The 56,317-nt window shown below is 61.0% G+C and carries 55 protein-coding genes, 1 tRNA gene and 4 pseudogenes (1 of these 60 cut by a window edge); 26 read left to right on the top strand and 34 right to left on the bottom strand.

Going from position 1 to position 56,317, the window contains the following annotated elements; genetic code table 11:
• The 8 genes from ACQ5BM_RS31345 to ACQ5BM_RS31310 form a co-directional block, all read right to left on the bottom strand.
• A protein-coding gene (locus ACQ5BM_RS31345) for an amino acid ABC transporter permease (protein ID WP_429819648.1) crosses the window boundary here: on the bottom strand, positions 1-723 show its 5' portion. It extends 252 nt beyond the left edge of the window; only the first 723 of its 975 coding nucleotides appear in the window; it begins with the start codon at positions 721-723; its stop codon lies beyond the left edge, outside the window.
• Positions 724-784: 61 nt separating this feature from the next.
• Positions 785-1,618 (bottom strand): transporter substrate-binding domain-containing protein, encoded by an 834-nt coding sequence (locus ACQ5BM_RS31340; protein WP_429819646.1) that lies wholly within the window; start codon positions 1,616-1,618, stop codon positions 785-787.
• A 145-nt stretch (positions 1,619-1,763) separates the two neighbouring features.
• Positions 1,764-2,153 (bottom strand): carboxymuconolactone decarboxylase family protein, encoded by a 390-nt coding sequence (locus ACQ5BM_RS31335; protein WP_429819644.1) that lies wholly within the window; start codon positions 2,151-2,153, stop codon positions 1,764-1,766.
• Entirely contained in the window at positions 2,146-2,955 is an 810-nt protein-coding gene (locus ACQ5BM_RS31330) for an alpha/beta fold hydrolase (RefSeq protein WP_429819642.1), read from the bottom strand. Before ACQ5BM_RS31330 ends, ACQ5BM_RS31335 begins: the two co-directional genes overlap by 8 nt.
• 1 nt (position 2,956) lies before the next feature.
• Complete coding sequence (locus tag ACQ5BM_RS31325) at positions 2,957-4,033, bottom strand: LLM class flavin-dependent oxidoreductase (protein ID WP_429819640.1); 1,077 nt, start codon at positions 4,031-4,033, stop codon at positions 2,957-2,959.
• Positions 4,034-4,072: 39 nt separating this feature from the next.
• Complete coding sequence (locus ACQ5BM_RS31320) at positions 4,073-5,587, bottom strand: aldehyde dehydrogenase (protein WP_429819639.1); 1,515 nt, start codon at positions 5,585-5,587, stop codon at positions 4,073-4,075.
• A gap of 1 nt (position 5,588) precedes the next feature.
• The gene (locus tag ACQ5BM_RS31315; protein WP_429819637.1) at positions 5,589-6,581 is read right to left on the bottom strand and encodes a flavin reductase; all 993 of its coding nucleotides are present in this window, start codon (positions 6,579-6,581) and stop codon (positions 5,589-5,591) included.
• A 166-nt stretch (positions 6,582-6,747) separates the two neighbouring features.
• Positions 6,748-8,577 (bottom strand): helix-turn-helix domain-containing protein, encoded by a 1,830-nt coding sequence (locus tag ACQ5BM_RS31310; RefSeq protein ID WP_429819694.1) that lies wholly within the window; start codon positions 8,575-8,577, stop codon positions 6,748-6,750.
• A 138-nt stretch (positions 8,578-8,715) separates the two neighbouring features.
• On the opposite strand from ACQ5BM_RS31310, the gene ACQ5BM_RS31305 reads away from it, so the two are divergent.
• Genes ACQ5BM_RS31305 through ACQ5BM_RS31295 form a run of 3 tightly spaced genes read left to right on the top strand, consistent with a single transcriptional unit; the run spans position 8,716 to position 9,981 of the window.
• Complete coding sequence (locus tag ACQ5BM_RS31305) at positions 8,716-9,309, top strand: amino acid synthesis family protein (protein WP_429819635.1); 594 nt, start codon at positions 8,716-8,718, stop codon at positions 9,307-9,309.
• Positions 9,310-9,314: 5 nt separating this feature from the next.
• Positions 9,315-9,794: an Lrp/AsnC family transcriptional regulator gene (locus ACQ5BM_RS31300; protein WP_429819632.1), complete on the top strand. Its 480-nt coding sequence runs from the start codon at positions 9,315-9,317 to the stop codon at positions 9,792-9,794.
• A gap of 25 nt (positions 9,795-9,819) precedes the next feature.
• Positions 9,820-9,981, top strand: coding sequence for a hypothetical protein (locus tag ACQ5BM_RS31295; RefSeq protein WP_429819695.1), 162 nt, complete (start codon positions 9,820-9,822; stop codon positions 9,979-9,981).
• A gap of 90 nt (positions 9,982-10,071) precedes the next feature.
• On the opposite strand, the gene ACQ5BM_RS31290 is transcribed toward ACQ5BM_RS31295, so the two are convergent.
• From ACQ5BM_RS31290 to ACQ5BM_RS31270, 5 genes and pseudogenes are all read right to left on the bottom strand, one after another.
• Positions 10,072-11,097 (bottom strand): histone deacetylase family protein, encoded by a 1,026-nt coding sequence (locus ACQ5BM_RS31290; protein WP_429819630.1) that lies wholly within the window; start codon positions 11,095-11,097, stop codon positions 10,072-10,074.
• Between the two features lies 1 nt (position 11,098).
• A pseudogene (locus ACQ5BM_RS31285) lies at positions 11,099-11,239 on the bottom strand (aldehyde dehydrogenase family protein); the annotation flags it as partial.
• Between the two features lie 171 nt (positions 11,240-11,410).
• The gene (locus tag ACQ5BM_RS31280) at positions 11,411-12,493 is read right to left on the bottom strand and encodes an ABC transporter ATP-binding protein (protein WP_429819628.1); all 1,083 of its coding nucleotides are present in this window, start codon (positions 12,491-12,493) and stop codon (positions 11,411-11,413) included.
• A gap of 25 nt (positions 12,494-12,518) precedes the next feature.
• Entirely contained in the window at positions 12,519-13,955 is a 1,437-nt protein-coding gene (locus ACQ5BM_RS31275) for an amidase (RefSeq protein ID WP_429819625.1), read from the bottom strand.
• 9 nt (positions 13,956-13,964) lie between these two features.
• Entirely contained in the window at positions 13,965-15,329 is a 1,365-nt protein-coding gene (locus ACQ5BM_RS31270) for an aminotransferase (protein WP_429819623.1), read from the bottom strand.
• Between the two features lie 192 nt (positions 15,330-15,521).
• Here ACQ5BM_RS31270 and ACQ5BM_RS31265 point away from each other — a divergent pair, with 192 nt between their 5' ends.
• A complete protein-coding gene (locus tag ACQ5BM_RS31265) occupies positions 15,522-16,199 on the top strand; it encodes a GntR family transcriptional regulator (protein WP_429819621.1) in 678 nt (225 codons plus the stop codon).
• Between the two features lie 15 nt (positions 16,200-16,214).
• On the opposite strand, the gene ACQ5BM_RS31260 is transcribed toward ACQ5BM_RS31265, so the two are convergent.
• The 11 genes and pseudogenes from ACQ5BM_RS31260 to ACQ5BM_RS31210 form a co-directional block, all read right to left on the bottom strand.
• The gene (locus ACQ5BM_RS31260; protein ID WP_429819619.1) at positions 16,215-16,970 is read right to left on the bottom strand and encodes an SDR family NAD(P)-dependent oxidoreductase; all 756 of its coding nucleotides are present in this window, start codon (positions 16,968-16,970) and stop codon (positions 16,215-16,217) included.
• A gap of 17 nt (positions 16,971-16,987) precedes the next feature.
• Complete coding sequence (locus ACQ5BM_RS31255; protein WP_429819617.1) at positions 16,988-17,788, bottom strand: ABC transporter permease; 801 nt, start codon at positions 17,786-17,788, stop codon at positions 16,988-16,990.
• 3 nt (positions 17,789-17,791) lie between these two features.
• On the bottom strand, positions 17,792-19,066 hold the full coding sequence (locus ACQ5BM_RS31250; protein WP_429819614.1) for an ABC transporter permease: 1,275 nt from the start codon (positions 19,064-19,066) through the stop codon (positions 17,792-17,794).
• Positions 19,063-20,079, bottom strand: a complete 1,017-nt coding sequence (locus ACQ5BM_RS31245; RefSeq protein WP_429819612.1) for an ABC transporter substrate-binding protein — start codon at positions 20,077-20,079, stop codon at positions 19,063-19,065. The genes ACQ5BM_RS31250 and ACQ5BM_RS31245 overlap by 4 nt, the downstream gene beginning before the upstream one ends.
• Before the next feature lie 44 nt (positions 20,080-20,123).
• On the bottom strand, positions 20,124-21,131 hold the full coding sequence (locus tag ACQ5BM_RS31240) for a polyamine ABC transporter substrate-binding protein (protein WP_429819610.1): 1,008 nt from the start codon (positions 21,129-21,131) through the stop codon (positions 20,124-20,126).
• Positions 21,132-21,190: 59 nt separating this feature from the next.
• The gene (locus tag ACQ5BM_RS31235; RefSeq protein ID WP_429819608.1) at positions 21,191-22,492 is read right to left on the bottom strand and encodes an aspartate aminotransferase family protein; all 1,302 of its coding nucleotides are present in this window, start codon (positions 22,490-22,492) and stop codon (positions 21,191-21,193) included.
• A 13-nt stretch (positions 22,493-22,505) separates the two neighbouring features.
• On the bottom strand, positions 22,506-23,480 hold the full coding sequence (locus ACQ5BM_RS31230; RefSeq protein WP_429819606.1) for a transketolase family protein: 975 nt from the start codon (positions 23,478-23,480) through the stop codon (positions 22,506-22,508).
• Positions 23,477-24,340 (bottom strand): transketolase, encoded by an 864-nt coding sequence (locus tag ACQ5BM_RS31225; RefSeq protein WP_429819604.1) that lies wholly within the window; start codon positions 24,338-24,340, stop codon positions 23,477-23,479. The genes ACQ5BM_RS31230 and ACQ5BM_RS31225 overlap by 4 nt, the downstream gene beginning before the upstream one ends.
• 706 nt (positions 24,341-25,046) lie before the next feature.
• Positions 25,047-25,292 (bottom strand): annotated as a pseudogene (locus tag ACQ5BM_RS31220) (ImuA family protein); the annotation flags it as partial.
• Positions 25,293-25,355: 63 nt separating this feature from the next.
• A complete protein-coding gene (locus ACQ5BM_RS31215) occupies positions 25,356-25,814 on the bottom strand; it encodes a hypothetical protein (RefSeq protein WP_429819601.1) in 459 nt (152 codons plus the stop codon).
• A gap of 117 nt (positions 25,815-25,931) precedes the next feature.
• Entirely contained in the window at positions 25,932-26,618 is a 687-nt protein-coding gene (locus ACQ5BM_RS31210) for a TetR/AcrR family transcriptional regulator (protein WP_429819599.1), read from the bottom strand.
• Between the two features lie 226 nt (positions 26,619-26,844).
• Here ACQ5BM_RS31210 and ACQ5BM_RS31205 point away from each other — a divergent pair, with 226 nt between their 5' ends.
• The 16 genes from ACQ5BM_RS31205 to ACQ5BM_RS31130 all read left to right on the top strand — a co-directional run bounded on the left by ACQ5BM_RS31205 (position 26,845) and on the right by ACQ5BM_RS31130 (position 45,812).
• On the top strand, positions 26,845-27,486 hold the full coding sequence (locus ACQ5BM_RS31205) for a hypothetical protein (RefSeq protein ID WP_429819597.1): 642 nt from the start codon (positions 26,845-26,847) through the stop codon (positions 27,484-27,486).
• Between the two features lie 83 nt (positions 27,487-27,569).
• Positions 27,570-28,988, top strand: a complete 1,419-nt coding sequence (locus tag ACQ5BM_RS31200; protein ID WP_429819595.1) for a Dyp-type peroxidase — start codon at positions 27,570-27,572, stop codon at positions 28,986-28,988.
• A 24-nt stretch (positions 28,989-29,012) separates the two neighbouring features.
• Positions 29,013-30,131 (top strand): DUF4331 family protein, encoded by a 1,119-nt coding sequence (locus ACQ5BM_RS31195; RefSeq protein ID WP_429819593.1) that lies wholly within the window; start codon positions 29,013-29,015, stop codon positions 30,129-30,131.
• A 2-nt stretch (positions 30,132-30,133) separates the two neighbouring features.
• On the top strand, positions 30,134-30,913 hold the full coding sequence (locus tag ACQ5BM_RS31190) for an acetoacetate decarboxylase (protein ID WP_429819591.1): 780 nt from the start codon (positions 30,134-30,136) through the stop codon (positions 30,911-30,913).
• A gap of 63 nt (positions 30,914-30,976) precedes the next feature.
• Complete coding sequence (locus ACQ5BM_RS31185) at positions 30,977-31,765, top strand: SDR family NAD(P)-dependent oxidoreductase (protein ID WP_429819589.1); 789 nt, start codon at positions 30,977-30,979, stop codon at positions 31,763-31,765.
• Positions 31,762-32,799: a tetratricopeptide repeat protein gene (locus tag ACQ5BM_RS31180; RefSeq protein ID WP_429819587.1), complete on the top strand. Its 1,038-nt coding sequence runs from the start codon at positions 31,762-31,764 to the stop codon at positions 32,797-32,799. The genes ACQ5BM_RS31185 and ACQ5BM_RS31180 overlap by 4 nt, the downstream gene beginning before the upstream one ends.
• Positions 32,796-34,163: an NAD(P)/FAD-dependent oxidoreductase gene (locus ACQ5BM_RS31175; RefSeq protein ID WP_429819585.1), complete on the top strand. Its 1,368-nt coding sequence runs from the start codon at positions 32,796-32,798 to the stop codon at positions 34,161-34,163. Before ACQ5BM_RS31180 ends, ACQ5BM_RS31175 begins: the two co-directional genes overlap by 4 nt.
• Before the next feature lie 17 nt (positions 34,164-34,180).
• A complete protein-coding gene (locus ACQ5BM_RS31170) occupies positions 34,181-35,530 on the top strand; it encodes an NAD(P)/FAD-dependent oxidoreductase (RefSeq protein WP_429819583.1) in 1,350 nt (449 codons plus the stop codon).
• 58 nt (positions 35,531-35,588) lie between these two features.
• Positions 35,589-36,233 carry a sulfite exporter TauE/SafE family protein gene (locus tag ACQ5BM_RS31165; RefSeq protein WP_429819581.1) on the top strand — a complete coding sequence of 215 codons (645 nt, stop codon included), beginning with the start codon at positions 35,589-35,591 and terminating at the stop codon, positions 36,231-36,233.
• A gap of 78 nt (positions 36,234-36,311) precedes the next feature.
• Entirely contained in the window at positions 36,312-37,202 is an 891-nt protein-coding gene (locus tag ACQ5BM_RS31160; RefSeq protein ID WP_429819579.1) for a DUF2092 domain-containing protein, read from the top strand.
• A 794-nt stretch (positions 37,203-37,996) separates the two neighbouring features.
• Positions 37,997-38,224 carry a hypothetical protein gene (locus tag ACQ5BM_RS31155; protein ID WP_429819577.1) on the top strand — a complete coding sequence of 76 codons (228 nt, stop codon included), beginning with the start codon at positions 37,997-37,999 and terminating at the stop codon, positions 38,222-38,224.
• A 351-nt stretch (positions 38,225-38,575) separates the two neighbouring features.
• On the top strand, positions 38,576-39,640 hold the full coding sequence (locus tag ACQ5BM_RS31150) for an efflux RND transporter periplasmic adaptor subunit (RefSeq protein ID WP_429819575.1): 1,065 nt from the start codon (positions 38,576-38,578) through the stop codon (positions 39,638-39,640).
• 1 nt (position 39,641) lies between these two features.
• Positions 39,642-40,739, top strand: a complete 1,098-nt coding sequence (locus tag ACQ5BM_RS31145; protein ID WP_429819572.1) for an efflux RND transporter periplasmic adaptor subunit — start codon at positions 39,642-39,644, stop codon at positions 40,737-40,739.
• Positions 40,736-43,786, top strand: coding sequence for an efflux RND transporter permease subunit (locus ACQ5BM_RS31140; protein WP_429819570.1), 3,051 nt, complete (start codon positions 40,736-40,738; stop codon positions 43,784-43,786). Before ACQ5BM_RS31145 ends, ACQ5BM_RS31140 begins: the two co-directional genes overlap by 4 nt.
• Before the next feature lies 1 nt (position 43,787).
• Positions 43,788-45,080 (top strand): alpha/beta hydrolase, encoded by a 1,293-nt coding sequence (locus ACQ5BM_RS31135; RefSeq protein WP_429819567.1) that lies wholly within the window; start codon positions 43,788-43,790, stop codon positions 45,078-45,080.
• An 87-nt stretch (positions 45,081-45,167) separates the two neighbouring features.
• Positions 45,168-45,812 carry a TetR family transcriptional regulator gene (locus tag ACQ5BM_RS31130; protein WP_429819565.1) on the top strand — a complete coding sequence of 215 codons (645 nt, stop codon included), beginning with the start codon at positions 45,168-45,170 and terminating at the stop codon, positions 45,810-45,812.
• Between the two features lie 723 nt (positions 45,813-46,535).
• Here the strand turns inward: ACQ5BM_RS31130 and ACQ5BM_RS31125 are convergent.
• The 3 genes and pseudogenes from ACQ5BM_RS31125 to ACQ5BM_RS31115 form a co-directional block, all read right to left on the bottom strand.
• Entirely contained in the window at positions 46,536-46,919 is a 384-nt protein-coding gene (locus tag ACQ5BM_RS31125; RefSeq protein ID WP_429819562.1) for a c-type cytochrome, read from the bottom strand.
• 102 nt (positions 46,920-47,021) lie between these two features.
• A pseudogene (locus tag ACQ5BM_RS31120) lies at positions 47,022-47,269 on the bottom strand (helix-turn-helix transcriptional regulator).
• A gap of 76 nt (positions 47,270-47,345) precedes the next feature.
• Positions 47,346-47,574, bottom strand: a pseudogene (locus ACQ5BM_RS31115) (hypothetical protein); the annotation flags it as partial.
• A 292-nt stretch (positions 47,575-47,866) separates the two neighbouring features.
• On the opposite strand from ACQ5BM_RS31115, the gene ACQ5BM_RS31110 reads away from it, so the two are divergent.
• Genes ACQ5BM_RS31110 through ACQ5BM_RS31095 form a run of 4 tightly spaced genes read left to right on the top strand, consistent with a single transcriptional unit; the run spans position 47,867 to position 50,585 of the window.
• A complete protein-coding gene (locus ACQ5BM_RS31110; protein WP_429819560.1) occupies positions 47,867-48,820 on the top strand; it encodes a metallophosphoesterase family protein in 954 nt (317 codons plus the stop codon).
• A gap of 38 nt (positions 48,821-48,858) precedes the next feature.
• Complete coding sequence (locus tag ACQ5BM_RS31105) at positions 48,859-49,197, top strand: cupredoxin domain-containing protein (protein WP_429819558.1); 339 nt, start codon at positions 48,859-48,861, stop codon at positions 49,195-49,197.
• 49 nt (positions 49,198-49,246) lie between these two features.
• Positions 49,247-49,798, top strand: coding sequence for a sigma-70 family RNA polymerase sigma factor (locus ACQ5BM_RS31100; RefSeq protein WP_429819555.1), 552 nt, complete (start codon positions 49,247-49,249; stop codon positions 49,796-49,798).
• The gene (locus tag ACQ5BM_RS31095; protein ID WP_429819553.1) at positions 49,791-50,585 is read left to right on the top strand and encodes an anti-sigma factor family protein; all 795 of its coding nucleotides are present in this window, start codon (positions 49,791-49,793) and stop codon (positions 50,583-50,585) included. The genes ACQ5BM_RS31100 and ACQ5BM_RS31095 overlap by 8 nt, the downstream gene beginning before the upstream one ends.
• Here ACQ5BM_RS31095 and ACQ5BM_RS31090 read toward each other — a convergent pair.
• On the bottom strand, positions 50,536-50,796 hold the full coding sequence (locus ACQ5BM_RS31090; RefSeq protein WP_429819551.1) for a recombinase family protein: 261 nt from the start codon (positions 50,794-50,796) through the stop codon (positions 50,536-50,538). The genes ACQ5BM_RS31095 and ACQ5BM_RS31090 overlap by 50 nt on opposite strands.
• A gap of 109 nt (positions 50,797-50,905) precedes the next feature.
• Positions 50,906-51,544, bottom strand: coding sequence for a ParB/RepB/Spo0J family partition protein (locus tag ACQ5BM_RS31085; RefSeq protein ID WP_429819549.1), 639 nt, complete (start codon positions 51,542-51,544; stop codon positions 50,906-50,908).
• Positions 51,545-51,918: 374 nt separating this feature from the next.
• Between ACQ5BM_RS31085 and ACQ5BM_RS31080 the strand changes: the two genes are divergently transcribed.
• Together ACQ5BM_RS31080 and ACQ5BM_RS31075 are read left to right on the top strand one after the other, a co-directional pair.
• Positions 51,919-52,128 (top strand): ribbon-helix-helix domain-containing protein, encoded by a 210-nt coding sequence (locus tag ACQ5BM_RS31080; protein ID WP_429819547.1) that lies wholly within the window; start codon positions 51,919-51,921, stop codon positions 52,126-52,128.
• Complete coding sequence (locus tag ACQ5BM_RS31075; RefSeq protein WP_429819545.1) at positions 52,125-52,280, top strand: hypothetical protein; 156 nt, start codon at positions 52,125-52,127, stop codon at positions 52,278-52,280. The genes ACQ5BM_RS31080 and ACQ5BM_RS31075 overlap by 4 nt, the downstream gene beginning before the upstream one ends.
• A gap of 618 nt (positions 52,281-52,898) precedes the next feature.
• Here ACQ5BM_RS31075 and ACQ5BM_RS31070 read toward each other — a convergent pair.
• The 5 genes from ACQ5BM_RS31070 to ACQ5BM_RS31050 all read right to left on the bottom strand — a co-directional run bounded on the left by ACQ5BM_RS31070 (position 52,899) and on the right by ACQ5BM_RS31050 (position 56,269).
• Entirely contained in the window at positions 52,899-53,927 is a 1,029-nt protein-coding gene (locus tag ACQ5BM_RS31070) for a hypothetical protein (RefSeq protein WP_429819543.1), read from the bottom strand.
• Between the two features lie 24 nt (positions 53,928-53,951).
• Positions 53,952-54,317, bottom strand: a complete 366-nt coding sequence (locus ACQ5BM_RS31065; protein ID WP_429819541.1) for a type II toxin-antitoxin system RelE/ParE family toxin — start codon at positions 54,315-54,317, stop codon at positions 53,952-53,954.
• A 2-nt stretch (positions 54,318-54,319) separates the two neighbouring features.
• Complete coding sequence (locus ACQ5BM_RS31060) at positions 54,320-54,571, bottom strand: ribbon-helix-helix domain-containing protein (protein ID WP_429819539.1); 252 nt, start codon at positions 54,569-54,571, stop codon at positions 54,320-54,322.
• Between the two features lie 116 nt (positions 54,572-54,687).
• Complete coding sequence (locus ACQ5BM_RS31055) at positions 54,688-56,016, bottom strand: tyrosine-type recombinase/integrase (RefSeq protein WP_429819536.1); 1,329 nt, start codon at positions 56,014-56,016, stop codon at positions 54,688-54,690.
• A gap of 176 nt (positions 56,017-56,192) precedes the next feature.
• Positions 56,193-56,269, bottom strand: a tRNA-Met gene (locus ACQ5BM_RS31050).
• Positions 56,270-56,317 lie beyond the last annotated feature (48 nt).

The raw sequence follows: 56,317 nt of genomic DNA, 5'->3' as shown, positions 1-56,317 counted from the left end.
GATAATCTTGCGCATGGTGATGCCGAAGCCGAAGCCGATCGAGCGCGAGGCCTCCCACTGGCCGCGGTCGATGCTCTGAATGCCCGAACGGAAAATCTCCGTCATGTAGGCGCCGTAGCAGAGCGAAAGGGCGAGGATGCCGGCCGGCACTGCGTCGATCACGAAACCGAGCTGCGGCAGGCCGAGATAGATCAGATAGACCTGCATGAGGAGCGGCAGGCCGCGGAAGAACGAGGTGTAGAAGCTGGCGATCGCATAGGCAAAACCATTGGTCGAGAGCTTGGCGACGGCGCCGAGAATGGCAATCGCCGAGGCAATGACGATCGAAACGGCGGACACATAGATCGTCGTCACCAGGCCCTGGGTGATCATGAATGGCAGTTTTTCGACGATGAACGGCAGGCTCAGACGAAATGTCGCGAAGAAGGCGAGGAACAGAAGCAGCAGCTCCATCCAGACGACGGCGATCTGCACCCTGAGGGGCGCAAAGCCGATCAGCACGACATTGAGCACGAAGATAACGGATATGACGAAGGCGATCGCGAAGCGTCCGTAAACGCCGCTGGCGGAGGGGTCGCCGATCACGGGACGCATCAATTCGCCCATCGCTGTGCCGGTCATGTTGAACATCAGGAAGAAAGCCAGCACGACCGCAAATATCGTCGCGATGAACCACGGCTTATGGACGAGCACTTCAGACTCGACGGTATCGGGATAAAGCATCTCTTGTCCCTTGCGGCAAATCGACGGTCCGATTGCCCGGACCGTCCGTTTCTGGCGGTAGTTACTTTACGACCGTGTAGTCGACGCCATACCACTTCACGGAGAGCTTGCTCAGTGTGCCGTCCGCCTGCATGCCCTTCACGGCTTCGGCGATCTTGTCGTTGAATTCCTTGTCTCCATGCTCGATGGCAACAGCGAGCGGCTCGTAGAAGACGGGGGCGCCGATCTGTTTGACCGGGTAACCGGCCTTCACCGCGTCGAGAATGCTCGGCAGCGATGAGACGACCGCATCGAGACGGGTCCCATCCCCGAGACGCAGATCGTCGAAGGCGGTGGTCGAGTTGGCGTAGGACTTCACTTCCTTCGGCTTGAACTCGTACTTGAAAGGAGGCGCGCCGGCCGCGTCGAGCGTCAGGTCGCCCTTGGCATAGGCTTCGAAAGTCGAGGTTGCCGTGGTGCCGACCACCTTGCCGTCGAGATCAGAAAGCTTCGTCGCCTTGCTGTCCTTGTGAACGGCAACTGCTGCCGGGGTATAGTAGTAGACGGCCGGAAAATCGAAGATCTCGGCGCGCTTCTTGGTCGGCGTCATCGAGCCGACATGCATGTCCCAGCGGCCGGCCCAGTTGCCGGCGGTGATGATGTCCCACCCCGGGGTGACGAACTCGACCTTCATGCCGAGGCGCTTGCCGATATCCTTAGCGACATCGACGTCGAAACCGTCGAGTTCGTTCTTTTCGTTCATGAAGGATTGCGGCGCCCAGTTGGCGTCGGTCGCAACCTTCAGATCCTTGGCCGCCATGACGCGGTCGAGGACGGCACCGGCCTTAGCCGGGAGGGCGGCGAAGGCTACGGCAAGCGACACTGCCGCTGCGGAAATCTTGCTCAGTCTGTTCATGCGATGGTTCCCTTTATTGTCATTCTTGGTTTTTGACCCGGGCTCATTCCCGTACCGTCATGCAATCTTGATATCGAAGAGACCTTTTCGTCTTCCGGCGATCTGACGCAGCCGCAGGCCCGTCGCTTCCTTGAATCGATGGAAGTCAGAGTTCTCCTTTCTGCCGCATCTCATCGCGGATGGAGCGGGCGACCCTGAAGGCTTCGACGCCGGTGGGAATGCCGCAATAGACGGCGATCTGGACGAGGGCTGCGCGCAGTTCCTCCTCGGTCAGGCCGTTACGGATCGCGCCGCGGAAGTGGATGCCGAATTCGTGCATGCGGTTCAGCGCGGCCAGCATGCCGAGGTTCAGGAGGCTGCGCCGCTTGAGGTCCATGCTGCAGTCAGTCCAGACCGTGCCCCAGCAATATTCGTTGAGCACATCCTGAAACGGTGCCGAGAAGCTGTCGGCGCCGTCGATGGCGCGGTCGACATAGTCATCACCCAGCACCTTGCGCCGAACGGCTTCGCCGCTCTTTCTAAGCGCTTCATCCATGGTTCGCCTCCTTGGTGGTCAGAAAACCGCGCATCAGATCGGCCACCGTCTGCGGCGCCTCGATCAGGATGGAGTGACGCAGGCACGGCAGGATCGACAGCGTCGAGCCCGGGATGCGCTCGTGCATGTAGCGCGCCATGCGCGGATTGGACCCGGCATCGTCCTCGCCGGTCGCAATCAGCGTCGGGCAGCGAATCTGGTCGAGGAAGCCGCCAAAGTCGGTCTCGGCGAGCACGCGGTAGGCAGCCGCATAGCATTCCGGATCGTTCTCGGCATCGCGCTCGCGAAGCCTTGCGATGACCTCCGGGTTCGCGGTCTGAAACTCTTCCGTCAGCCAGCGTGACAGCGAGGCGTTGTGATGGTCGGCAGGGGTGCCAGCACGCAGCGCCGCAAGCCGCTCCAGAACCCGGGTCCGCTCTTCCGGTGTCCGGCCGGCCACCGTGGAGAGAAGCACCAGCTTGCGCAACCGGTCCAGGTGGGTCAGCGCCAAGCGCTGGGCGATCAGCCCGCCGAGCGAGAAGCCGGCGAGATTGAAGGTCGAGAAGCCTGCCTTGTCGGCGAGCGCCAGCGCCTCGTTGACGAAATCGTCGATCTCGTAGCGGCCCTTCACCCGGCTCGATTGGCCGTGGCCGCGCAGGTCGAAGGTCAGGATCGTGAAACTATCCCTCAGGCGCTCGACGACGCCTGACCATGCATCGAGATAGGAACCGACGCCGTGGATGCAGACCAGCGGCTCGCCGCTGCCGTCGATCCGGTAGTTGAGCGTCACGTCTCCGACGGTATGGCGCTGTGCCTCTGCCATGTCAGCCTGCCGCCGCCTTGCGCTGCTTGTCCTTTTCGCGCGCGGCGAAGACGGGCATGATTTCCTTGACGAAGAGCTCGATCGTCCGCTTCTGCAGCTCGAAGGGCAGGTTGAAGGTCAGGCCGAGGCAGTACTGATCGACACCGGCTGCCTCATAGACCAGCAACTTCTCGATCGCCTCGTCAGGCGTGCCGAACATCAGGTTCTTGCGGATACTGTCCGGATTGTAGTTGTCCCTGCCCTTGACCGCTTCGTAGGGCACGGCTTCCGGGAAGCCTTCGCGAACCGTGCCGATATTCTGCATCAGGTTTTCGAAGGCGCGGCCGTAGTCCATGCTGTGCTTGACCGCCAGTTCCCAGCCATCAGCCTTGTCGTAGACGCAGGTGCGGCGCTGCATCATGAAGCGCGGGCGCGGGACCTCGGGATGATCAGCAACTGCCTTGTTGAACTTGTCGGCCAGAACCTGGATCTCGGCTGCCGGTTGCGACAGCGGCGTGGAGAGAATGCTGGCGCCATTGGCGATCGCCCAGTCGAAGGAGCCGGGATCACGGGCTGCGACCCAGATCGGCGGATGCGGCTGCTGCAGCGGTTTCGGCACCGACGTCGCGACCGGGAATTTCCAATAGTGCCCGTCATGGGCATAATCGCCGGCCCACAGCTTCTTCACAGCCGGAACGATCTCCTTCATGTAGGCGACGCCTTCCTGCTGCGGCATGCCGCCGGCCATCCGGTCGAACTCGTATTGGTAGGAGCCGCGGGCGATGCCGAATTCCAGGCGACCATTGGTCAGGTGATCGCAGAGCGCGGATTCGCCGGCGAGCCGGATCGGGCTCCAGTAAGGGGCAACAAGCGTCGAAGTGCCGAGGCGGATCTGCTCAGTATGCTGCGCCAGCCAGACTAGTGTCTGGAACGGATTGGGGGAGATCGTGCATTCGATGGTGTGATGCTCGGCGGTCCACAGCGCCTCGAAGCCGCCCTCGTCGGCCATGCGCGCCAGTTCCAGAAGGTTGTTCCTCACCCTCGACATCGGAACATCGGGCGAGAAGCGCTCCATGGTCAGCGATACTGCGAATTTCATCTGCTTGCCTCCCTTACGGGTTCAGTTTTGTGCGTGCCGTCACTTCAGACGGATGACGAAGGGGTCCTGCATGGCGCCGGAATAATCGATGATGACGTTCTTCAGCCGCGAGAATTCGTGCATCACCTCGAAGCCGCCGCGCCGCCCGTAGCCGCTCTCCTTGAAGCCACCATTGGCGGACATGAAAGAGGCCGACCGATAGGTATTGACCCAGACGGTGCCGGCTTCGATCTGGTTGGCGAAGCGCAGCGCCCGATCGATATCCTTGGTCCAGATGCCGGAGGCGAGGCCGTAGTGACTGTCATTGGCGAGTGCGATCATCTCGGCCTCGTCGCGGAACGGCATGACGCCGACGACGGGCCCGAAAATTTCGTCGCGCATAAAGCCCATGTCATTCTGGGCATCCACCATGACCGTTGGCTCGTAATACCAGCCGCCGCTCGAGAGGCCTTTCTTCTGCGGCCGCCGGCCGCCGGCAGCGACCTTGGCACCTTCCTTGACGCCTGAGGCGACATAGCCCTCGACCTTGGAAAGCTGATCGGCCAGCGCCAGCGGGCCGATATCGGTGTCATCAACAGTCGGCAGGCCGACACAGATGAGAGCAGTGCGGGCGATCAGCGCATCGATGAACTTGTCGTAGATGCTGGCCTCGACGAAGCAGCGCGAACCGGCAACGCAGGTCTGCCCCGCCGCGGCAAAGACGCCCGAGACAACGCCGTTGACGGCGTGCTCGATCTCGACATCGCCGAAGACGACATGCGGCGATTTTCCGCCGAGCTCCATCGAGCAGGGGACGAGGTTCTGCGCGGCATTTCCGGCAATACGGCGGCCGGTCGCGGTGCTGCCGGTGAAGACATATTTGGCGACGCCGGGATGGCGGGTCAGCGCCTCGCCGGCGCTCTTGCCGGTGCCGGTGACGACGTTGACGACACCGGCCGGAAAACCTGCTTCATGGATGAGTTCGGCGAGCGCCAGCGTCGAGGCGGTCGCGTGTTCCGACGGCTTGATGACGACGGTATTGCCGATCGCCAGACACGGCGCCAGCGTACCGGTCAGAAGCATCAGCGGCGAATTCCACGGCGTGATCATGCCGACGACGCCGAGCGGTTCGCGGAGGTTGATGTTCAGCGTATCCATCCGGTTGATCGGGATGGTGTCACCCTGCAGCTTGTCGGCCATGCCGGCGAAATAGTGATAGCTATCCGGCATCGAGCGCATTTGCGCCCGGGTTTCCTTGAGCAGCTTGCCGTTGTCGCGTGTCTCGATTTCGGCAAGCGTATCGGCATTGGCGCGGACGAGTTCTGCGAGTTTGCGCACCAGTGCGCCGCGGTCGGTCTGCGTCATGCGCCGCCAGGCTGGATTGCGGAAGGCGGCATTTGCGGCTGCGACGGCCGCCGCGACATCATCGGCATCGGCTTCCGCAAACTCGTACCAAGGCGTGCCCGTGGTCGGATCGTAGCTGGCAATATAGTTGCCATTCTTCGGCGACACGAATTCGCCGTTGATGAACAGGCCCTGGCGCGAGCCTTCGATGGAGCTGACTGACGTCTTCATCTCATTGTCCTTGATCTTGGGAGGCTTGCGTCCAGGCGCGGGCTTCGCCGTCGATCATCGCGACGCGGCCGCCATCGTCTGAATCCATGTAGATGCCAAAGCGGCCCGCCTGCCGCTCGCGCACATAGCGGCGCAGCATCGAGCGCAGTTCGTGGGTGGCGATCGCTTCGTAGGGCAGATCGTCGATCGGGAAGAAACGGAGATCGGCGGGCAGGCTGATGCCCGCGCCTTCGCCCGCCAGCCGGGCGCGGTAGACGAGATAGCCGGGATCGCTGTCGGCAACGTCGAAGACGGAGTAGAGGAAGGTCTCCTCGGGAACGAGACGCAGCGCATCGCCGCCTTCGACGACCAGCTGGCTGTCTGCCTTGCGGCGGCGAGCCGAGGGCAGCACCCAGCCGCCCTTGCCATCCGAGCGCAGCAGCAGACCGTCGCCCGCCTCGATCAGATAGCCGATGATCATCCCATGCGAGGCGAGCCAGCCCGATGGCAGCGGATCCTTGACGCTGGCATAGCGGCCCCGGCAGAAACCGAGTGGCGCGGACGGGCTGGTGCCGAAGGCGCGAACCTGGCCGATCAGGACGGAGTGATCGCCGGCATCGACGGTGTTATAGGTCGTGCAGTCGAACCAGGTGAGGCTGTCGGTCAGGACAGGTGCGCCTGTATGGATATGGTCGTGATTGACCGACTGAAACTTGTCCGGAGATTTCGAGGCGAAGGTGCCCGACACATCCACCTGGCCTTCATGCAGGATATTGACGGCGAAGCATCCGGCATTGGTGAAGGATTGATAGCTGGATGCCGATTTCGCGACGCAAACCAGAAGCAGCGGCGGATCGAGCGAGACCGAGGTGAAGGAATTCGCGGTCATGCCGCGCGGCATGCCGTCCTCGTCGCGCGTCGTAATAACGGTGACGCCCGTCACGAAGGTTCCGAAGGCCCGGCGCAGGGCGATCGGGTCAATCGGCGCATCCGCCTTTGCCGCTGTCTCCGCCATGCTGTCTCGCCTCCCTTTCGTTGTTGAAAGGAGGCTAGCGCTGCCGGTCCGGCCATTCTTCCTTGGCTTCGACGGAGCGAGTGGAAAACTTCTGCTGCGATCCGTAGGAGAGCGAAAATGGCCGCGCGAAAGCGCTGGAAACTAGAATAGAGCGAGGCGGAAAGAATTACTTTTCGGCACTGACGCGGTTGTCGATGACGCCGTGCAGGCGGATTGCCAGCTCGACGGCAAAGCGCTTCTCGGGTGTGTCGACATCGACGCCGAACAGTTCCTGAATGCGTGACAGGCGATAGCGCAGCGTCGTCACATGCAACCCCATCGTATCGGCGCAGGCTTGACTGCGGCAGCCCTCCTGCAGATAGGTGGAGAGTGTTTCCAGATAGGGCGTACCGTTTTCGCGGTCATGCTCGGCAATGGCGCCGACGCTTTCCTGAACGAAGCTGCGGACATCGCCCGCTTCAGAGGCTGCCACCAGCATCGGAAGCGGCCCGAAATCCTGTGCAGAAACAGCACCCGTCAGGCCGAAGGAACGGCAGATGCGGATCATCCGGCTGCAGCGTTCCCAAGCGGCCGGATAATCGGAAAGCGCCGCGCAGCGATTGCCCGCGACAACAACAGGCGGTTCGTCGAAATAGCGGCCAAGCTCCTCGGCGATACGGCGCGTCACCTTGACCGTCCGCTCCTGCCTTTTGCTGGCATCATAGGGCACGAGGCAGACGACACCGCCATCGATGGCAATCAGGTTTGCCTGCAGCGAAGCCTGCTGCATGATGCGGGCGAGCGTATGCTCGACGTCGACGGAAGCGCCGCCGAAGGCCTTGGTCTTGTCGGGGAAATCGACGACGATCATCTGCTGCGGCTGCGAGAAATTCAGGCCCAACCGTTGGGCGCGCTGAGTGACATCGCCGGCATTGCGCCAACGGGCCTCGACGATCTCGAAGAACAGCTCGGTCTGGGTGCGGGTCTCGAACCTGAAGCGGATGAAGCTGCGCAACATCTGCACACTGAGCGCAAACTTTGCACTGTCGAGCATCAGCAGATCTAGATCGCTGAATTCGCGCGAGGTCGGGAAGATGATCAATGCGCCGACCAGCTGATTATCGACCGTCAGCGGCTCGATGCGCGCAGATATCTTGAAGCGTTGCGCGCCGTCATCGAGAAACAGGCTGGCGGCATCGGTCGCGCCGCGATCGATCGCCTCGCGCGCCGCCTTCATCAGTGGCCGGGCAAGCGTCGTGGCTGCTACCTCCTGCCAGGAAGCCTCATCATAGAGGGCATTCGGCGGACGCCCTGCGATGACCTGATTGGCGGTGAAATCGACGACGACGGTCGGATTGGGTAGCATCATTCCGACCATGGCCGAGAGCGGGGCGACGGCGCCGTCGCTCAAGACATGTTCAAGCAACGAGGTATGCGCCTGCAACGCCCGCTCAAGCCGCTGCGCCGCACGCTTCTCGGCTTCCAGCCGATGTTCGCGTTCGACGGCGATTGCGCCCATATGGATAATCGCCCCAAGAAAGGCGAGGTCGTCTTCGGAGACTTCGGTGATCTGGCGTGAGATGACGCTCAGCACCATCGGCCGGCCCTCGGCGTCCTTGCAGTTCATCGGCATGACGAGAACGGTGCGGTAGTCCCGTTCGAAGGCCTCCTTGCGGTAGCCGGGAAATTCGACGGACTCACGGGCGTCGCGAATATAAACGGGCTCGTTGCGCTGCAGGGCGATCAACGACGGGCTGGTCGCCAGCTCCCACCTGTCCGGCAGCTGCCGCTCAATCAGCGTCGGGTCGTAGCGGACGATGACATAGGCATAGCCATGCGCCGCATCGATCCCCATGATCGAACCAAGCGACCAATGGGCATGGCGGCAAGCCGCCGCAATCAAATGCTGCAGCACGGTCTGGAGATCGCCGCCGCTGTTGATCTGGCTTGCGACGTCGCGGAGCGCCAATATCTGAAACTTCTGATTCAAACTGCCTCGCCCTCCAACTGACCGCATCATGCGCGTGCGTTCGACGGAAATCTACTCCGTTTCGATGGAAACCGAAGCCACGCAGTTCCGCCGATCGGAGGAAGACGTTCACCATTTAGCCGCTAGGCTTCTGCGAGTTTCAACATTTTCGTATCGGCGCAAGGCATGACACTGGGCATCAGAAAAATTTCGACCTTCCTGGAAGAGACCCTCGTCGAGGGCGGCAAGGTGGCTCCGCGTCCGGTGACTATGGTCGTCGTTGCCGCGGTGATCCAGAACCCCTGGGCAGGACGTGGCTTTGTCGAGAACCTGCGGCCGGAGATCATCCGCATTGCCGGCGAGCTCAGCCATAAGATGACCAGCCGCCTGCTGCGGCAGATGGACGCCGACAAGATTGAGGCCTGTGGCAAGGCGGCGGCAACGGGCATCAACGGCGAGATCGAGCACGCCTCGGCGATGATCCACACGCTGCGCTTCGGCAACCCGTTCCGCGAGGCGATCGGCGGTACCAACTACCTGGAATTCGCCAATACCCGCAACGGCCCCGGCGCACTTCTGTCGCTGCCGATGATGCACAAGAGTGAGAGCGGCAAACGCTCGCATTTCCTGACCGCCAACTTCCTGATTGCGGATGCGCCCGGGCCGGACGAGATCGTCGTGGCAATCGGCGCCGCTGATGGCGGCCGGCCGCATGCACGCATTGCCGATCGCTTCCAGGATATTGCCGAGATGGAAGCCGAAAAGGCCGCCAAGGTCTAGCGAGAATGAAGTTAGATGCCATCGATCTCAGAATTCTCGATGCGATTCAGCGGGATGGCCGCATTACCAAACTTGCTTTGGCAGAAAAGGCCGGTCTTTCTCCCACCCCCTGCTGGATGCGGCTGCGCAAGCTTGAAAAGGCTGGGATCGTCACCGGCTATCATGCCCGTATCGCGCTTCGCAAAGTTGCCCCAGTCGCAAGCGTCATGCTCGAGCTCACGCTTGCCAACCACCGGCAGAGCGATTTCGAGCGCTTCGAGCGGGTGATCGGGGGCATTCCCGAGATCGTCGGGTGCTGGTCCGTTGGCGGCGGGGTCGATTACTTCCTGCGCATCACTGCACCCGACATTGATGCCTATCAGCGGCTGATCGATGGGCTGCTCGACCGAGAACTCGGGATCGAGCGCTATTTCACCTACATCGTCACCAAGACGGTCAAGGACGAGACTGTGCTGCCCGTCGCTGCGCTCGTGGAGCCCGGTTAAATCTTGAACGACGCATAGAGACATCATGCGGCCGGTCTACGGCCGCGACAAGGTCGAGCTCGGCCGCAAGCTGATGGCGCAAGGGATGGGCAAACTCGGGTTTGAACTGGAGATCCTCGCAGACTACCAACCTGCTGACGTGGATGTGAGTGAGATCATCGTGCGTCCCACAGCGGGCCCTTTCTGATCCCCAACGCATCCCAAGACGACGCCGACCTGCAAGGGCGGACGGCGTCTCCCTTATTGAAGCAAGACCTGTGGCCCTGAGGCCGAATCTTCACTCTGTGACTTTAAACCCAGAGAGTAACCTGCTCGCTGCGCTCTCGAGCGCTCCGACATCGTATCCGCCCTCCTGTACCAAAATCACGGGAACTGCGATGGAACGCAAAATGGTGCCGATCGTCTCGAAAGCCTGCTCGGTTACTCGCAGCCCACTTGCTGGATCGCTTGCGAGAGCGTCGAACCCCAGGGAGACGAAGACCGCAACCGGATCCTGCCTCAGCGCCGCACCTAAGCATCTTTTGACCCCTTCTACGAACTCCCCATCCGCAGCATTCTCTAGCAGCGGCCAGTTGAACGTGGACCCCCTTGCTGCAGGACCGCCAACCTCATCTCGGTATCCCGTGAAATGAGGGTAATATCCTGCAGAGCTGCGGTGGACGGAGGAGAAGAAGAAGCGATCATCGTTCCAGAAAATGTCCTGGGTTCCGTTGCCGTGGTGGACATCGACATCGAGTATCGCCACCCGTTCCCCTCCTCGGGCGAACCACTTCGCGGCAATAGCAACGTTGTTCAAATAGGTGGCTCCTCCACCGAAATTCCGGCCGGCATGGTGACCTGACGGACGGCAAAGGGCATAAACCTGCCGCTCACCGCGTTTAACGAGCTCAGCTGCCGTGAGCGCCGTCTGCGCCGACCAGTAGGCAGCTAGCCAAGTGCCTTCGTCCACAGGAGTGATCTGGTCCCGCATAAAAAAGCCCGCCTTGGCAATCACGGACCAATCATCGCGGTAAGCTTGGCTTTTCGTCTCGAACACGGCAGGAAAAACACGGCCTGGCAGACCAGAGCTCTGCCATTCCTGATAGGCGTTGGCCAGAAAGTCGAGGTAAGCGGTCGAGTGAACCGCAGCCAGCGGGGCACGCCCGTGGTCCGATGCGTCCACGACGTCAAGACCTGCGTTCTTGACCGCGCGCAGCAGGGCGTCCAGTCGTTCCGGGACATCACGGCTAGGGCGGACCAGGCCGTTCTCGACCACATCGCCCGGGACGTATCCCCGGTGAAGGTTCGAATAGACGACCTTCATCTCAGGCCACCGCCCCAATCGCGGCCATGCAGACGCATTTGATCTCAAGGTACTCGTTAACCCCGTTCTTGGAGCCCTCTCGCCTAAGACCGGATTGTTTGACACCTCCGAACGGAGCCGCCCTGCAGCCGGTGAGCCCGGTGAGGCTCGAGAGGTCGGCGAGCGCGCTCCTATCGAACGGAACGGTGACCGTCATGCGATTGGTCGACGGTGCCTCCGCCCACATGCCTGCGGCAAAGGCTCTACGCAGCAGTTCGGGGTTCCGCAGATTGAGGTCTTGAAAGATCGCCATGACGTTCGTAATCCCGGAAATTCAAGCTGGGATTAGTACCGCGTCACTGCTTTCCCACCCGAGGTACAGTGCCTGGAATGGCTTAATGTCGATGTTCGCCCCTGCGTTGGGGACTTTCGCAACGATCGTAGATGACTCGTTGACCCTGACATGCACGCGCTTGTGGTCTCCGAAATAAATGACTTCCTCGACCGTTCCCCTAAAACTGTTGGTGCACTCTTTGGCAGCGTCGAGTCTCACCCGCTCCGGACGGACCGAAACGATGACCCGCTGGCGCTCATTCAGCGGCCTGCTGCTGTGGACGAACATCCGGTGCCCTGTCTCCGTCTGCACCGCGTATTCATCACCGTCACGTCCGGAAATTTCCCCGGTCAAGCGGTTGTTCTCCCCGATAAAGCCTGCCACGAAGGGCGTAGCGGGCCGCTCGTACAGTTCAGCCGGCGGAGCGAGTTGTTCGATCTTGCCCGCATTGAACACCGCGACGCGGTCGGACATCGTCAACGCTTCCGACTGGTCGTGGGTCACGTAGACCACTGTGATGCCGAGCCGGTCGTGCAGGTGCTTGATCTCAAGCTGAAGATGTTCGCGCAGGTTCTTATCCAGCGCCCCCAAGGGCTCATCCATGAGCACCACATCGGGTTCGAAAACGATAGCGCGCGCGAGGGCTATGCGCTGCTGCTGTCCGCCAGAAAGCTGCGCGGGCTTCCGCTCGGCGAAGTCTCCCATCCGAACAATATCGAGCACTTTCCGAACGCGCTCGTTGCGCTCGCCCTTGGCAATCTTGCGGATGCGCAAGGGGTAATCCAGGTTCTCCGCGACGGTCATGTGCGGGAACAGCGCGTAGTTCTGAAATACCATCCCGATGTTTCGACGGTGAGGCGGCACAGAATCCAGCGAACGCCCGGCGATGCGGATATTGCCTCCACTAGGCGCTTCGAAGCCCGCGAGCATCATAAGGCTTGTCGTCTTGCCGGAGCCGGACGGCCCCAGCATCGTCAGGAACTCTCCTTGTGCGATCGAGAGGTTGAGGTTGTCCACGACGAGATTGCGACCGTCGTAACTCTTGTCGACATTGACGAATTCTACGTATTTTGATGATGACATACCGGTTCCCTTTTTCTTGATGCGCTTATGCCGCCGCGTGAACCGGAGGACGCCTGCCCGCCCACGGACGCGCTTCCTCGAGGTGGGCGGCAAGCTGGAACAGCGTCCCTTCGTCGTTGAAGCGACCCGTGAACTGAGTGCCGACCGGAAGTCCGGCCGAGGTCCAGTAGAGAGGTACGCTCATCGACGGCAAACCAGCCATGTTGGCGAAAGTTGTGAACGAAAGGAACTGAAGGAACCGCCCCATAACCTCCTCGCCGCCATGGATATCGGCGTCGAAGTGCCCGAGCAAAGGAGGCGGTGAACCCAGCGTCGGCGTGAGCCAGAGATCGAAGTCACCAAGGAAGCTCGCTAAGGTCCGGCCGACGCCATGGAACCAGTTGAGGTCTACCAGATAGTCCGCCGCGGTTATCCTGGAGCCGACGCCGTAGAGATACTGGTTGAACGGTTCGACCCCGGCGGCAAGGCTTTCGGGCGTAACGTTCCTGCTGCGGGCGAGAGCCGTGATGGCTCTCGTGGCGGTCATAGCCCAGAACCGCCTGTAATAGGTCCGGTAGGTTTCCGCATCCAGTTGGGGGCTGGCTTCGATGACCTCATGGCCGAGGTTCTCGCAGAGCTTTGCCGTGTCGAGCGTCGCCTTGACGCACTCGGGATCGACATGAGTGCCGAGCAAGGAAGTAGTGGTGAACGCGATCCGGAGCCTGCGCGGTTTCGATTGCAAGGTCTCGGTATAGCCGCGCTCCGGGGTCGGAGCGGTATAGGGGTCTCCCGCCATCGCTCCGAGGGTAGCGTCGAGGAGTGCCGCGCTGTCCCGCACCGTGAGCGAGACGACGTGCTCATTCACGATCCCTCCGGTGCTGTCACCGAGGTCTGGGCCGAGCGTGATCCTGCCCCGCGACGGCTTTAGGCCAAACAAGCCGCAACATGAGGCGGGAATTCGGATCGAACCCGCGCCGTCCCCGCCATGCGCGGCGGGGACAATTCCCGCGGCCACGGCAGCTCCAGCGCCGCCACTTGAGCCTCCGCTCGACCGCGACATGTCCCAAGGATTGCGGGTCGCCCCAAAGAGCTTTGGCTCCGTAGTCCCGAGCGTGCCGAACTCGCAAAGGTTGGTCTTCCCGAATGTGCTAAGGCCGGACTTCCGGTATCTCCGCATTAGTTCGCTATCGTGGTTGGGCACGAAGTCCTTCGTGATCTCCGAAGCACCCGTCGTCGGTACACCGACCATGTGGCAGTACAGGTCCTTTACGAGAAACGGCGCTCCGGAGAAGACGCTGTCCTTATCTGCTGCCCACGCTTCGGCGCGGGCCTCTTCATAAAGCGGTCTAATGATCGCGTTCACCTGGGGGTTCGTCTTTTCCGCCCGGCGTATGGCAGCTTCGAGCAGTTCCGCCGCGGTCACTTGCCCCGCCTTGACGAGCGCGGCCTGGGCCGAAAGATCAAGTCCTACGAATTCATCCATCGTTCCGCCTCACTTCCTGAGTTCAGCGAGCGCGTCTTCGAGTGCGGCAGCAATGCCGCCCACAAGCTCGTCGATCTGGGAGGTCGTCATCACGAACGGCGGGCAAATGGAGATCACATCGCCCATGTTGCGGATCATGACCCCGTGGGCCCGGCAGCGGCTCTCCACGAGCGCTCCCACCTTGAGCGCCGGATCGAACGGCGTTCTCGTCGCCTTGTCGCCGACGAGTTCGATGCCCGCTAGGAACCCCGCGCCACGGATTTCGCCCACAAGTGGGTGTCCCGCGACTGACGCCTCGAGCTTCGCAAAAAGGTGATGTCCGAGTTCCCGCGCAAGTTTGGGAATGTTCATCTCGCGGTAGATGCGCAGAACCTCGGCGGACACGGCCGCAGTCACGGGATGTCCGGAATAGGTGAACCCGTGACCGAACACTCCGATGCGGTCCGCCTCGTCGGCGATCGTCTGGTACACGTGGTTCCCAATCACCGCAGCGGCGATTGGAACGTAGCCCGATGAGAGGCCTTTCGCGACCGACATCATGTCCGGCATGAAGCCAAGGGTCTCGCACCCGAACCAACTGCCGCTGCGTCCAAAGCCGCAGACGACCTCGTCCGAAAGGAGAAGAATGTCATGGCGGGTAAGGATTTCCCTGATGCGCGGGAAATATCCGGCGGGAGGTGTAACAACACCGCCCGCCCCCATGATTGGCTCGGCGATCATCGCAGCGATCGTATCTGGGCCTTCTGCGCCGATCAGGTTTTCGAGCTGACCGATGAGGCGGTTGCAGTATGCTTCCTCGGATTCACCGGGCAAGCCGTTCTTGTAGAAGTGTGGCTTCTCCGCGTAGAGGACGTTGAGCCCTGGCAAGTTGAAGCTCTCATGCATGTGCGGCAGGCCGCCAAGAGCCGCTCCCATTACCGTGCTGCCGTGGAACGCGCCCGTTCGGCTGATGATTTTCCGCTTCGACGGCTTGCCGCGGGCGATGTTGTAGTACCAAGCGAGCTTTACCATCGTGTCATTCGCCTCGGAACCGGAGTTGACCAGGAAGACCCTGCTTCCCGGAATTGGCGATAGCTCGGCCACCTGCTCAACGACATCAGCGCAGGGATCATTCGAGCGATGATTGAAGGTGTGATAGGTTGCCAGCTTCTTCATCTGAGCGGCCGCTAGCTCTGCCAGGCGCTCGTTCTCGAAGCCCAAAGAGGCACACCACAGCCCGCCCATTCCCTCCAAGTAACGGTTCCCAAGCTCGTCGATGACGTAGCAACCCTCCCCCTTTACGACCATCAACGGACCGTCAAGCTCGTGGCGGCGCGGGTTGGTTTGGGAGTGGAAATGGTACGCCATATCGCGCGACCTAAGCGAGTTCAGCAACGGGATGCCTCCGATTTATCTTGTTAAGTTATAAGTTATAAGTTATCAGATGGCCATTGCAAGCGATTTGGCGGGAGCGCGAAAACTTTTTTGTCGAAGCGCTCAACCCACTGTTGGTTATTATAAGATATAAGTGGTTGGCGGCTCCGCGCGTTTCCGGTAAGCCCGCAACCGACGACGAGGAGTTATTCAATGAACACCATGGAGATGCAGCCGGGCGAGATCGGCAGCCTGTCAGCGCGTATTTATAATAAGGTACGCGAGGGCCTGATCGTGGGGAACTTCGCCCCCGGCGAGAGGCTGCTGATGCAGGACCTTGCGGAGCAGCTGGGAACCAGCGTCACGCCGGTTCGCGAAGCCTGCCTCAGGCTCGTCAGTGAACAGGCGCTGGAACTCCGCTCCGGCAGGTTCGTGATCGTGCCGGAACTCAGCCGCGGTCGGTATGTCCAGATCAAGCTCATCAGAATGGCCCTTGAAGGGCTAGCCGCCGAGCTTGCCGTGGATAACGTCGGGAAAGAGGACACGAAGCAGCTCGAGACATTCCATTCGGCCTTCGTTGCCAGCGAGAAAGCCGGAGATTTCGAAGCGGCGCGGACGGCCAACAGGTCCTTCCATTTTGGCGTCTACCGTCTCTCCAGGATGCCCATGCTTATCGGGCAGATCGAGAGCATGTGGGTCTCCATGGGACCGATTCTGAATGTCTACTACAGGGAAATCCCGCACGAGTACGTGGGCGCTCAAGAGCACGAGCACTTGATGGAAGCTTTGAGGACCGGGAACAAGAAAAAGGCCCGTGCCGCGATCGAAAACGATATCGAGCGGGCGGCGACGAGCCTTCTCAGGTATTTCGACGAGCGGGAGCTGGCTTAGCTTCCGCCCTGCTTCCTACGAGCCGTTGGACATTTCTGCTACCCGGGGCGTCCGCAGGCCTGCCGTTTCACCACCATCTACGGTGATGACGGTTCCATTGACGTAGGTAGACTGTTCGGATAGCAGCCATGCCACCACGTCGGCGACCTCTTCTGGGGTTCCGAAGCGGTTCGCGGGTATCCGGAGTTCCAGCTGCTTCTTCCTAAGCGGGTCGGCCATGATCTTGTTCATCATTCGTGTCGCGATCTGCCCGGGGCATACGGCGTTGAAGCGAACTTCCTCGCCGAACTCAAGAGCCAGTGCTTCCGTCATTCCGATGACCGCAGCCTTGGAAGCGCAGTAGACGGCGAGACCTTCCTCGCCTGTCTTTCCGGCGATGCTCGCAATGTTGACGACCGAGCCACGTCCTTTCCGTAGCCCTTCGAGAGCGTAGCGCGTGAAGAAGAATGCGCTGCGAGCGTTTACGGCCAGGACTTCGTCCCAGTCGGCCTGAACGGCATCCGCGAACGAAATACGCTTCGACATCCCGGCATTGTTAACCAGCCCCGTGAGACGCCCCTGGCCTAGCTCCAGAGCGCGCTCCACAACCAACTTGCAATCGCTCTCCTGGCTGACGTCACCCGACAGGAAGGTAATGTTAGGGTTGGCCGCGGCCAATTCCGCGCCGGCAGCGACGTCCCTACCTGTCGCGACTACCTGTCTTCCGGCTGCCGCCAACGTCTCCACGCAGGCGCGCCCGATTCCATGCGTGGCACCTGTGACGATAATCATCTGTAACTTACTCCGGGTTATCTGGCGGGGGCCTTATTGGCCGCCGCGCGCTTCTGTACAAGGGCCCCGCCGCCCATGAGGACGATCGAGATGATGACAAGCAGGGTCGACATGGCAAGGATCGATGGATCGATGTTGTCCCTGAGACCGTCGAACATCTGGCGTGGCAACGTCCGCTGGCCCGGCCCGCTGATAAACAGCGCGACGACGACTTCATCGAAGGAGAAGACAAAGGCGAAGAGCGCTCCCGAAATCACGCCGGGGGCGATCAACGGTAGCGTTACTGTCCGGAAGGCGTAAAACGGGGAAGCGCCGAGACTGCCCGCCGCGCGGACCAGGTTCATGTCGAAGTTCTTCAGCGTCGCCGTCACCGTTATGACCACGAACGGGACGGCCAGAACCGCGTGAGCGAGAACCAGCCCGAGGAACGAGGCGACAAGACCTAGTTTCGCGAAGAAGAAGTACATCCCCACCCCGCTGATCACCACCGGGACGATCATTGGCGAGATCACGACGGCGAGAATGGCCGAGCGCCCTGGTAGGTGACCTCTTGAGAGACCGAGAGCTGCCACCGTGCCGAGGGTACTGGCAACGATGGTTGCGCCCGCCCCGATGATCAGGCTGTTCATCAGCGCCGACATCCACGGCTGAGGCTGAAGTATTTTGTAGTACCACTGCAGCGAAAAGCCGGGCAGCGGATACGATAAGAAGTTGGCCGAGCTGAAGGAGATCGGGATGATCGCGAGGGTGGGACCGATCAGGAACACCATCGCCATTATGCAGAATGCGATCTGCACGCGTCTGATACTGGAAGGCATGACTCACTCCATCCCGACTATGCGACCGATCCCCACGATCCTGCCGACGATGATGTAAAGCGCCAGGATGCAGCTCAGAAGCAGAACGCCGAGCGCTGCCGACATGCCCCAATTGATGGTCGTATTCGCATAAAACGCGACGAAGTAGCTCAGCATCTGATCGGACGCGCCGCCAACGAGGGTCGGCGTCACGTAATACCCTGCCGCGATGATGAAGGTCAGGAGACACCCGGCTCCGAGACCTGGCAGGGTCAACGGTAAATAGACCCGAAAGAATGTCGTCAACGGACCCGCTCCCAGAGAGGAGGAAGCGCGGACGTAGGACGGCGGGATGCCTTTCATGACGCTGATCAACGGCAAAACCATGAACGGCAGCAGGATATGGACCATGGCAATGTAGAGGCCCGTTCGATTGAACACGAGTTCGAGAGGCGCACTGGTAAGGCCCAGAGCTTGCAGCGCGCGGTTCACGATCCCCTCCTTCTGCAGGATCACGATCCAGGCACTCGTCCGAACCAAAAGTGATGTCCAGAATGGCAGGAGAACGCAAACGAGCATGACCGTGGAGAACCGCCCCCCGATGGAAACGACGGCATTTGCGATGGGATACGCAAGGAGCGCGCAGATGATCGTCACGAAGGCGCTGATCGTCAGGGTCCGCGCGAGAGTCCAAAGAAACAATCTCTCTTCGGTGGGTGCGAGCTTCACCCCGCCATCGTCACCCGGCCTGAGATCGACCGCCGACAGAAGGTAGAACGTCGTGAGTGCGGAGCCGTTGCGCTGGATCACCTTCCAGTGTGCCGGGTCGTTCCACTGCTCGTCGATCGAGACCAGTTGTTGCTGTGCCGGCTGCAACGGACTATTGCGCACCGTCCTGACCGTCTTTGCGAGCAAGCTTCGGAAGCCCGTGATCTCATAGTTGAGCCGACGGCCCGCTTCCGCGAGGATGTTAGGCTCGACATCGGATTTGATGTCCGAAACGAGAGCCTCATAAGCGGCCGCAGGCGGTGGGGCTGATCCATCCCACAACTGTAAGGCTTCGAGAGTGCGAGGCAGGGCGTTCCTAACCTCCGGGTTGTTGACCGCGTAGAAGAGCATCGTTCCAAGCGGCAATACGAATGCGAACACGATGAAGGCGACGAGCGGCCCGATCAGCGCGATCGAGATCACGGTCTGCCTTCTCCGGTCAGCGCGGAAACCAGCCGCGAGCGCGGAAGCGCGCCGCGGCTGGGCGGCGGCAGTCCCGGAGGACTGCCGCACTGCGACTTCAGCCGTCATTGAGCTCGCCATGTCGCGAACCTCGCCTCGAGCGCCTCGCCGTTATCGGCCCAGAACTCGGTGTTCAGGCCGACCGCGGACTTGAGATTTGCCTGCGTCGTCGGAAGGTCCCTCGCTAGCTCGGGATTGACGCTCTGAATGGCCCTCCTGTTGGTGACACCATACGCGATGTATTGCGGGAAGACCGATTGCGCGGCATCGGAAGCTGCGAACGCAATGAACTTCTCCGCGTTCTCTCGGTTGGCGGAGCCCTTCACAATGCCCCAATAATCGATGCCATAGACTTGGCCGTCCCAGATGAGAGCGAAGTTCTTGCCTGTCGCGTTGGCGGCGGACACGCGACCGTTGAAGGTTGCGGTGGCGGCGACATCACCTGCGGCCAACCGCTCGAGGGACTCCGCCCCAGAGGTCCACCATATAATGTTAGGCTTGATCTGGTCGAGCTTAGCGAAGGCACGGTCCTGTCCCGCCTTCGTGGAGAGTACGTTGTAGACCTCGGCGGCCGGAACGCCATCGGCGAGGAGCGCGATCTCAAGGGTCATCTTCGCCGTCTGCCGGAACCCGCGTTTCCCGGGCCATTTCTTCAAGTCCCAGAAGTCGGCCCAGTTCTTTGGTCCGTCCGACAACTTGGTCGTGTCGTAGCTGGGAACCATTGACCAAACGAACGCGCCAACCCCGCAGTCGCTGTAAGCCTCCGGAATGAAGTCTTCCTTTTTGCCGATCTTCGCCCAGTCGAGTTCTTCGAACAGGCCCTCCGCGCAACCGGACAGAAGCGTGTTCTGCTCGACCTGTATGACGTCCCAGGAGATGCTGCCGCTCGAGACCATGGCGCGGACCTTGGCGATCTGGCCGGAATAGGAGTCTTCGGTTACGGCGACGCCGGTCGACTTGGCGAAAGGCTCAAAAAACGCCTTGCGCTCTGCGTCCTGAAGTACCCCGCCCGCACCAACTACCGTCAGTTTGCCTGAGCCCGCCAACGATGTGGACGTGATGCCGAGGCTTGCGAACAGCAAGAGCCCGCCGAGAAAATTACGATATGACATGGAGTTCCTCCTCCCTATTGCGCTACCCAGCGGTTGAAGCGCTGCTGCAGTTCCTCTTCATGGTCCACCCAGAACGGCGTGCTAACTGCCAGCGCGCCTGCCATGTTTTTCTCGGCGGTGGGGAGCTGGGGAGCGATTTCAGCTGAGATGCTGGCCGTCGCCTTGGCGTTCGTGACGCCGTAGACCATCTTCTCGGCGAAAGCCTTCTGTGGCTCTGGGCTGGTCATGTATGTGACGAGATCGAACGCCTTGTCCTTGTTTCCACCCCTAGGGATCGCCCAGAAGTCCATGGCGTAGAGCTGGTTCTCCCATGACATCTTGAAGTGCTTGCCCTGCTGGTTGGCGGCGATGACCCGTCCGTTGTATGCGGAGGTCATGGTGACCTCGCCGGAGGCAAGCCACTCCATCGGCTGAGCGCCGCTTTCCCACCACTGGATGTTCGGCTTGAGCTGATCGAGCTTTGCGAAGGCGCGGTCCTGCCCTGCTTTCGTCGCCAGGACTTTGTAGAGCTCCTCCGGCTTTACGCCGTCCGCGAGGAGCGCGATTTCCAACGTCATCCGCGCCTGCTTACGCAGCCCACGCTTCCCTGGCCACTTCTTCACGTCCCAGAAGTCCGCCCAGGACGTAACACCCGTCGTCTTGTCGCCGTCGTAGGCCAGTATCTTGGACCATACGAAAGCCCCCACTCCGCAGTCTGATTTCGCGGGCTCGATGATGTCTGGCGAGTTATGTAGCGTCGTCCATTCGAACGTTTCAAGAAGCCCCTGATCACAAGCCAGGATCATCTCGTTTTCGTCCATCTGCACGACGTCCCAGGTCGTGGTCCCTGTCTCGACCATCGCCTTCACTTTGGCGATTCCACCCGTATAGGACTCCTCTAGAAGAGGCGCTCCCGCCTTCTTCTCATATGGCTTGAACAGCGTCTCGCGCATGGCTTCTTGCGTCGCGCCGCCGAAACCGACGACCGTAAGATCGCGTGCAAGTGTGGGAGATGTGAGCGCAAGGCATGCAGCCGTGGCCATCAATGCGAATAACCGATGTCTCATTGGTTCCCCTTTTTTGTTGAGATCAGGTTCGGAAGTTAAGCTGCGGCCGACCGTGCGAGGTCAGCCAACGTGGTGTCGATGAGTTCAAGAGTGTCGTTCAGCACGCTCTCGTCGTGGCTGAGTGAGAGGTAGAGGCGTTTCAACTGAAGAGGCTGGAATATGTGCCGTCCGGCGATCAGCGCTCGCCGGAAGCGCATGTCGAGTTCGTTGTCGTTGCGCAGCAGGTCGGCGTATTCCTTGAACTCGCCGTCGAAGAAGTAGACGAGCCAGACCGAGCCGAACCCGGCTGTCTGAGCCTTGATGCCGCGGCGAGCGATGATCCCGTCGATCTCCGTGCGGAGATAGGCCCCGAGGTCGAACAGACGCTCGTAGACGCCGGGCTTCGAGAGCTCCTGAACCGTGGCTTTCACGGCCGCCAGGGACGAAGGCGTTCCGTTGAACGTCCCTCCCATGAAGACCGCCCCCTCACCTGTTCGGCCCACGCGCTCCATGATGTCCCGCTTTCCGGCGACAAGCCCGATCGGATAGCCGCTGGTCGCGGCCTTCCCGAAGGTGGCTAGGTCCGGTGTGACCCCCACGATAGACTGATAGCCGCCCAGGGCATGCCGGAAGCCGGTGATCACTTCGTCGAAAATGAGCACGACGCCGTTCTCGGTGGTGATCCTCCTGAGGTCATGCAGGAACTGGTTCTGTGCGATGACCGCGCCCATGTTGTGTGCGATCGGCTCGATTATGATCGCGGCAACTTCGCCGGGATTGGATCTGATGTATTCCTCGATGGCGTTCGCGTCGTTGTAGGGAAGTACCTTCGTGTAGCGCGCCGCATCGTAGAGGATGCCGTCAGACATCGGGTCAAACGAGTTGATCATCTGGCGGCTCGACTGGCCGTTCATGGCGACGTAGTCGTGCCAGCCGTGGTAGCCGCCCTGGAACTTGATGATCTGCTTTCGCCCGGTATATGCCCGAGCCAGCCGGAGAGCGTGGTAGGTTGCTTCCGATCCGCTGCTACAGAACGCGACTTGGTCGGCGCAGGGAATGGCGTCGACAAGTAGCTCGGCCACCTCAACTTCGAGTTCGAGCACGCCGGCACCAACTAGATCAAGGTTTTCGCCGACTTTGGCGATCGCTTCAGAGACGGCGGGGTTTCGGTGACCGAGCACGTTCGCACCAAACGCGCAGTGGTAGTCGGTGTAGCGGTTTCCGTCCGCGTCAAAGAGGTAGGGACCCTCTGCTCTGGAAAAGGCAATGGGCGCTCCCAACCGACGGCTGGGGCTGAGAAGGCCACCTGGGATGACGGCTTCGGCGCGGCTTGCAATAGTTTCGTTGTTCGTAGTCACCGGGTGTGTCCCCCTAAATGTTCTCGAGTACGACAGCTCGGATGCCGTCACCGTCGAGGCGGTAGTGTCTGTAAAGGTGGGTCGGAGGCGCGATCAGGCTGTACTCATCTCTGATCCCGTGCCGGACGAGGCGCGCGCCTTTGCCTTTTTCCGCAAGGACTTCCGCTACGGCACCGCCCAGACCGCCAAGAATGTTATGTTCTTCTATCGTGAGGATGATCTTTGAACGCGCAGACGCCTCGATAATGGCTTCCTCGTCGAGGGGCTTGATGGAATGCATGTCGATCAGGCCGACCGAGTGACCAGCCGCGTTGAGCTCTTCCATGGCCTTCTTCGCTCCATGGACCGGATAGCCCGCCGCGATGATCGTGAGGTCGGTACCGATTCCGTGGACGATCCCCTTGCCGAGCTGGAATTCGACGCCGTTCTCGTAGACGACCGGGTCGTGACCGCGGTGGATGCGAAAGTAGATCGGCAGCGGGTAGTCGACTGTCGCCTTGAGAGCCGCCGCGAGTGCGGGTCCGTCGGCAGTGGAGACCACCGCGAGGTTCGCGATGCTCCTCGTGATCGCGATGTCTTCGGTTGCGTGATGCGAGGTCCCGTAGAAACCAAGCGAGATGCCAGTGTGGTGTCCAATCAGGCGAACCGGCTGCTTACAGTAGGCGACGTCCATGCGTATCTGCTCGCAGCAGAGCAGCGCCAGAAACGAGGCGAACGTGGCGACATAAGGGATGACGCCGGTTGTCGCCATTCCAGCCGCAGCCGAGACCATGTTCTGCTCCGAAATGCCGAATTGGACGAAGCGCTCGGGATAGCGCTGTGCAAAAGCCACTAGGCCGTTGGAGTATTGCAGATCCGCTGTCCCGGCCATGACCGGATAACCAGCTTCCGCAAGTTCGATCAGGGCGTTTGACAGGGTCGGAAGCGACGGAGCGCGGCGGTTGACTTCGCGGTACTGCCACGAGTCCTTGGAAATCAGCTGGTTCATTGTGAAATCACCGAATTGAGGATCGTTTCGCGGGCGTTGGTTTCGTCTTCCGCGCCGAGGTATCCGAGATGCCAACCAGGCTCGGTTTCCATGTAATCAATGCCCTTTCCCTTCACTGTCTGCGCGATGACGCAGCAGGGCCGGGTCCGGCTCTTGTCGGCCTTCACCTGGCGGAGCAGAGTGGTGAGCGCATGCAAGTCGTGGCCGTTCACCGTGTGGACTTCCCAGCCAAACGCGCGCCATTTCTCGTCGAGAGGTTCCACGGCAAGGATGTCGTCCACCTTTCCGTCGAGTTGATAGCCATTGCGATCAACGATCGCGATGAGATTGGAGAGCCCGTGGCTGGAAGCTGAAAGAGCGGCCTCCCAAACCTGGCCCTCCTGCATCTCCCCGTCGCCTAACAGCACGTACGCATTGAAGTCGCGTTTCTGGAAGCGCGCGCCGAGGAGCATTCCGACGCCATTTGACAGGGCGTGCCCGATGGAACCCGAGCTGAAGTCGACACCGGGGACCTTGGTCATATCAGGGTGATCGCCGAGGGGGCTTCCGAGCCGCGTATAGGTGTCCAGCCAGGACGGATCGAAGAACCCGAGGTCCGCTAGAATTGGAAATAGACCAACGGCCGCATGTCCCTTCCCCATGAGGAAGCGGTCACGTTCCGCCCAGGCAGGCTCGCCCTTCTTGATCCGCATTACGTCGTAGTAGAGCGCGGCAAATATCTCGGCGCAGGAGAAGACGGAGGTGTAATGCCCGACCTTCGCGATCGAGATGAGCCTGATCGTTTCGAGTCGGACGAACCGCGCACGTTCGCGCAGGTACTGCAGCTGTTGATCAGACAATGGGTCGTTGTTGCGCGCCATCACAGGATGGCCGCTTGAAATAGGCGACGCTGACAAGAATGTGCTCCCGCTGTTCTCTAACTTATAAGTTATAAGATATAGGGAATCTGCAGGAGCGCAACAATTTTTTAAACAGCGCGGCGGTGGCAGTTCCCACCTGTCGATGGGCCTGCTGTCGGCGGAGCGAGAAACGAATGCAGAGGATCACGGCTGGGCCGGCTATTGCCGTCTAAATTACAAAGGCAACTCGGAATTGCCGAAGCCTGCATCGGAGCAGACCGCCGCTTACGTGAGGCGTGCCCCAGGAACGAAATACCGTTCCTCGGAGTGGCCGCGTCGATTTTCTGGCTCCGTGCCTATCATCGCTCGCAACCCACAATGGATTTCCGTTGTGTTGAAGGCGTTTCGGGCGAAGAGAAAGGCATCGCCTGGGCCCCCGTACAGTCTCGTAAAAGACAACCTGGATTCCGGTGTGCTTGCTTTGGCAGGTCCGGAAGAATGGACTGTACCTGTCTCTTCATCCGCCCCGAGCCCGCCAGTCCGGCGTTGGCCGAGCAAATTCTGGGCTCTTGCGACTCCAAAATCGCAGCCGGCTGCTGCGACAGCCTATCACGCCATGCTGGCGAGTGTCGAATTCGCGGAATTATGTAGCAAATACCACCGAAAGTGATGCGGCGCTGGCAGCTTTGAGCACCAGAGCACCGTCGTCAGCAATGCGCCAAAAGGCACTTCCGGTCTTCTCAGCCGCAAGATGGAGACGACGGGAAGCAGTCATGGGCAGACGAACCAGCTCGCCGACGACCGCTCCAAAGCCACCAAAGGACAAGCCCTCCTCCATCGAGGCCAAAACATCCTCGTCCTTGTCGCCTTCGCAATAGATAACGCGATCCGGATGCAGTCCGGCCTGCGACACGGCCGGCGCGAACAAGTCGGGCCGGGTCAGACACCAGAGGACCTTTCCCTTGGAGCGCTTTATGCCCCCATGGATTCAGTCCGCTGCAAGCAATTTCGCAAGGAAACGGCTGGGATGGTGATCTCATCGGCGAAATAATCCGGCAGGACGCCGACCTGCCGACAGCTCAACCCGACAAGCCTCACCGAATTCGAGTAAAACGTTCAATGCGCCCGATCGAGCCATATCCTTGATCTGAGAGAGGGAGCGATTGGGTGCCAGGTAGGTCTCGACGATCCTTTCCATCACCAACTCGGCCGCGTCGACAACTGGGCGTGATGAAAGGAGGCGCATCTGGGCGACCAGCGCATAGGAAAATACGAGGTCGGAGACATCGTCCTTCTGGTGGCTGATTGCGTCGCCGTAGAGTCGCGTGGCTTCCGCTATGAAATCGGAGAAGAGCTTTTCGCGCTTGGCTGTCTCGGCGTCGCGATGCTTTTCCCTGGCCTGTGATCGCTGGGTTGTCCAGGTGGTGATGAAGGATGTCAGGCTACCGATCGCGACGCCGGCGAGCCCCATCAGAGCAGATAGGTATTCGCTCAAGAGTTTGTCCTCTCAAAGGAAGCTAGCCCGGTTGTAACGACGCTGTGCCAATTATAGCAGCCGACCTTGCAAACTGGGCAGATGTCGGCGTGTCGGGAGCGCGTTATGAGGTCCTGTCTAGTCGGCGAGCGGAGGGCCCACCCACACGCCTGGCGGTATCGCCGGAATGTAATTTGCCAATCCGTTCAGCATCGCCTGCAAGACACTGTCGGTCAGTTCGCGCAGCGCATCGGCTGGCCCCACGAGACGGTCCACCAACAGGAGCGTCAGGCCATGCAACTGTGACCAGAACACCAGGATGGCACCGTCGAGCTTGCTTTCGTTTTCGGCGGTGTTCGGAATCTCGCACCCCAAGGCGCCGCCGCTCATCGCATCCACGATCAGTGCTTTCATCCTGTAGGCAGCGGTCCTCTCTATCGTCGGACGGTCGCTATCCTGGCCCGTCAGGTAGCCGCCGAACATCAATCTGTAGAGCGCAGGATTATGAACGCCGCCACAGACGTAGGCGCGTGCCATGGCAGCCAGTCGCTCGCGCGGACTGCCAAGATCCTTGGTGGCTTTGGCCATCCGCTCTGCCAGAAGTTCGAACCCTACCGCCGAAACGGCTGCCAGCAGCTCGCGCTTGTCGGCGAAGTGCTTGTAGGGCGCATTGTGGCTGACGCCCGCCCGCCGGGCGAGCTCCCGGAGCGAGAACTCCGTGCTTTGGGATTCGCTTAGAACTTCAAGGGCCGCATCTACGATGGCCCTGTGGAGATCCCCGTGATGGTAGGGGCGCTGATCTGCGGTCGAATTGGTCCTGCTCATACTCATCCATTAGGTTGCAATGTTGCCCGTGTCAACATTTTGTGACCGACTCAATGTTGACATTGTCCACTCTAGCTCCTAAGTGGTCATTGTCAACATCGGGCAGCGCCCGTTAAACCCATCCAGATTGGAGATTCAGATGAACTATCAAGACCGCAGCTTGGGAAAGACGGCAGAGACCAGCTCCGGCGGTGCCAAGTGGGATCTACGTCACCCCGGTTTGCTCATGAAGGACGGCGAGCGCGAGGTGCATGAGTTTATGGGCATGTGGCCCCTCAAGCCGGAAGCCGACCTCGTCAAGCTCACGAATACGCTCGCATACAATGAGTTCTGGACGCCGCCCGTGCTGAATTTCGCGGAAGCAACGACGCTGCTCGGCCTGATCAGGGCGGCGCGCTGGTTCGTCGGCACCAGCACCGAATTCGGGCCCACTCTCTATTTCATCTCGCAGTTCGACAGCAACCTCGACAAGTACTTCGATGACTTCGTTCTCAATGGCAGGGAGAATCTCGAGTGCATCTGGGGCCAGTGCATCGGCTGCCCTACCGGCCCGCAGGCAACGGCACATGACATTGTGCAGTATATCGCGCGCGGCCAGATCAAGACGCTCGCCTGCTACGATGCTTTCCCCGGCCTCAGCAATAGCCAGATCGAGAAGCAGGCCGACTGGTACGCAAAGACGCAGAAATTCCAGCGCGCAGTCGCCCAAGGCGACGGCAATCTCGAAGACAAGGTCAATGCCTTCCTTGGCGAGCTGGCCCAACCCTTCGATCATGTTCGCAGCGCTGCCGCCATCGACACTGATGTCGGCAATCAGCCGCAGTTTACGGACGTGCCCGAGCGGCTGGGTCTGAAAAAGGCGGCATAACTGCTGCCCTCAGGATCGACGCAAGAAACCGCTCTCTGCGTCGATCCCCCGAATTTCGGCGACCCGCCCACAAGGAGTCCAACATGCTCGCCACAACATCTTCGCCGATTTTGACGTCCGCTGATCTCAAAGCCAATCTATCGGACATCCAAGACAACATCGTTGCGCCCATACTGATGCGGTACGGACGCCACGTCTTCATCACATTCACCGATGGCGTGAGAGCGCGCACCTGGCTCCGCGAGATATTTAACCGAGTCAACGCCCGGTCCGAGGAACATGGCACACGCTTCACCGTCAATATCGGCTTCACCTATGAAGGGCTGAAGGTGCTCGGATTGTCCCAGCGCTCGTTGGATACATTTCCGCAAGCGTTCCAAATGGGTATCCGCGCTCGCGCATCTCTCGTGGGCGACGTGGGACCGAATTCGCCACAGTTCTGGGAAGGTGGCCTCGGCACCGCCGACATCCATGCGATGGCATATTTTCGTACGGATTCTGAAGAGGGTCGGGAAGAGGCAACGGACATAATGCGGGCGGTGATGGACGCCACTGGTGGCGTGGAGGTTCGCTTCGTCCAGGACACGACCGCGCTCGCCAATGAAAACGGCATTGGTTCGGAGGGCGAGCATTTTGGGTTTGCAGATCCCATTTCTCAGCCTCCCATCGAGGGAGCCGATGCTCCACATTATCCAGGTGACGGTGTGCTTGAACCCGATGGGACGTGGCGGCCACTCAAGCCAGGTGAGTTCTTGCTGGGTTATGAAGACGAGTCCGGCGCAAATAACGTACCGCGGCCTGAGCCCTTCGAACTCCGCGTGAACGGAACGTTCATGGTGTTCCGCAAGCTCTATCAGGACGTGGCGGCCTTTCGCCGATATCTCGCCAAGGCCGCAAAGGGATTATACGATGCTGACGATCCGTATCATCAGGATCTCGTCGCAGCTAAGATGATGGGCCGGTGGCGAAGCGGCTGCCCTCTTGATCTATCACCCGAGGCCGACGATCCAGAGATCGCGTCCGACCCGCTGCGCCGCAACAACTTCAGCTATGCAGGCGATGACCATGGGCAACGGTGCCCGCTTGGCTCGCATTTGCGCCGGGTCAATCCGCGCGAGACGCCTTTGAAGCGCGCGACGACAGTCAGGCGACATCGCCTGATCCGGCGCGGCGTCGAGTATGGCCCCCGATTGCCGGAGGGAGTGCTCGAGGACGACGGCGTTGACCGTGGACTCGTCCAACTTTTGATCCAGGCGGATATCGAACGGCAATTCGAGTTCATTCAGAAAGAGTGGATGGCCGGCGGCGAATTTATCGGACTTGACCGTGATGAGCGGGATCCGATCGCCGGCGTCGGTGGCACCGGCTCGCAGATGATGGTGCCCGGCGCCAAACGGCCGTTCCTGTTCGATTTGCCGAACTTCGTGACCGTCAAGGGCGGTGAATACCTGTTCGTGCCCGGCGTCAACGCGCTCAAGGGCATCATCGAACAAAAATTCTGAAATCAACAAAACGAGATCAATTCAATGTCAGATCACTTCAGCGGCCCTGCCGTGATGGACGATCCAGCGGCGGACATCACCGATTTCTACGCTTTTCCCAGCCCGGAGCGTCCAGGCAATCTTGTCCTGATCATGAACGCGTTTCCGATGGCTACAGAGCAGGCCTTTTTCAGCGATGTCGTCACCTACCGTTTCAGACTGCGGCCGCTCTTCCGATCGGCCGGCAAATTCCTGCACGGCCCGGCGGAGCGTACGATCGACGTTCGCTTCCGAGATGTGCCGAGCGTGACCGCGGTTCAGAAAGGGACCGTCATCACCTCGGACGGGCGCGAGGCGGACTTCGTTGTTGGCGAATCCTTGGAACTGGACGGCATGCGAGTCTTCGCGGGACTTGTCAGTGACCCCTTCTTCATGGACGTCGAGGCTACCATCCGCACTGACCTTTCGGGCAAGCTCTCCTTCAGCGAGAAAGGGACGAATACCGTACAGTTTCGCGACGTGCTGTCGATCGTAGTCGAGGTCGAGGCAGCATCGATTGTCGAGGGTTTCGAAGGTGTCACCCTCATTGCCGCCGTGGCGGAAACCGTTGTCGCGCGGCGCGGCAAGCCCATCCGGCTCGAACGGGTCGGCCGGCCGGAAATCAAGAACGTCATGCTGTCCAACGCGACGCGCGAGCCGAAGGGCGTCGAACTTCGCGACCTCTACAACAGGGAGGACGCGTTTTCCCTCTCCCGGGACTATCGGCCGCTCTACGAGGCGCGTCTGGCTGCGACCCTCGCGTTCTTTGATGCTCTCGACGGCGCAACTACGTGGCCGCCGGCTGCCGACAGGCGCCACCCCGCGCTCGATCTGCTGATGGAAGACTACCTGGTCCTGGATCTTTCTCGTCCCTTCGCCCCGGGAGGGTTCCTGGAGATCGAACACGCGGCGCTCGAGCATAGACCTCACGCGACCGCCGGCGGCCGCTGGCTCGACGACGACATCCTGGACGAGATGCTGACGCTCTTCGTCAACAGCGGCCACGGCAAGCGGCTGGGCGACGGGGTCGACGGCCCAACCAAGCCGGCGGCTCTGGTCTTTCCCTACGTGCGCGAGCCGAACCGGCGCACGGATCTTCCCATGCCCGCATTTGTGGAGAATTGAACATGGACAACGTCAAAGGCAATGGCAGTACCGACTGGTTCCTTCGGTATCCAGTGATGTCGACGCTAAGGCCCAGCTACCCGCGCGGGCCCTGGCACTACAAGGACATGCATCAGCTCATCGTCACCTACGAGAGCACCGCGGAGGCCGTGCGCGCCGTCGTTCCAAGGCCCCTCGAGCCCGCCGAAGGGAACCGCGTCACCATAGAATGGCGGAACATGACCGAGGTCAGCGGATTCGGACCGTATGTCGAGATCGGCCATTCGGTCGCCTGCACCTTCGAGGGAAGGCCGGTGACCTACGTCTTCCAGGCGTTCCTCAACAGCGAGTCGCCAACGCTCGCCGGCCGCGAGATCCTCGGCTTTCCGAAGCGGCACGGCGAGCCCGAGCTGAAGGCGGTCCGGGAGGTGCTGACCGGCACTCTCTCCTATGGAGGCACGCAGGTCGCGCTTGCCACCATGCCGTATCGCTCGGTCGACCTTTCGAACCGCCTTGGCGAGATCGAGCAGGAGCTGCAGGCCCCTCAGCTCGTGCTGAAGCTCCTTCCCGACGTGGACAACTACACGCCGAAGGTGGCGCAGCTCGTGAAGGTCAATCTCTACGATGTCAGGTTGAAGGGCGCATGGGGCGGACCCGCGGAACTGTTCATGGTCCCGCATGTCGGCTGCCCGGTTGCGGCACTCCCGGTCGTACGCGTCCTCGAAGGCCGCCAGCATCTCTGGGACATGACGCTCAGCGACGGAGAAGTCGTCTACGACTACCTGGAGGCCCAGCGCCGCTAGGCTTCATCAGACAATCCTGTGCGGCCGGATAGCCATCCTACCGCCATCAATGGAGAATTGACCATGAATGAACTCAAGGGCAAGGGCGCCGTCGTGACTGGCGCCGCATCCGGCATCGGCAGAGCGATCGCGACGGCGTTTATCGAGGCAGGCGCGAGCGTGCTGTTGTGCGATCTCAACGCAAAGGCACTGGACGATGTTACCCGCGAACTTGGCGGTCGCGCCATCGGCCGCGTTACCGACGTCTCCGACGAGGGACAGGTCGAGGGAGCGCTGCGGCAAGCCCGCGAAGCTTTCGGATCCTTGGACATAGTGGTCAACTGCGCAGGATTCGGTGCAATCACGCCAATCACCGAGCTGACTGCCGACAAGTGGCATTCCGTCCAGGCCGTGACGCTCGGCGGCGTCTTCTTTGGGGTCAAGCACGGCGCCCGCATCATGATCGAGCAGGGACGTCCGGGCGTAATCATCAATATCTCCTCGGTGAACGCGCGCCAAGCCGGCGAAGGCCAGGCGGCCTACTGCGCGGCCAAGGCCGGGGTGGACATGATCACCCGCTGCGGCGCCCTTGAGCTCGGCGGTCGCGGGATCCGGGTGGTCGGCATCGCTCCGGGTCTGGTGGAAACACCCTTGACCCGAAAGGAGCTTGAGAACCCTGCAATGCGCGACCTCTTCCTCGGCGTCATTCCGATGAACCGTGCCGTTGCAGCGGAAGAAATCGGCGCGGCCGCCGTGTTTCTCGCGTCCGACAAGGCAAGATCGATCAATGGCGACACGATCGCGATCGACGGTGGTTCGCTGACGCGGGGCTATCCGGCGCTCTTGACGGGTATCAAGGACGCCGCAGCATGATGACCGATCCCCGGCGCTATACGAGCGGGCGGATCGCCGTCGCCAACCTGTCGGCCTCGATCGGCAGCCTCGAGCGCGACCGCAGCGACGGTGCAAATCCGGAAAAGCTGCTGGCGCTTTCGAAGCTCCTTTTCCTTCGCGGTGACCTCTTGGGTCGCATCACGGACCACGACCGCGCCGAGGCAATCGCCAACGAGGCCGTTGCCCTTGCGCCCGGATCCGCAAGCGCGCTCCATGTTCGCGCCCAGATCGCCGGTCGCTTCCACCTGTTCGAGAAAGCAAAAGGGCTTCTCGCCGGGGCGCTCCTGGCTGGCTACTCAAAACAGGAAATCGACGCAGAACGGGCTGCCCTGCTGCAGGCGACCGGGCGCTACAAGGAAGCGCTGGTCTTACGTGAAAGACTGGCGAAGCGCGATCCGGCGATCAACACGCTGGGTAGCCTCGCGACGTTGCTGGCCGAAATGGGTGACTGGGCCGCGGCGGAAGTCTGCTACGGAGATGCCGCCGCGGCCGACCACGGCATCTCCCCATTTCCCTGCGGCCAACTTCTCTTCGAGTGGGGCGTGAGCGCGATGCGCCGCGGCGACCTGGACCGCGCGGAGGCAGTCTTTGCAGACCTCGAGGTGATCCTGCCTGCGCACGTTCCAGGACGCGGGCATCGAGCGGAAGTAGCGCTCGCGCGCGGAAAGCCGGATGTTGCGAAAGCTCTCGTCGCGTCGCTCGTCGAAACCTCCGACGACCCTGAGTATCGCGCGGTGCATGCGGAGATCCTCGATGCCCTTGGCGACGCCGGGGCGGCCAGGGAAGAAGCGAAGTGTGCGGCGGAAGGATATGAACTGCTTCTGGCGCGTCGGCCTGAAGCCTATGCAGACCATGCGGCGGCTTTCTTCATGGGAATTGGAAATCGTCCGAAGCGGGCATTCGAGCTTGCTCTGGCGAATTTCAAGCTCCGCGACACGCCGAGATCACGAAAGCTGCTTGCTCGTGCAAGCAACGCGGCCGAAGGCGCACCTGTTCGCGAGGTCGCGGTATGAACGCTCAGATATCCGCCGGGGCGAACCGGACATCGCGTCGCAGGATTGTTGTCATCGGAGCCGGCTTCGCGGGCATGGCGGCAGTCCACGCGTTGCGCAACAGCGACGCGGACGTCACGCTCGTCGACCGCAACAATCACCATCTCTTCCAGCCGTTCCTCTTTCAGGTCGCCACGTCGATCCTCGAGCCTGCGGAAATCGCCACGCCTATCCGTTCTCTACTGCACGAGCTGCCCAACGTCCGGGTGGAAATGCGAGAGGCGACGCGCATCGATCTGCGTCGCCGGGCCGTCATCATGAACGAAGGCGACCCTCTGGCCTATGACATCCTCGTGGTCGCGACGGGAGCGCAGACAAGCTATTTCGGCCACGAGCGGGAATGGTCGCAGCATGCGCTTGGTTTGAAGTCGCTCGGAGACGGCGTCGCGGCCCGAAACCGTCTTCTAAGGGCATTCGAGCGCGCGGAACTGGAGCCGGATCCCATGAAGCAGGCGCGCGACATGACGGTGGTCGTCGTGGGTGGCGGGCCGACGGGCGCCGCGATCACGGGCACGATCAGCGAGCTTACCCAAAGGACGCTGGCATCCGACTTTCGAAACATCGACCTCCGCAAGGCGCGCATCGTGCTTGTCCAGGCTGGACCGAGATTGCTGCCCGCATTCAGCGAGCGACATTCGGCCTACGCCGCCCGTGCACTGGAAGGTCAGGGTGTCGAGGTAAGGCTGGGTGCTCCCGTCACCGATGTTGACGCGACGGGTGTCACCGTCGGCGGCGAGCGCATCGAGGCGGCGACCGTCCTGTGGTGCACCGGCGTCGAGGGCGTGCCGGTGGCGCGCACACTCGGGGCGAATGTCGAACCGAACGGAACGGTGGCAGTGCTGAATGATTTTTCGGTGCCGGGTCATCCCGACTGCTTTGTCATAGGTGATGCAGCCCATGTGGTCGGCCGTGATGGCCGGCCGGTGCCGGGCCTGGCATCGGTTGCCCAGCATCAGGGCCGATATGTCGGCAAAGTTATCGCCGCCCGGCTAGCAAGCACGGCTCCTCCCAAGCCCTACGAAGCATTCACACCGAGCAAGCTGGCGACCGTCTCCCGGCATGTTGGCATCGCGGAATTTCGGGGTCGTTCGATCACCGGCTATCCTGCCTGGTTGATGTGGGGTCTGCTTCATCTTCGCACTCTGTCAGGCGGGGGCCACGCAAGGCTTTCCATCCTGGCAAACTGGGCCCGCCTTCTGGTCACCTTTCGCCGCAGTGGGCGGCTGATCGTCGAGCCAGCCGGGCTGATGGCTCGTCGGGCGCGCCCGCAAGTGGCCGAAGACACTTCAACTGAAACCTCAAACGTTGTCGTGCTTCGTCCATGACGATTTGGAGCAGCTAGATGCCGAAACCATCAAGAATCTCTCATATGCTCAGTGAAACCCTTTCGCGGCAAGCCATGATGACGAGGCCTCACCGCGTCCTGGTCGTCGGCGGCGGAATAGCCGGTTTGGAAATTGCCTCGAAGCTGCCGAAACGCATCGGCAGCATGTCGATTGCCGTGACGCTGGTCGACCGGGAGCCCGCCTACGTCTGGAAGCCGATGCTCCACACGATTGCTGCCGGAACGACCGACGTTTGGCAGCAGCAAACCTCCTATGTGGCCCAGGCCCGCAATCGCCGCTTCGTCTTTGAGCCCGGCGAACTAAAGGCAATCGACCGTAAGGAACATTCCGTCCGCCTCGGGGCGCTGGAGATCGATGGGCGCTGCATTCTGCCGGAACGATCCGTTCCCTACGATACCCTGATCCTGGCAGTTGGCAGCCAGGCAAACGATTTCGGGACGCCAGGCGTGCGCGAGCATTGCCTGACGATCGACAACCGGTCGCAAGCGATGAGCTTCAACCGCGAAGTCATGGCGCGCATGCTCGAAACACTCGCTGCCGACGGCACGCTGCACATCGCGGTGGTCGGAGGCGGCGCCACGGGCGTCGAACTCGCCGCAGAACTCATCCAACTCACCGAGGTCACAGCTCACTACGGCGCCGCGGGGCTACGTGATCAAGTCAAGGTTACGCTGGTCGAGGGGTCGCCCAACCTGCTCGGTGCATTCCCCGAGCGTGTGGCGATCGCCGCGCGCGAACGTTTGGAGAAGCTCGGCGTCACCGTTGTCACAGGCGCGCGGGTCGTCGCCGCGGAGGCCGACTGCCTTCGACTTGCGGATGGAGAGCAGATTCTTGCAGAGCTGAAGGTGTGGGCGGCCGGGGTGAAGGGTTCGGACGCCTGTGCCGCATACGACGGCCTCGAATTGACGCGCAACAACCAGATCGTGGTGAAACCCACCCTGCAGACGACCGTCGATCCTGCAATCTTCGCGGTCGGCGACTGTTCGAGTCTTGCGGCGGTCGACGGGGGCAAGCCCCTGCCTCCGGCGGCACAGGTTGCACACCAGCAGGCGTCGCACCTGATCCGTCATCTTCCCGGTTGGCTGCAGGGCCGAGAGTTACCACCCTTCTCCTTCCGTGACTTCGGTTCGATCGTGTCGCTCGGCGGCTACGGCGCCTACGGCTCGCTTGGACAATTCGGTCTGTTTACGGGCGGTTTCATCCGCGGACGCGCGGCCCAGCTCGGCCACGTCCTCCTCTATCGCAGCCACCAATCGCGGCTGCATGGCTTCTGGCGCGGCGGCCTGATTTGGCTTGCGGACATGATCAATTCCCGCGTCCGGCCGCGCCTTCGATTGCCCGACTGATGGTCCGAGCACCCACCACGCCCTGCCCTACGAATCCTTCCCCGCCGAAGGCTGCCGCATGACTCCTATTTTCCTCGCAACCGTTCTCCTCTCCGGGCTCCTCGCTGGCTTCATTCACGTGGTGTCCGGACCGGATCACCTCGCCGCCATTGCACCCTATGCCGTCGACGCCAAGGCGCGAGCCTGGCGGACAGGGGTTCGATGGGGAGTCGGACATAGCGCGGGTGTCGCTGGGGTGGGGTTACTGGCTCTACTGCTGCGGGACGCTCTGTCCATCGATCTTGTGTCCGCATGGGGCGAGCGCTGCGTGGGCGTCATGCTCTGCGCCATCGGCATCTGGGGACTGAGGGCGGCATTCACCGATCGCTCCGTTCTTCGCGACCATTGCCACCGCGGACAATCGCATGGTGCTCGACACAGGCATGCCGCATTCGCGGTCGGCACGATCCACGGGCTCGCCGGGAGTTCGCACCTGCTCGGCGTCGTGCCGGCACTCGCCCTGCCAACAGACGCCGACGCGGTGGCCTATCTGTTGCTGTTCGGTCTGGGCACGACTGCCGCGATGGCAGCCTTTTCAACGTCCATTGGCTGGCTCGCCCACCGTCCGTCCACCAGAAACGTCAAAGTACAAAACCTGCTCATGGCTTCGGCTTCGACAATCGCCATCGCAGTCGGGGGCTTCTGGCTCTGCCAGGGCATTTGAACGCACTCCATTCGTCGGCAGTGAGGAGCTCAGCCCCTCCTACGATGTCGCGACCATTAGCATGCAAAGGAAATAGCATTGCATTCTAGCAACCATTCAGACCAACTCCTGTCTCTTGCCCGGTACCGGCCGGGCGCGACGAACCCTTACGTCGACGACTCAGGCAGGCACGAAACGATTGCGACCCTGGAGAAGCTTGTTCGGGCGACCGCGCTCGCCATTCTCGTGGGATTCGCTGCGCTGCCAGCAGCCCGGGCGGGCGAAACGGCCCCGCCCCCGGCGGTCACCGATGAAGTCGAGAGCGTCGTTTCACAGATGGGCAAGACGCTCCGTGCCAGCGACATGACAATCACTGCGAGAACGATCAGGGCCTACTTGGACGAATCCGGGCAGCCACTTCACATTTTTCACACGATAAAAATCGCCGCGCGCCGCCCCGACAAGATCGCCGTCGAGTTTAGCGGCGACGATGGCAAGCACGATCTCTTTTACGACGGCAAAGAGGCCTCGGTCTTCTTCCCCGACAGCAGGAAGTACGTGACGATCTCGGCATCGGGTGACATACCGTCCGCGCTCGACGAGGTGGCGAACAGGCTGGACATAGACTTTCCGCTCAGCGTCCTTTTTGCGGGCGCTCCGGACAAGGTTCTATTGGACGATGCCACCGCCGCAAGGGAGGTAGGAACCGGCGATATCGACGGCATGGAATGCCGGCATCTGTTTTTCTCTCAGAGGTCCGGAATCGACCTGGAGCTGTGGGTGGAGAAGAACAGCGTGGCGAAGCCACGTCGTCTGATCGTCATCTACCGCTTGCTCCCGGGGCAACCCAGGTTCGTCGCGGAGTTCACGAGCTGGGAGGTCCGGTCCCGCCTGCCCGATGCCGAATTCGCCTTCCGACCGCCCGCCGATGCTACAAAGATCGAACTGACACCAGCAGTTGCGCCGCAGTCCGAGGTTAACAAGCGATGAACCATCTGAAGCTCACCTGCTGTGTTCTCCTCGCATTCACCGGGCCATCGAGCGTTGCCTTTGCCCAGTTTGCTCCGCCGCCCGGCGGACCGCCGCCTCTGCCGTCGGGACGGCCGCCTCATCCACCGATGGAGCGCCTGGACCGTCCGCCACTGAGTGCTCGGAACCGTCCGCAAATTGACCATCCGAACCACGCGCCAAATCTCGGCCCCGAAAGGAGGCGCTTGGCAGAAAGTCCCCGCCGCGCACGGAGCGCTCTGCCAGGTAATATCAGCCGCGACACGCTGAATTCCGGTGGCAATATAAACGCGAACCGCACCGTCATGAACTCCCGTGGCAACATCCTTGCCAAGGACTCAGGCAATGTCACGGTAAACAACTCCGGCGATGTCAGGATTTCTGGCAACGGCAACGGATACTTCGGTCGTGGATACTATGGCCGCGGGTATTATGGGAGCGGAGACTATGGTGGTGGCCATGGACACGAATACTATCGCCGTGGAGCCTACGCCCTCGGCGGATATGCAGTCGGCGTCACGACGGGTGCCGCGATCGCCTCGAACTCAAGTAGCGGCACATACTACACCTCCCGGTCCGAATCCTATGCGGACTCCTCCGCCCCCTCTCACAGAACCTCGTCGGGTTCTTCTCAAGCGACCTCTTCGGCGGCGTCTGGTTTGACATCCTCGAATGCGTCTGGCGGGACCCGTTCGGGCTCCTCGGCCAGGTCCCTTGCGGGTTCGTCCAACCGGAGCCGTTCCAACTCGTCATTGGGTCGCGAGGCGAATGGCCAATTGCGCCAAAGCAGCGTCAATGACACCTCAGCGTCCAGCAACCCGCTGATTGTTGGCCTGTTCGAGAGCCTGCCGCCGGATGGCACGACGTGGACACTGGAGGGTGCGGTCGATTGGCTACAGGCCGCCGCCGCGAACATGCGGATCGCATATGGGATCCAGGGGAACATCGTGGTCACGGGAGAGAAGCCGCCATCTGACCTCAACCGCGAGTCCGGCGGGAACTAGAACGGCCGATATGGCCGACGAGAGGTTCAGCGGCGACAGCAGAGCCGCCGCAACCAGCACTTTGCGGGATCGGGCATCTGCACCCTGCCGCGCACTGCAATTGGCGAGTGTCCCTGAAGTCCTCCTTCAACGGTCTTTGTGACAAAAGCGACGACCACGATGCGGTCAGTCACACGACCGGCTCGACATAATGTTGCGCCTGTCAACTTTTTAACGAACCAGATGTTGACACTGCCCACTCTTTCGTTTTAAGTGGCCATTGTCAACATTGAGTGATGCCTCGTTCGCATCCGATGAGAGACCGCGACGACGCGGCTCTGCCCTTGGCCACAAACCGTAACCGGAGCAAATATGCAGTCCTTTCGATTGCTGGGAATTGGTCTCGCCTGCGCTTTTCTGGCTGCCTGCGAAGAGAAGTCCGTGGTAGCGCCGCCGCCGCAGCAAGTCCGCGTCGTTGCCGCCGCCAGTGCGCAGTATCAGCCTAGTGCAGAAATTACAGGCGAGGTGAAAGCTCGGATCCAGACCGAGCTCTCCTTTCGCGTCAGCGGCCGCGTAATTGAGCGGCGGGTCGACGTCGGATCGCGCGTCCACGCCGGTGAGGTTCTTGCTCGGCTGAACGATACCGAGCAGCAGGCAGACGTAAGCGTCGCCCGAGCGGCACTGGATTCGGCAAAGGCCGTCACTAGACAGAAAAACCTGGCCTTCGAGCGGGCGAAGAGCCTGGTGCAGTCACAGGCAATAACCAAACAGGTCTTCGACACGGCTCAGCAAGAGTTGCTGAGCGCTCAAGCGGCGCTGGAGGCAGCCGAGGCCGCGCTGGCGACCGCCCAGGACGCGCTGTCCTACACCGAGGTAAGAGCCGACGCCGACGGGATCATCACGGCGCGTGGTGTAGAGGTTGGACAAGTGGTTTCCGCGGCGCAGTCCGTGTTCACCCTTGCACACGATGGTCAAAGAGACGCCGTCTTCGACGTCTTCGAAGCCTTCTTCCTCAACGGGCGGCCCTCGGCGGACGTCGCGGTCGCGCCGCTCGCGGACCGAGCTCACGAACTGCACGCCAATGTCCGCGAGGTGTCCCCGGTAATAGACACCAGAGCCGGTACGATCCGCATCAAGGCAGCTCTTCCGGCCGACACCCGATGGCCTCTCGGCACGACGGTCGTCGGCAGGGTTCAGTCCTCTCCGCGCTCGGGGATCGTCCTGCCTTATAACGCGATCGCCTCCGACCAGGGTGATCCCGCCGTCTGGCTGGTCGACACCGAAAAGCACACCGTCACCCTCCGCAGGATTTCGGTCGACCGCTACCGAAAGACCGACTTCGTCGTGGCTGGCGGCATCGCGCCGAACGACCTCATCGTCACGGAGGGAGGAAAATTTCTGAGGGAAGGCCAGGCAGTAGCCTGGGAAGGCAAGTGAGATGACCGTCAACCGCTTATATGCAACTCTTCCGCTTCTGCTATCGATCTCGTTCCTCGCCGGCTGCGATGAAAGCTCGGTCGCCGGGGAGCAGGTGAACCCCCGACCCGTCAAGACCGTGACGGCGACCGCGGAACCGGAGAAAATCGGAAGCCTGCCCGGAGTCGTGCAAGCCCGCGTCGAAACTGACATGGCCTTTCGGACACTCGGACGATTAGTAGCGCGCAGGGTCGAGGTCGGAGATCTTGTTTCTAAAGGCGAGGTCGTCGCCGAGATCGATCCGCTCAGCCTTCAGCTCGCGGTGAGGAGCGCGGAAGCCGATCTGCGCAACGCACAGGCGCAACTCGACAATGCTGCCATCACGGAAAGACGCAAGCGGGCGCTTGCGAACACCAACGCCGCCAGTGTTGCCGACTACGATCTTGCGGAGCAGCAGCTCAAGTCGGCCGAGGCAAACGTTGCAAAAACAACGGCAAGCCTTGCCAAGGCGCGTGAGCAGCTTGGCTACTCGGAACTGAGAGCCGAGTTCGATGGTGTCGTCACGGCCACGTCTGCCGAGGCGGGCCAGACGGTCGCAGCCGGTCAAACGGTTCTGAGGCTCGCCCGCCCCGAACTGCGTGACGTAGTCCTCGACGTACCGGAAGCGCTTTTGTCATCCGGCAGGGTAGGCGACAATTTCAACGTCGCGCTCCAACTGGATTCCCGGCAGGAGACATTGGGCAAGGTGCGCGAGATCGCGCCCCAGGCCGAACCCAGCACCCGCACTTACAGGGTCAAGCTCGCAATCGACCAGGCGCCCGAGATTTTCCGTCTCGGCGCGGTGGTCACGGTCAATGCCATGGCGGGGGAAACGAACGGATCCATCCCCCTGCCGATCTCCGCAATCAGCAACAAGGATGGCGCCGACTGCGTCTGGGTCGTGGACCGGTCGACGGGCACGGTGAAGTTCAGACCGGTCGAGCTCGGGGCGCGAGCCGCGGGGGCCCGCTTCGTCCGCGTCCTTTCCGGGCTGCGGGAAGGAGACGAAGTCGTCGTCGCCGGCGTGAACGAACTTGCCGACGGACAGAAGGTCAAAGACGAACAGGAGCCGCGCTCGTGAACAAGTTCAATCTCTCTGACTGGGCGCTCGAGCATCGCTCCCTCGTCTGGTATTTCATGATCATCTTCGCGGCCGCTGGCGCTTTCGCCTATCTCGGCCTCGGACGCGAGGAAGATCCATCCTTCACCATCAAGACCATGGTCATCCAGGCCCAGTGGCCCGGCGCTTCCGCCCAGGAAGTGACCGAGCAGGTTGCCGACCGCATCGAGAAAAAGCTGCAGGAGCTCGACAATCTCGAGCATACCCGCAGCATTACCACGGCCGGCCAGACGACCGTCTTCGTCGATCTGCTGCCGGATACCAACGCGCGGGATGTAAAGCCCACCTGGGCGCGGGTGCGCAACCTGATCGACGATATCAAGCACGAATTCCCGCAAGGCGTGGTCGGTCCCTTCTTCGATGACCAGTTCGGCGATGTCTACGGCAATATCTTTGCGTTCACCGGCGACGGATTGAGCTTCAGGGAGCTGCGCGATTTTGCCGAGAACGCGCGAACGCAGATCCTCAAGATCCCGGACGTGGGCAAAGTCGACATCGTCGGCGCTCAGGACGAGGTCATCTATCTGGAATTCTCCACGCGCAAGATCGCCGCCCTCGGCATCAATCGCGCCGACATCATCGCCACGCTGCAGGCTCAGAACTCCGTCACCCAATCAGGCTTCGTCCAGACGGGGCCGGAACGCATTGCATTGCGCGTCGGCGGGCGGTTCATCTCCGAAGATACCTTGCGCGGAATCAACCTCCGGGTAAACGATCGCTTCTTTCCCCTGACTGACGTCGCCACGATCACCCGCGGCTATGTCGACCCGCCGACGTCGTTGTTCCGCTTCAATGGAAAGCCTGCGATCGGGCTGGCGATCGGCATGAAGACAGGTGGAAACCTGCTCCACTTTGGCGAAGCACTCGAAAAAACGATGGCCCGCGTCATTCAGGACATGCCGGTCGGCGTCTCGGTCGAGCAGGTGTCCGACCAGCCGAAGGTGGTTGAGGAGGCCGTTGGAGGCTTCACAAAGGCCCTGTTCGAGGCTGTCGCCATCGTGCTTGCGATCAGTTTCGTCAGTCTCGGTGTCCGGGCCGGCCTTGTCGTCTCGATTGCGATCCCACTGGTCCTCGCCATCACCTTCATGGTGATGCTTTATTCAGGAATTTCGCTTCAGCGAATATCGCTCGGAGCGCTGATCATCGCGCTCGGTCTGCTGGTCGATGACGCTATGATCGCGGTCGAGATGATGGTGGCGCGGCTGGAGCTGGGAGACAGTCTCAGGAAAGCCGCCACCCACGTCTACACATCGACTGCGTTCCCTATGCTAACCGGCACGCTCGTGACGGTGGCGGGCTTCATACCGGTGGCGTTCAACAAGAGCAATGCAGGCGAGTTCACCTTCACTCTGTTCGTCGTCATCGCCGTATCGCTGGTCGTATCCTGGGTCGTCGCTGTTCTGTTCACACCCCTCATCGGCGTGACCATTCTTCCGAAGACGATGAAGAAGCATGCCGAACACAAGGGTTGGTTTGCGAAGGCGTTCTCGAACCTTCTGCAAGCCTGCCTGCGCTGGCGCTGGATCACGATCGTAGCAACGGTCCTGCTATTCGCAGCATCAGTCGCGGGCCTGTCATTGGTCCAGCAGCAGTTCTTCCCGAGTTCCGACCGGCCGGAACTGATCGTCGACTGGAACCTGCCGCAGAACAGCTCGATTGCTGAAACGAGCCGCCAAATGGCTCAGTTCGAACGGGAGATGCTGGCCGGCAACCCTGCGGTCGACCACTGGTCGACATACGTCGGGAGAGGCGCGCCGCGCTTCATCCTGTCCTTCGACGTCCAACCGGCCGACGTTGCCTTCGGCCAGACCGTCATCGTCACCAAGGGACTCGACGTCCGGGACAAACTCAAGCGGGACGTTGAATCGTACCTCCAGAAGACCTTTCCCGGCACCGACGGCTACGTGAAGCTTCTGGAAGTCGGCCCGCCGGTCGGCAAGCCGATCCAATACCGCGTTTCCGGCGAAGACTTGCAGACGGTGCGTGGTCTGGCGCAGAAACTGGCGTCCATCGTGGGCAGCCATCCCTCGCTGGGGAACCTCGCCTTCGACTGGAACGAACCGGCCCGCGTCGTGAAGATCGACGTGCTGCAGGACAAGGCGCGACAGCTTGGAGTGTCGTCCCAGGACATCGCGATGGCGCTCAATACGGTGGTGCAGGGGAACGCCGTCACCCAGGTACGCGATGACATCTACCTGGTCGATGTGGTCGGTCGAGCGGCTGAAAAGGAGCGCGAGTCTGTGGACACGCTCCTCGACCTGCAACTGCAAAGCAGCAGCGGCCAGTCGGTTCCGCTGTCGTCGGTTGCGACCTTCCGCTACGAGCTGGAACAGCCGACGATCTGGCGTCGTGACCGGATCCCGACGATCACGGTGAAGGCCGGGATCGCCGATGCGACGCAACCGGCGACCATCGTGAAGGATTTGTCGGATAAGATTGCCACGTTCGAAAGGACGTTACCGGCCGGGTATTCCGTGCAGGTCGCAGGCGCTGTCGAGGAAAGCGCCAAGTCGCAGGGTCCGATCGCGAAGGTAGCGCCGGCCATGTTCCTCATCATGGCGACACTCCTGATGATCCAGCTCCAGAGCTTCCACAGGCTGTTCCTGGTCTTCTCGGTCGCCCCGCTGGCACTCATCGGCGTCGTCGTGGCTCTGCTCGCTAGCAATGCGCCGCTTGGCTTCGTCGCGCTCCTCGGGGTGCTCGCGCTGGTCGGCATCCTCATCCGCAACTCGGTGATCCTGATCGTACAGATCGAGGAACTGCGCGCGGAGGGTATGTCGGCATGGAAGGCGGTGGTGGAGGCGACCGAACACCGCATGCGGCCGATCATGCTCACCGCCGCGGCGGCCACCCTGGCGCTGATCCCGATTTCGCATGAGATATTCTGGGGACCCATGGCCTACGCCATGATGGGCGGGATCGTCGTCGGAACAGCGCTGACGCTTCTCTTCCTGCCAGCCCTCTATGTCGCCTGGTTCCGGATACCGCGCGAGGTCGAGCAGCACTGACATGACAGCCCTTCTCTCGTACGCTCGGCGAAAAGCCCAGCTTCAACCGCCGCGTGGTCTCGCAAAGCCAGCCGCTACAGGTCGCGGCCGCGTGAGGCCGTGGGTCCCTGTCCTACTCACCATATCTCTTGTCGCATCGGGTTGCGCCGGCAGGACGCAGGACGTCCTTCGCCCTCTCGCCGTCGCCCCGACTGACACCAGCCGGGTCACCATGCTGGTCGCCACAACGCGCAAGCCCTCGGAGGATCCGGGCAAGCTCTTTTCCGGCGACCGTGGGACGGCGATTTCCCTCAACAGCGTCAGCGTATCGATACCACCTGATCGCGTTCGGAAGATCGGAGAGGTGCAGTGGCCGTCACGCCTGCCCCAGAATCCGGAGAAGGAGTTCGCCGTCACCGGGGTCTCCACCGTTTCATCCGAACGACAGGCGCGCGACTGGTTTGGAAAGAATCGAAACTCGAAGCGGCAGGTGCTCATATTCGTTCATGGCTTCAACAACACCTATGCCGACGCAGTCTTCCGCTTCGCGCAGATCGTTCATGATTCCGGAACCGACGCTGCGCCGATCCTCTTCACCTGGCCCTCGAGAGGTCGTGTATTCGACTACCTTTATGACAAGGAGAGCGCCAACTATTCGCGCCGCGCCCTGGAGGATCTGATCCTTCAGGCTGCGAAAAGCCCCGACGTCGACGACGTGACGATCCTCGCCCACTCGATGGGAGGCTGGCTTGCAGCGGAGGCCCTGCGCGGGGTGGCGATGCGCGAGAAATCGATCCCGCCCAAGGTCAGGAACGTCATCCTGGCATCCCCGGACATCGACATCGACGTGTTTCGCCGTCAGTTCACGGAGATGGGGCCGAGGCGGCCGCACTTTGCGATCCTGACATCGACGCGCGACAAGGCGCTGGGGGTGTCCGGCTGGCTGTCGGGCGGCGTCAACCGGGTCGGCGGCACCGATCTCAGGCCCTATGCACCCCTTCTCGAAGAACTTGGCGTTTCCGTGATCGATACGAGCGGCATCACGACGAGCGACCCGCTCGGTCATAACGCTTTCGCCGACAGTCCCGAGATCGTGCGCCTGCTCGGGAGGCGGCTGGCGGGACAGAGTCTCGAGGGCGCAAAGGCGAGCGTTGCCGACCAGGTCGGGACGTCAGCAGCCAATCTAGCAGGCTCGGCAGCGCGCGTCGCCGTTGCGGTTCCCGTAGCCGTGATCAGCCCGGAGGCGCGCGCCGTGCTGAAGCGGGAACTTTCATCCGACGATGGAAAGATCATCGACGGGCAGATCTCGTACTAAGCCTTCGTGGCGGGCTTCTGTGATGAGGGCCGTCTCAAGAACTTCAAGACGATAGAGTTCGAAACCGTACGTCCGTAGGAGCCGCAATTGGAAAGTCGGGTAATCGCACGTAGTCAGCCGTGCGCAGATGAGAGATCCCGTATTGTCGAAGCCGCCACGGCAGCATGCCGTCAATACGGTCCGTCAAAAACGAACGTCGCCGATGTTTCCCGACTGCTCGGGAAGTCCCCGGCAAGCGTGTACAAGGTCTTTCCTTCTAAGGCTGCCATATTGGATGCCGCGGCAGCGAGCTTATTCGAGAACCGTTTCTGCTTCACCTCCTCCGCCGACTGCGGACAGGCCAGTGCAACGGTGCGCTTGAAAGAAATCATGCTGGAACAGCATCGACTGGTGCTGCAGGCACGGGACAACGACGCCCAAATGTTCAGCCTCATGGCTCTAGCGGCCCAAGGCAATTGGCCATCGTTCAAGCAGCATTTGAAACGGCTTGAGGCCGCCGTGGCAGAACTCATACTTGCTGGCATCGTCGCAGAGGAGTTTGCACCGGCAAAAATCGAAGTGGCCGCCTCCTGCTTCTGCGCCTCGGTCAGTGTCCTTTGGGATCCCATAATCGTTGAGGTGCTGCCGTCGAGCCGATGTGAAGCTTCGGCTTCCGAACTCGTTTCATTTGCAATCGCAGCAATTCAGAGGTTCCGGGCACGGAAAGTAGAGGATCCCGGAAAGGTCGCGTGAGACGCGGGACGGGGCGCGCGCGGACCTTAGACGCATCCGGGGGCTCGACATCGAGCCCCTCGATCGAGTCGCATCGTGAGGAAGTTCAGGTGATTGATCCAGCCAGCCACGGGCAGCGTCGCTGGCGAAGTCCCGATAGGCCACCTGCTGAAGGCCGAATTCCCCCGCGCGCCTGATGGTCTGCGGGACTTGAGCCAGACGAACGGCATTAGGGGTGTGAATCTTTGGACTCGCTGAACGCCTTGCGATACCGAGAAAATCATCTTCCTCTCCCGATTGGACGGCGAAGCAGGCCCCGCCTGCTTCCCGGAGCCGCGCGAGCGGTGGGTTGGTAGGGGAAAAGGGGCTTTGCGGGGAACCGCCTGCACAAAGGAAGCGAAGCGGAGTGCGGAAGGCGGGCGAAAGCCCCTTTCGGCAAAGAGAAGGGCAAAGCCCTCGGTTCCCGCTATGCAAGGAGTCCGCGCGAATGCGCGTCCGTCCCGGCTGAAAGCCGGCTGCATCAGGGATCGTTACGCCTCTGGCGCGGAAACCCGGCACGGGGTTCCGTGGAGCGGCGGCAAAGCCGTTGCGGAGTAGAGCCTGCCCCGAAGGGCGGACCATGAATAAGCCTTCATCCCCGTCGCGAAATGCAGATTATTGCGAGCGAGTTTTGCTAGGGGAATAATTGAGGATTTCAGCGCCGCCGCCGTGCTCAAAAATTTCAGGAATTCAGCGACAATGCGATCATCTACTGCTGGAAATTACGCCGGTCATATATTCGTTCAGATCCCGAAAATCCTTAACCCTCCAAGTGAATGCAGGAAGCGTTACGCCATTTTCCCGCAGCGTCCTCGGAATCAAATCCCCATTTGGACGGAGTATTACGGATGAAACAATGACGCCGGGGTAATCGGCCAGCCGTTGCCTGAACGCTGCCGTTGTAAGATCAGGCGTAGGAGGAACGCTTTTTTGAGCCAACGGCCCTGTGCCTTTAATATCAGCCCCGTGGCACATAGCGCATCTCGACGAAAATATCCGTTCTCCATTCCTGCTGTCGGCAAGGGAAGCAGATGGGGTCAAAAGTGTTATTATTGCCAGCACAGCGATGAACGTTTCTTTGGCTTTCATTGCGCTGTGTGTCCCCTATGAGATCAGCGTTTCGCACCTGATTTCTGCGCAGTTACCAAGTATCGACTTTTGCGACAGCGAGGAAGCTCCTGTTTCGCCAACTCAAGATTCGCGAGAACCAACTTCGCCTTGCGGTCGCCACCCACCGGGCTGGCGACCCAGCGCTTGATGTCGGATTCGTGCCAGCCCGCGCCGTTGGCGCTGATCCTGACCTGACGCGGAAACGTGCCCTCGGCGATCTTGCGGTAGAGGGTGGAACGGGACAGTCCGGTGCGGGCAAGGACGGTCTTCAAACGGATGATGCGGTCTGGTTCGCGCTTGGCTGGCGTGCCTCCTGCTGGCTGTTTCAGGTCGCTGCTGAGACCAGACAGGACAGGCGGTCAGGTCCGCGCAAGGCGCAAAATCCGAGCGTGCGGCCATGGCGTGGCCGAGGTCGAGACCATGGGTGAAGGCCAGTGCGCGACCGATGCTGCGGCCCGAGTCGAGCTCGCCGCCGATGCCGAGGTCTTTCTTGCGACCGGCGAGGATGGATTCAAGCTGCGGATCGCGTTGCAGGCTGTTGGCCATGTCGCCCATCTGCGAGCGCGTGGCCCTGTAGCCGGCCATGTCGCCTTCCCTGTATTGGCGCTGGCTGGTTCTGGTCGAGCTTCTGCCAAGCGCCGGGCGAATGGCGCAGGCAGTTGGATTGCTGGCCAACGAGGGCCGGTCATCAGGTCATGTTGAGCAATTCCAGAGGGCCGGAAACGATCCGGCACATCGGTCAGCAGATCGGTTGTGAAGTCGGGAGCGTGGATGACGTTGCCGCGTTCGGTGATCAATGGCCTGAGTACGGCGACCAATATTGTCGCCGCGCCACCGCTCACGATAACGTGAGCGCTCGCCCAGAATAAGCGCGCAGCTTCCTCGGTCTCCTACTCCGGCGACGGACGTTCGAAAGGAGAACGGAAATGCGCAAGGACGAACAAGTGACCGATGCTGCCTTCGTGCTGACGCGCCGGCATGCGCTCGAATGCATGGTATGGGCGGGAACGGGCGTGGTGTGGACCGTCTCGGGCGGCATCCCCAAGTCGCTCGGCTTGCTCGACACAGCTCAGGCCGCCGACACCGCGCAAGGCGCGATGACCTTCCTGCAGATCTCGGACAGCCATATCGGCTTCGACAAGGAAGCCAAGGTGACCGCCGTCGATACGCTGACCGAGGCGATCGACAGGATCAAGGCGCTTCCGGTGAAGCCCGCCTTCATTATCCATACGGGCGACATCACCCATCTGTCCAAGGACGGTGAATTCGACGACGCCGCCCGCATCGTCGACAGCACGGGACTGGAGGTTTTCTACGTTCCCGGCGAGCACGACCTGATCGATCCGGGACAGGGCAAGGCCTATCTCGATCGCTATGGAAAGGGAACGCTCGGCGCCGGCTGGCATGCATTCGACCGCGACGGGGTCCATTTCATCGGGCTGGTCAATGTCGTCGATCTCAAGGCGGGGGGGCTTGGCAATCTCGGCGCCGAGCAACTCGCCTGGCTGAAGAATGACCTCGACGGGCGCTCGGCCTCGACGCCGATCGTCGTCTTCGCCCATATCCCGCTGTGGTCGATCTATCCGCAATGGGGCTGGGGCACCGACGATGCCGCGCAAGCACTCGCGCTGCTTCGACGCTTCGGTTCTGTGACTGTTCTCAATGGCCACATCCACCAGATCATGCAGAAGGTGGAGGGCAACATGGTCTTCCACACCGCCCGCTCGACGGCTTTTCCGCAACCGCAACCTGGCACGGCCGACAAGCCTGGCCCCGTGATCGTTCCGGCTAACCAGTTGCGGTCGATGCTGGGCCTGACCTCCGTCGACTTCACGGTCGGCAAGGAAAGGCTCGCGATCACCGATACCACCCTCGCCTGAGAGGGCTGTCATGAACGCGCAGGAAAGGAGCAATCACCATGCCCGGCACGATGCTTAAGTCCGCCAAGATGGCGCTTGCCGCCGCGTTCGTCGCCCTTCTTATCCAGCCGATAGCCCCGGCTGGCGCAGCAGAGACGCGGGTGGTAATCTCGAATTTCACATTCAAGCCGCAGGCGTTGACGATCGAGCTTGGCGACACGGTGCGCTTCGTCAATTCCGATGACATGGTCCACACGATCGTGGCGGGCGACGGCAGCTTCCGCTCCGGGCCGCTCGATACCGACGACAGTTTTGCCCGGACCTTCGCGCAATCCGGCACGGTCGCTTATTTCTGTGGTCTGCACCCCTTCATGAAGGGTAGCATTATCGTCAAATGACCGTCCGCGGCGGCGCTCAGCCGGCGCGGCAAAGAAGGACACGAGCGCTGTGCACGAGGATCAGCCGGCAATCCGATTCCGGGAACTGGTCGTGCCGCACCTTCGGGACGCGCTGATCTTCGCGCGCGGGCTGATGGGCAATCGCGACGATGCGGAGGACGTCGTGCAGGAGGCTTGCCTGAGGGCGTACGCCGCGACTGGGCGCGGCACTGTGCTGCATCCGCGTGCTTGGCTGCTGGCCATCGTGCGCAATACCGCGTTCACCTGGATGGCGAAGAACCGCCCGAAAGCGGTCCTTGTGCTCGGCGACGACGTGGAGATGGAGCGGCTGGCCGAGACGGCAGGTGCAGCTTTGACCGGTACCCCGATCCTGACGCCGGAGGCCGAACTGATCCGCAAGGCCGAGGCCGCCGCCATCCAGCGGGCCGTTGATGCGTTGCCGGCGCCACTGCGCGAGATTCTGGTGCTGCGCGAATTCAATGATTTGAGCTATCGCGACATCGCCGACCTTTTGTCGGTGCCGATCGGTACGGTGATGTCGCGCCTGTCGCGCGCGCGCCTCCTGCTCGCCACCTCGATCGCGGAGGCCCATCGTGACTGAAGCCAGATTGCCGCCGGAAGCCGATCTTGTATTGCTGAACGCGCTTGTCGACGGCGAGCTCGACGCGCCCACCGCTGCAGCGCTCGAACGCCGTATCGCGGACGAACCGGAGCTTGGGAAGGCCCATGAGACCATCATCGCTGCGCGCGCGGCACTAGCCAGGCTCGAACGCCCAGAGGTTGGCACGATGTTGCTCGACAGGATCGAGTCCGCCGCCGGCGCTTCCGGTCCGACTTCCCCTCCGCGGCAACCACGCTGGCAGGTGGACTGGCGGGCGCTGGCCGCCTCCACCGTCGTCGCCCTCGTCGCGGCGGGGAGCGGCGGCTACTGGCTGGGTGTGAACCGGCCAAGCGAAACCACCAGCGATCTCGTGGCAAGCACCCACCACCGCAGCCTGCTTGCCGCAAGCCCGGTCGACATCGCCTCCTCCGATCGCCACACGGTAAAGCCTTGGCTCGACAACCGGATCGGCATTTCGCCGCCGGCGCCCGATCTGGCCGCGAAAGGCTTCTCGCTTGTCGGCGGCCGCGTCGACGTCATCCGTGGCAATGCCGTCCCGACACTCGTCTACCGCCACAACGAGCATCTCATCACGGTGGTGGCGGAGCCGGCAGCGGCCGGAACTTCCGGCCCCCAAAGCCAACAGGCCGACGGCTACAACATGGTGAGATGGACGAGCAGCGGCTTTAGCTACTGGGCGGTGTCCGATCTCGAACGCGCCGAACTGGATAGTTTCGTTACAGATTACCGCACTGCCACCAGCGCGACGGCGCCGCCTGAATCGTGATGTATGATGCGCGCTGTGCATCACGGATCAGCCGCTGGATGCCGTGGCGCAGCACCGTACTCGCGCCGGATAAGGCCGCATCCTCGTAGGACCCGACGGTCTGCCACCGCTCCTGCGCCGCGCGTTTCCGGCAAAGCCGGAACTGGTCTTCAATCGACGCCTCGCTTTGATTGTCGGACGAATAGCGGGCGTAAAGCGCAACGCTGGTCATGGGCGGTTCTCCGTAAAGATCAATCCTCGTCGGCCTCATTGCGAGGCGCATTCATTGGCGGCGGATGCTTGCAGCCGGGCAACGTCTTCCCGCGCCATCTGCCTCCCGATCAGACGGGCAATGTCGAGCACCACCCGATCCAGCTTTTCCAAGGGCGCAACATGCTCCCCGCCCTCTGCCTCTCCTTCCGGCCCATTGTCAGGCCGTCCTCCCGCATCACATCGAGCAGTTTGGGTGACAGATGAGCAAGCGTGAGCCGCTGGCGCACGGTGATAACCGACTGGCCAAAACGGGAGGCGATGGTTTCAGGAGCTATGCCGCCTTCGGCCAACTGCCGGTACGCGAGGATTTCATCGACGACATGCATGACCTCCCGTTGCACGTTCTCGGCCAGCGAGATTTCAGGATCGCTCCCCTCCTCCCGCAGATTGCAAGGGATTGCGACATCCTCGGCCAGACGCCCCTCTTTCGCTAGCAGACGCAAGGCCGCAAGACGGCGCGAGCCCGCAATCACCTCGTACCTGCCCTTCTTCGCCTTCCGTACCGTCAGGTTGTGGATAAGACCGTGGACCTCGATGCTATCGGCCAACTCGGACACACCGATATCGGCATTGACGCGCCGGACATTGGCCTTGCTCGGCACAAGTCGGTTGAGGGAGATGGGCTCCACGGTATGTTGGATGCTGGCAAGAGCCTCCACATTGGCAGTTTCGGCAGCGGGTGCTGATATTACGGTTACGATATTCATGGTGTTGTTCCTTCCTGTTTCGTTCGTGGAACACGGGGCAGAACCGCGTTCTGCTTCCCGGGGCCGCGCGAGCGGTGGGGTTGGAAGGGGACAACAGGCTTCGCGGGGAACCGGCTGCACGGAACGCAGTGGAGGAAGCTGGGCGGAAGCCCTGTTTTTTGGGGGAGAAAAGGGGCAAAGCCCCTTGGCCCCCACCACGCGATAAATGCCGCGGGAACCGCGTTAGCATTCCCTGCCCGACATCAGATACTTGCGACCAATGATGCATTTACGACAGCGTTCAACGCTCACTATCCCTCCCTCCCCAAAGCAGGATCCGAACGCCGTATTACACTGTTAATCTTTGATTAAGTCCTTCGGTTTATACCGTACCCATGAGCAAGAAAGTCATTTCATTTCGATTGTCGGACGAGGAACTGGCGAAGCTCGACGAAGCATGTCGGCGACTGAGTCAGAACCGTTCCGAAACCGTCGTTTCAGCCATCGAGGTTCTTTTGCGTGACTACGTTCATGAGGGGGGCACCCTCATTCAACGGACACCTTGGCTGTTTGAACCGCCCACCAACCCGGAGAAACCCGAGTGATGAATTTTGACTTTAACAAGCTGCTGTTGATGCTCGGCGGTGTCATCATCCTCGTCGGGGTCACTGCCTTCTACGGGAAGAGCATTGAGATCTCGCCCACCGGTGGCCTTAAATTTGAGAGCGCACCGAATTCTCAGATGAATAAGCCCTGAGGGGGACAAGACCAGGTCGGCGCAGTCCTAACCGTCGAAATCCGAGTTTGCAATGCATGGCTGTGAACAATTGATAACGGCATGTCCTTAAAGTTGTCCAACTCTAACAACTTTCGAACGCTTCGTTGTCGAGGAAACAGACGTGAATATAGATACGTTAGTCTTGATCATCGCGGACCAGAATGGGGGCAAAAGCAACCAAATGAGAAGCGTTTTCGAGGAGCACGAACTCTACCATCAGTATGACGGTTACCCGAAAAGGGCAACCAGCCCGCGCCTATTTTCGTCCAGTGGGCCTTGTCGCCCTCGCCTTCCACGACATAAACGGCGTAGTCGGGTTTGCTCTTTTGGGTTGGCTTCATGTTCGGTTCTCCCGTTGGTTATCCGGCTGCGCCTGTCGCGGCCGGTCGGGGGATTTTTGCGCCCGCGTTTTCTGAGCCGAAGGCAACCGCAGGCAACGGCAACACGGGAGCGAAGCGAATGGAGCGGGCAGCCGATTGCCGGCGGCAGAAGCCGGGCGCATGCCCCGACCGTTCCGGCCGCGTAGCGCAGACGGTAACGGGGAACGATAGGAAGGTACCTAGAATAGCCACTGCGCGCGGCTTCTGGGTGGACCGGCTAGTAAAGCGTGATCAGGCGCAACGATCGGCTGTCGGGCTTATACTCCATGGCGGCAAGGAGCCGGGTTGCTGCCTCGTCCACGCGCGGCAACTCCACGATGACGTTGAACTTGGAAACCTGGTGGGTGTCGTCGTACGACATATTGTAGATGTAGCTCGCCGAGATCTTGGATCGGATAAGCGCCGCAAGCTCGTCCTCGGTCACTTGTTCAAGTCCGGCACGCGCAAGGGAGCCGGATTTGGCGGATTTCAAATATCCGAGCTTCGCTTCCTCGACCTCAACGGAAAAACCCTCAAGCGGCTGAGGATTGGGGTTGATCGCATTCAGGGCGAATTCGGTATCAACCTCAAAGCCGGGATAGACGGGCCGTTCGATCTTTCCGCACATATTGATGTCTTCAGTGTTTGGCCGGTCATCCTCATGGCCCTGGATAATTATCGTACGATGCTTGATGAAGGCATCTGCGAGCATCGTGGATAAAAGCAACTTAAATTGGGATGCATAGGTCGTATCCGCGTGGCCGATATAAGCTTGCCAGCTCGCCAATTCCTGATGGAATCGCGCCATCATCGCCTCAGTGAGGTTGTTGATGTAGACCACGAAAAACTGATGGCTGTATTCGAAATCGACATCCCTGGTTAGGACGACGGACTGCTGCATGGCGTTGAATAAGAGATCTTGAGCACCGTGGTCGCCAATGTAGTCCCCTACCAAGACGGAGTGATTGCTGTTTCGATCAAAGAGGGGAATGATCTTGCGAAAGACCTGCAAGCCGTACCAGCTATTTTCAATGGCATTCCGATCGAAGACGAGCGCCATTTCTTTCCGTTGTCTGTCGGGAACGAGCGCGGTTTTCAGGTCCGTATAGCGAATCCCCTTTAGAGCCAGCGCTTCCTCGGTCTCATGCCTGAGACGCTGGATTTCACGGAACATGGCCGCAGGCGAGACCTTGAGATAATCGCGGGTCACCTCAAGGAACACATTGCCGCGCGCATTGAGTGTGTGAATCGGCCGAACTTCCAACACGTTCCCTCGCCTTGCGGTCGTCGATTAAGCTTCGTCGGCCTTATCCTGCTTCGCGATGAGAGCCGCCAAGTCTTCCCTCAGACGTACCGGCACGTCCATACGCTCGTGGAGAAGGCTCATGACACCAAGATCGCCATTGTCCAGCTCACGAAAGAAGATGTAGTGCCGCTCGTACCGACTGAAATAAGCATCGCGTTTGACATCAGCAGGAACCGCAAGCTTTTGCGGCAACTTCCGCCATATCATTCGATTGTCGCATAGCCGCCGCAAATGGGCATGCAAGCCTGTGATGTAAGTCACGGCTTGCGCTTCGCCCCAATCCTCGACGGTATCTTTCCAAATCTTGTCCTGAGCGGCGTCCGCGCGCGGATAAAACCGATACGTCGCCATGATTAGCGGCGCTGGTTGCGACGAATGACATCCTCGGCCGTGACGGTGACAAATTCACTGTCATCGGCCCGCATGGCGGGGGACAATTCCTTTTGCAAGACCTCCCAAGCTTCCTCGCGGGTCTGCAAATCGCGACGAATCAATGCACGAATATACTCACTGGCATTCTCGTAGAGACCATCCTCACCGATCTGCTGCTGAAGATGAGCTTCCAACTGCCCGCTCACCCGCACATGAATGTTTCCCGATGCCATGGCCTACTCTCGTTCTCCTTTTATTGTGGGTTTTGTAACATATATTGTCAATATTCTTCACAAATCGCCTCAGTAAGCCCAACCACGCCCGGAGGCGTGGCCGAGTTTTGAGAAGGCTAAACCTTCCGTGAGTGCCCCGCCAAGCGGGCGCTGCGAACCGGCAAGCGGTTCGTGTGGACACCCGTTCGGGTGTCTCGACGAGGCTGTGGAGCCTCGTTTCCTTGGAAGGGCGGCGCTGCCGCCGCCCCCGGCGCCTTCCGTGCACGGTTGACCCGCTGCCTGGGCTTTCGAGCGTTGATGACGGAAGCATCCAAAGTGGTTTTGATGTGTGCCGCGTAGAATTTCTCGATCATCTCGACGCTCGTGCGGCAGTTTTTGGCAATGGCGTAGACGTCTGCCCCTTCCATGAGCCGAAGGCAGATATAGGTGTGACGTAGGCTGTATGCTGTTCGGGGCTTGCCGTCGCGGTCCAGCTTGAGATGTTGGGCTTTAAGAAGATTGTTGAACATCTTGAGATAGTGGCCGGGGAAGACCAGATCGGTCGGGCCGGGCAGCTTCGCCTCAGCTTCCCCGACCTTGCGATTAGCCTTCTCCTCCCGAACCGGTTTAGACCGGTCCCGGAGACGCTCGTAGGGTTTGACCGCGCCAGGCATGGACTTGCACCAGCCGATACCGCGCTTGCCACGCGCTTCAATCTCGAGAATGCGCTGACGGCTGTCGGGATCTTCCACGATGGTCACGTCCCGGTGCTGGAGCTGTTTGGCCTCGTCAGGCCGCAAGCCCGTATTGCCCATGAACAGCACGAAGTCATGAAGTTGCTCGGCCTCCCACCGGTAGTAGGAAGCCTTCGGCTCCTTGGCGTTCTGGCGGGTCGCCTCGTAGAGCTGCTTGTACTCGGCCGGGCTGAACCACGGCCGGTGCATGATCTTGCCTTGCGTCGTATAGGGTGGCGATAGATCTGGAAGGTGGCTGAGCCACTTGTGTCGGATGGCAGTTTTCAGGACCTGCCGGAGTGTACCAACCTCGTCATGAAGCGTGCTACGGGCCGGAGGCTTGCCCGTCGTGGACGTGCCAATACGGTGAACGCGGTAGTCCTGCACCGTCCCCGCCGTGATCTCCGACAGGCCCATCTTGCCGAAGAACGGGATCAGATGAAGCCGCAGGCGGATGCTGTGGCCCTCAACCCACTTGGGACTGCGCTCACCTTCGGTGATGACGGCATATTCCTGCTCGAACTTCTTGGCCGCTTCGGCCAAGGTCTTTTCAGTCTTCATCAGCCCCGCAGCCAGCTTGCCGCGCAGCCCGAGATACCAATCCTCGGCAAAGGCCTTGGCTTGCTCCAGCCCGGTTTCCTTGGTGCTGGCACGATACTCCCGGCCCTTTACCGATGCAGAGCAATGCCAGGTGAGGCCGCCACACGTTGACCTTCCCTCCGAGGATTTCACGGCTCGCCATACCGGCCCCCTGCTTTGTTTCTGCCTTCGATATGGGAACAGGGAATCACGCGAACAAGGACGCGTCAAATGAGGGGCCGGTTTTGTGCTAGCCGTGTGTTAGGACATTTTGAACGCAAAAAGGGCTCCGAGTTTCCTCGGAGCCCTTTGATAAGTCTCGTAAAATTTGGTTGCGGGGGCAGGATTTGAACCTGCGGCCTTCAGGTTATGAGCCTGACGAGCTACCGGGCTGCTCCACCCCGCGTCCAGCGCAAATCCCTATGGGATTTGTCGCGGTAGCGTAAACCGCTTT

This window comes from Ensifer sp. B1-9, from assembly GCF_050474445.1.
Taxonomy (GTDB): domain Bacteria; phylum Pseudomonadota; class Alphaproteobacteria; order Rhizobiales; family Rhizobiaceae; genus Ensifer.
Note: the sequence above shows the minus strand (reverse complement) of the source record. Positions and strands in the feature narration are given on the sequence as shown.

Coding starts and splice junctions, on each gene's coding strand:
- ACQ5BM_RS31340 (WP_429819646.1), bottom strand. CDS start 1,618: ATGAACAGACTGAGCAAGATTTCCGCAGCGGCAGTGTCGCTTGCCGTA.
- ACQ5BM_RS31335 (WP_429819644.1), bottom strand. CDS start 2,153: ATGGATGAAGCGCTTAGAAAGAGCGGCGAAGCCGTTCGGCGCAAGGTG.
- ACQ5BM_RS31330 (WP_429819642.1), bottom strand. CDS start 2,955: ATGGCAGAGGCACAGCGCCATACCGTCGGAGACGTGACGCTCAACTAC.
- ACQ5BM_RS31325 (WP_429819640.1), bottom strand. CDS start 4,033: ATGAAATTCGCAGTATCGCTGACCATGGAGCGCTTCTCGCCCGATGTT.
- ACQ5BM_RS31320 (WP_429819639.1), bottom strand. CDS start 5,587: ATGAAGACGTCAGTCAGCTCCATCGAAGGCTCGCGCCAGGGCCTGTTC.
- ACQ5BM_RS31315 (WP_429819637.1), bottom strand. CDS start 6,581: ATGGCGGAGACAGCGGCAAAGGCGGATGCGCCGATTGACCCGATCGCC.
- ACQ5BM_RS31310 (WP_429819694.1), bottom strand. CDS start 8,577: ATGCGGTCAGTTGGAGGGCGAGGCAGTTTGAATCAGAAGTTTCAGATA.
- ACQ5BM_RS31305 (WP_429819635.1), top strand. CDS start 8,716: ATGACACTGGGCATCAGAAAAATTTCGACCTTCCTGGAAGAGACCCTC.
- ACQ5BM_RS31300 (WP_429819632.1), top strand. CDS start 9,315: ATGAAGTTAGATGCCATCGATCTCAGAATTCTCGATGCGATTCAGCGG.
- ACQ5BM_RS31295 (WP_429819695.1), top strand. CDS start 9,820: ATGCGGCCGGTCTACGGCCGCGACAAGGTCGAGCTCGGCCGCAAGCTG.
- ACQ5BM_RS31290 (WP_429819630.1), bottom strand. CDS start 11,097: ATGAAGGTCGTCTATTCGAACCTTCACCGGGGATACGTCCCGGGCGAT.
- ACQ5BM_RS31280 (WP_429819628.1), bottom strand. CDS start 12,493: ATGTCATCATCAAAATACGTAGAATTCGTCAATGTCGACAAGAGTTAC.
- ACQ5BM_RS31275 (WP_429819625.1), bottom strand. CDS start 13,955: ATGGATGAATTCGTAGGACTTGATCTTTCGGCCCAGGCCGCGCTCGTC.
- ACQ5BM_RS31265 (WP_429819621.1), top strand. CDS start 15,522: ATGAACACCATGGAGATGCAGCCGGGCGAGATCGGCAGCCTGTCAGCG.
- ACQ5BM_RS31260 (WP_429819619.1), bottom strand. CDS start 16,970: ATGATTATCGTCACAGGTGCCACGCATGGAATCGGGCGCGCCTGCGTG.
- ACQ5BM_RS31255 (WP_429819617.1), bottom strand. CDS start 17,788: ATGCCTTCCAGTATCAGACGCGTGCAGATCGCATTCTGCATAATGGCG.
- ACQ5BM_RS31250 (WP_429819614.1), bottom strand. CDS start 19,066: ATGACGGCTGAAGTCGCAGTGCGGCAGTCCTCCGGGACTGCCGCCGCC.
- ACQ5BM_RS31240 (WP_429819610.1), bottom strand. CDS start 21,131: ATGGCCACGGCTGCATGCCTTGCGCTCACATCTCCCACACTTGCACGC.
- ACQ5BM_RS31230 (WP_429819606.1), bottom strand. CDS start 23,480: ATGAACCAGCTGATTTCCAAGGACTCGTGGCAGTACCGCGAAGTCAAC.
- ACQ5BM_RS31225 (WP_429819604.1), bottom strand. CDS start 24,340: ATGGCGCGCAACAACGACCCATTGTCTGATCAACAGCTGCAGTACCTG.
- ACQ5BM_RS31210 (WP_429819599.1), bottom strand. CDS start 26,618: ATGAGCAGGACCAATTCGACCGCAGATCAGCGCCCCTACCATCACGGG.
- ACQ5BM_RS31205 (WP_429819597.1), top strand. CDS start 26,845: ATGAAGGACGGCGAGCGCGAGGTGCATGAGTTTATGGGCATGTGGCCC.
- ACQ5BM_RS31200 (WP_429819595.1), top strand. CDS start 27,570: ATGCTCGCCACAACATCTTCGCCGATTTTGACGTCCGCTGATCTCAAA.
- ACQ5BM_RS31195 (WP_429819593.1), top strand. CDS start 29,013: ATGTCAGATCACTTCAGCGGCCCTGCCGTGATGGACGATCCAGCGGCG.
- ACQ5BM_RS31190 (WP_429819591.1), top strand. CDS start 30,134: ATGGACAACGTCAAAGGCAATGGCAGTACCGACTGGTTCCTTCGGTAT.
- ACQ5BM_RS31185 (WP_429819589.1), top strand. CDS start 30,977: ATGAATGAACTCAAGGGCAAGGGCGCCGTCGTGACTGGCGCCGCATCC.
- ACQ5BM_RS31180 (WP_429819587.1), top strand. CDS start 31,762: ATGATGACCGATCCCCGGCGCTATACGAGCGGGCGGATCGCCGTCGCC.
- ACQ5BM_RS31175 (WP_429819585.1), top strand. CDS start 32,796: ATGAACGCTCAGATATCCGCCGGGGCGAACCGGACATCGCGTCGCAGG.
- ACQ5BM_RS31170 (WP_429819583.1), top strand. CDS start 34,181: ATGCCGAAACCATCAAGAATCTCTCATATGCTCAGTGAAACCCTTTCG.
- ACQ5BM_RS31165 (WP_429819581.1), top strand. CDS start 35,589: ATGACTCCTATTTTCCTCGCAACCGTTCTCCTCTCCGGGCTCCTCGCT.
- ACQ5BM_RS31150 (WP_429819575.1), top strand. CDS start 38,576: ATGCAGTCCTTTCGATTGCTGGGAATTGGTCTCGCCTGCGCTTTTCTG.
- ACQ5BM_RS31145 (WP_429819572.1), top strand. CDS start 39,642: ATGACCGTCAACCGCTTATATGCAACTCTTCCGCTTCTGCTATCGATC.
- ACQ5BM_RS31135 (WP_429819567.1), top strand. CDS start 43,788: ATGACAGCCCTTCTCTCGTACGCTCGGCGAAAAGCCCAGCTTCAACCG.
- ACQ5BM_RS31125 (WP_429819562.1), bottom strand. CDS start 46,919: ATGAAAGCCAAAGAAACGTTCATCGCTGTGCTGGCAATAATAACACTT.
- ACQ5BM_RS31110 (WP_429819560.1), top strand. CDS start 47,867: ATGCGCAAGGACGAACAAGTGACCGATGCTGCCTTCGTGCTGACGCGC.
- ACQ5BM_RS31105 (WP_429819558.1), top strand. CDS start 48,859: ATGCCCGGCACGATGCTTAAGTCCGCCAAGATGGCGCTTGCCGCCGCG.
- ACQ5BM_RS31090 (WP_429819551.1), bottom strand. CDS start 50,796: ATGACCAGCGTTGCGCTTTACGCCCGCTATTCGTCCGACAATCAAAGC.
- ACQ5BM_RS31085 (WP_429819549.1), bottom strand. CDS start 51,544: ATGAATATCGTAACCGTAATATCAGCACCCGCTGCCGAAACTGCCAAT.
- ACQ5BM_RS31080 (WP_429819547.1), top strand. CDS start 51,919: ATGAGCAAGAAAGTCATTTCATTTCGATTGTCGGACGAGGAACTGGCG.
- ACQ5BM_RS31065 (WP_429819541.1), bottom strand. CDS start 54,317: ATGGCGACGTATCGGTTTTATCCGCGCGCGGACGCCGCTCAGGACAAG.
- ACQ5BM_RS31060 (WP_429819539.1), bottom strand. CDS start 54,571: ATGGCATCGGGAAACATTCATGTGCGGGTGAGCGGGCAGTTGGAAGCT.